The following is a 56,876-nucleotide window of genomic DNA, read 5'->3' on the forward strand; positions in this document are numbered from 1 at the left end:
GCGAGCGCCTTGTCGCCCAGGCAGGCGGAGACAGGGCGGATTGCATTGCCGCGGCGGTCGATTCTGGAAGCCATAGTTCACCTGTGAAAGTAAGCTACGCATTTATTCTGCACGCCTGACTACATCGTCCTTCGTCAACAGCAGCGCCAGCGGCCGTGTCGAGCTGAACGCAGAGAAAATGATCGTGAGTGCCACGGTGCCCGGCACGGCGAGAAAGGCGCCGGGTATGCCCCACAGCGCCGTCCATGTGGCGAGGCTCATCAGGATGACCGCGGGGCTCAGGTTCAGCGACCCCGCCATCAACCAGGGATCGAGCACGTTGCCCATCACGAAGTTGATCGCGGAGAGCGCAATGAGCAACGTGATCGACTCGTTCCACTGGCCGAATTGAAGCGCGGCGAGCAAGGCGGGAAGCGCAACGGATATGAGCGACCCCGCATACGGCACGAAGTTGAGCAGCACGATGAGCACGGCGAGCAGCGGCGCGAACTCCAGCCCGACCAGATGCATGCAGATCCAGCTGAGTATGCCGAGCACCACGCCGAGCAGCGCTTTCAACGCGAGATATGTGCCGATCTTCGAATTGATGGCGTCGATCACGGGCTCCATGTCCGCCTTGCCGCGCATGACCGCGGAGAGCTTGCGGCGGAACCGCCCCATCTCGACCATGAAGAACGCCGTGTACAGCAGAACGACGAGCGTCGTTGCCATGAGCGAAGAGAGCGAGCCGAGCAGCGAGGTGAGCAGCGACTGGACGTTGACGGTCGCGAGCAGCTCGCGGCGGAAGGCCGTCCACGAAGCCTCGGTCTCCAGATGAAACAGCGCGGTGATTTTTGCGAGCAAGGCGAGCAACGTGGCTTCGTATTTCGGCGCCACGGCCAGCATGCGGTCAGTGTCGGACAGCAGCAGTTCGGTCGCGACCCACGCGGCCACGAGGATGAGCGCGGCCGCGCTCCAGTAGCGCGCCCCCGCGCGAATGCGCGTGCCCACGTGAGGCACGCGCCGCAGGATTTCAGCAAGCCCGTAGATCACATACGACGTGATGATCGCGAATGCGATCGGCACCAGCACCGGGCGCCCGATATACAGCACCCACCCCGTGATGACGGCGATGACGACCACGCAGGTGAACGTGACGAGATCCTGTTTCATGGAGATGCTTGGGATGACGAACCACGTTGCGTTGATGTTGTAGACAGCGGTTGCGTACAGCGTGTCGCGCGGCGAAGCGGGGACCAGGCACGAGACGTTTGCAACCCATCCACGCCTCGCCGCGCACATCCGGCCCTCAATAAAGCGTCTTCGGGGCGCGATCGGCCGCCACTTCGCAAGACTAGCCGCTTTGAAGAAGACGTGCGCGCTAGCTGGCGAGGAATCCGAACAACCGCGCCGCGGCTTTTCGTTGCGCGCACATCGACTCTTCGCGCGGTCAAAAGATCTCTCCTGCATTTAAGTCACGTTTAAGCAGCTAAACGTACCTTACGCGCACCTTCACCCTCTCTTCGAAGACCATAGCAATGAGTACCATCAAATATCGGCGCCGGGGCCTGATCGCCGGTGTAGCGGTGGCGCTTGCCGGCGCCTGGGTCGTGAGCCATGAGCACGCCAGCGCGGACGAAAGCCCCATCACGAAAACGACGTTATCGGCACCCGTGCCGAAGGCAGACGACGTCCGGGGCTCGGCGCCCAACTTCTCGGCGATCGTCGCGCAGTACGGCCCGGCTGTGGTCCATGTCGAGGTCGTCAAGGAAAACCCGGACTCCGAAGACGGCCATTCGGGCGCCCTGGGTTCGGGCTTCATCGTGAGCCAGGATGGCTACATCCTGACGAACAATCACGTCGTCGAAGGCGCGGACGACGTGACGGTCAAGCTCACCGACGGCCGCAAGTTCCCCGCACGCGTGATCGGCACCGACAAGGCAGGCGACGTGGCCGTGCTGAAAATCGCCGGCACGGGTTTCCCCACGGTGAAGATCGGCAATCCGGCGAACAGCAAGGTCGGCGACTGGGTCGTCGCGATCGGCTCGCCCTATGGTCTCGACAATACCGTGACCTCGGGCATCATCAGCGCGAAGTCGCGCCAGCTTTCGGAAGATAGCCCGACGCACCTGATCCAGACCGACGTTCCCGTCAACCCGGGCAATTCGGGCGGCCCGCTCTTCAACCTGAACGGCGAAGTCATCGGCATCAATTCGATGATCTATTCGCGCACGGGCGGCTTCCAGGGCCTCTCGTTCGCGATTCCGATCGACGAAGCCATGCACATGAAGGATCAGATCGTGCAGGGCGGCGGCCACGGCAATGGCACCACGCTGGCCCGCAATGCGCACCCGCGTCTGGGCGTGGCCGTGCGCGCGCTCAGCGGCGACGAAGCGCAGCAGATCGGCGTGGAAGGCGGCGTGCTCGTCGTGAAGGCGGGCGGCGCGGCAAAGGCGGCTGGCATCAGCGCCGGCGACGTGATCATCGCGGTCAACGGCATCGAGGTGGACAACGTCGAGCAGCTGCAAAGCATGATCGCGCGGGCACGCAGCAACGTATCGATCGTCGTGGCCCGCGACGGCGAGCAAATGACCGCACAGGTCGAGCTCGCGCCGCACGCATAAACCCTGGCCGGGTCCGGGCCTGGCGCGCGCCAGACGCGCGCTCACGGCCCGTGGCTCGCCAGGTAGTCGATACGCTCGACGATATAGTCGTAGAAGGGGTTCCACGAAAGCCGCGTGAGAAGCCCCGCCCCCACGATCAGCGCCCCGGTTTCGCCGCGTACGGACTGGGCGCCCAGATGGATGCCCAGGTCGTCGTTGGGATCGGGGTTGCGGCCGTACAGCGAATCGGTCACCGGAAACGGCAAGGCCACGTGTGAAAGCGAATAGACATCGAGCGGATAGTCGAGCCCCGTGGGTTCGACTTTCGCCGTTGTCTCGTTCGGCGCCGTACTCTCTTCGACGACGTGCAGCGAGGTGGCGGAGGCGTTGGTGAGCACGGTCAGGCGGTAACGCAGTGGCGGCACGGGCGAGAGACGGCGCAGCGCGTCACGCATCGAAGCGCGCAGCAGGGGGCTCCATTGCGCCGTGCGATTAATGTCGAACAGCACGAGCTCGCTGCCGTTGGCAGGCAGTTGCGCATACAGCGAACTGACGATCGCGCTCGTGCTCACCGTGAAGTCGAGCACGGACTGGAACGTGAGCGTGGGCGGCAGCGCCGCCAGCTTGCCGTTGCGCGCCGCGTCCGCCACTTCCTGCTGGATCTTGCGCGTGACCCGCCACGACTGGCGTGCGCCGTTCACCGGAAACGAGTTGTACTTGAACGGATTGAATTCCGGCACGATGTCGAGCCACGCGGCTTTCGCAAACGCAGGCAGGATCGCGGGCAATGCCGCGAGCCCCGCAAAGCGCGCGAAACGCGTAATGCCGATCATCGGCGAAAGCAGGATCAGGCGGTCCGCTTTCGGCAGGCTCGGGTCGTCCAGCGCCTCGAGCGAGTATTGCAGCGCGAGCGCGCCGCCGTTCGAAAAACCCACGATATGCAGCGGCGCAGGCGCCGGCACGAGGTGCCGCGCTTCGCGCACGGCGAGGCGCGTCGCCGCCTCCCAGTCTTCCGCCGTCACTTCGGTCAGCCCCGAGGGCACGGTGCCGTGTCCCGGCAGGCGCACCGCCACTACCGCGAAGCCATCTTGCTGATAGCGCTGCGCGATGTGCCGCAGGCTATAGGGAGAATCGGTCAGCCCATGCAGCATCACGGCCACGCCGCGCGGCGCGCCCTCTGGCATAAGAGTGTATGAGCGGTTCCAGTTGGTACGAAAGTGCCCGGGATAAATCGGGCTGCCCGAGAAGTAACGATTGGCGGGAATGCGTTCGTCCGCCGGCAGCTTGTCGGTCACGTTTTTCTTCACCGAGTCGAACAGGCGGTTCTCGTTGGCGATGTATTCCTCCCACGTCGCATGATCGATTTCGTGCGCGTGCATGTCTTCCGGCACGTACGTGTGCCACAGGCTCAACGGCGCCTTGCGCTGCGCGTCGAAGAACCGCACGCCGGCAATGCACACGAATGCGATCAGCACGAAAAGGGAAATCCGCTTGATCCAGCGAAGGAGCCACGCTCTCGTCAAGAAATTCGCCATGTCCGGTCAATGCCTCGTGAACGGGTGGCCGGCCTTTCCTCGCGCTAGCGCGGGAAAACCGGCCAGATGAGCGGTACCAGCGTGACGGTGATCACGAGCGCCCCGAGGGCAGCCGGCGAGCCCACCATAAAAAATTCCCGGAACCGATAGCCGCCAGCCGTGCTGACGAGCGCATTCACGGGCGTCGAGATCGGCGACATATAGGCCGCCGACGCGGCAACCGCCGTCGTCATCGCGAACGGATACGGCGACGCATGCAGGTGCGCCGCCATCGCGAGCACCACGGGCGCCATCAGCACCGCCGTCGCCGTGCCGGAAATCACGGTGCCGATCACGAGCGTCAGCAGGAAAACGGCGCCCAGCAAGCCGTGCGCCCCCCAGTTGCCGGCCACGCGCAGCACGGCGTCGGCGGCGATATCGATGCCGCCCGTGCGCTGCAGCGCGATGGAAAACGGCAGCATGCCCACGATCAGCACGAGGCTGCGCCAGTGAATCGCGCGATACGCGCTGTCGAGGCTCACGCAACCGGACGCGCCCATCAGCAGACACCCGATCAGGCCCGCGAGCACGTTCGGCACGCGCGGCGTGAGCATCATCGCGATAACGAGCGCCATGATGGCGAGCGCGTGCAGCGCCTTGTGCGGCACCGGCACGTAGGCATCGCTTTCGACCGGCATGGCGAGACACACGATGTCGCGCTCCACCGACTGCATCGAGAAGATGTCGATCCACGGCCCGACCACCAGCAGCGTGTCGCCCACCTTGAGCTGCGTGGCCTGCAGGTCCTGCTCGAGCGCGGCGTCGGCGCGTCGCAGGCCGACGACCGTCACGCCGTGCCGACGCAGCGCCGAGGAACTGCGCGCGACGTTGCCCACGAGCGACGAGTCCGGCGGCACGATGACTTCGGCCATGCCCACGTCGTGCGACTGGTCGGTGAAGTACGCGCCCGACATGCGGCGCGTCGCGAGCGCATAGCGCGCGCAAAACGCCTGCACGTCGAAACTCGCGGATTCCACGTCGAGTAGCAGCACGTCGCCGGGCGCAATGCTGCTGTCCGCGGTCGCGGGCAGGACCGTCGCGCCCATGCGCGTGCGCCGCTCGATCGCGACGACGCGCGCCACGGGGTCGTCGTCGAGCCCGGTGTGGCCGAGCGTCTGCCCGACGAGCGGCGAGTCCCCGCCGACCTCGAGGCGAAAGGCGCGCCCTTCGAGCGAATAGCGCGCGACCCAGTCGTTCAGCGACGGGCGCGTGGTCGCCTCCGCGCCATCCGTGCCGGTCAGAAAGCGCCTTGCGAACAGCATCCAGCCGATGCTCGCGGCGAGAACCGGCACGCCCAGCGGCGTGATGGCGAAGAAACTGAAGGGCCGGTAGCCGCGATAGACGAGCGCGCTGTTGATGACGAGATTCGGCGTCGTCGCGACGAGCGTGAGCATGCCGCTCGTGAGCGCCGCCATGCTGACCGGCATGAGCATGCGCGCGCGCGACACGCCCGACTGGCGTGCGATGCGAATGACGATGGGAATGAAGATCGCGACGACGGCCGTCGAGCTCATGACGGAGCCCATGACGCCGACGATGATCATGATCAGCACGACGAGGCGACGCTCGTTGGACCCGCCGCGCTCGATCAGGTAGTCGCCCACGCGCTGGGCGACGCCCGTGCGCGCGAGCGCGTCGCCCAGCACGAAGAGCGCCGCGATGAGGACGATGTTCGGGTCCGAGAAACCGGCCAGCGCCTCGTTGACCGTCACGATGCCCGAGAGCGACAGCGCGACGATCATGATAAGCGCCACCGCGTCCGCGCGGGGCCGGCCGATCAGGAACATCGCGATCGCGCAGGCCAGACAGGCAACGGTCATCAAAAGGTCGGTAGACATGATTTCGCTTTGCCTGCTCAACGGGCCTGGGAAACCACTGCTACCGCAAATAGTGCCGGATTTTGAAAACTTACGTTTCAGCGCGGCCTTGGGCCGTCATGCCTGCGACGCCGCCATTTCAATGCAACGTTTGTGAACGTCCAGCCCTTCACGATTCCAGCAGCGAAACGCGGTTGCGCCCCTGGTGCTTGGCGCGGTACATGGCTTGATCGGCCTGGTCGAGCAGCGAGCGCGCCAGCGCTTCGGGACTCGCGGCACCGGCATTCGTCTCGCTGTTGAGCCGATACGCCGCCACGCCAATCGACACGCTGAGCGCAATGCGCTCACCCTCGTCGTCGAGCACTTCGAGCGCCTCGACCGCAATCCGGATGCGCTCCGCAACGGCCAGCGCGTCGGGCAGCTCGCACATCAGCAGCGCGACGAACTCCTCGCCGCCGTAGCGCGACACCGTATCCCCCACGCGCACCTGCTGCTTCAGGCAGGTGCCGATGGCGCCCAGCGCGAGGTCGCCGGTTGCGTGGCCGTGCGTGTCGTTGATCTGCTTGAAATGATCGATGTCGATGAAGAGGCACGACATGGGCGCCGCGTGCGAACTCGCGCGCCGGATCTCTTGATGCAGGCGCTCGTCGAAATAGCGGCGGTTAGACAGGCCCGTGAGCGGGTCGGTCACGCCGGTCTTGCGCAGATGCTCGCGGTGAGCGACGTTGTCGAGACTCGCCGCCGCAACGCGGCTGAAGCGCGCGAGCAGATCGGTGCCCATGCTGGCATCGAAACGCGCGGAGTCATCGCTTGCGAGGCACAGATAGCCGAGCAGCTGGGTGCGGTTCAGAAGCGGCAACACGATCGCACTGCCGATCGCGGTCCGCGCGTCGAAGAAGGTCTCGCTCACGGCGGGCTCGAGTTCGCTCAGTTCGCTCACGCGGCCAAGCCACGGCTGGTTTCCCGCGCACAGACGCGACAGCGCGAGGCCGCCCTGGAGCCCCGATCGCAGATTCGCTTCGAGGTCGGCGCGCCCGCAGTCGGATTCGAGCAGATCGCGTAGCAGCGGCGTACGGACGTCGAGCCAGAGGCCGGCGCAAGCCAGCCGGAACACCTCGGGCAGATAAACGAATATCCCTTCGAGAAAAGCGCACCAGTCGTGCGCGCCGATCAGGCGCAGTTCCACGTCCTGGAACGACTTCGATGCGCGCTCGTTGCGCTGAACGGTTTCGATTAGCGCAGCAAGATCCAGTGAAGGCTGAGTCCCGGGATGTGTCACGATGCATCGAGAATATTCCGAAGCCTGCTATTACGGCAGCCTGGGGTCAGACTTGAGCGTCGAACGACGAGACTCGCGCGGCGGCGGCCTGTTCCAACGGAGTCAGGGCAAAAGAAAAGACCGCTGTCCGTGAGGGCAGCGGTCTTGCTTATGGTCACAGGCTGCTGTTATTTCGCTGCCGGCGACCTTACGCTCGGCCTCGCCAGCGAGTTGTTGTCAGGGCCGCCGGGGGCCGGCGCCGCGCTGTTGTCCATGCTATTCGGCGACGCAGCGCTCATGCCGCTGTCCGAGCCCGTGGCGCCTGGCGTGCCGTAGCCGCTCGTTGCATTGGTATTGGCTGCGGCAGCCGGCGACGTAACGCCTGGGGTTGCCAGTGTGTTGTTGCTCTGTGCATACGCACCGGCGGACAGCGTGAGCGCGGCAACGGCCGCGATCAATGTGCTGGTTGTCTTGCTCATGACTTCCTCCTCCTTTGATTGGACTGGAATTCCGGCACAAACGACCCGCGATATTTCTCATTGGGCGGTCGTTATATGCGGCTCACGACGATCAAATCGCGTAACTGTTCGCAGTGGTGTACGTAAAGCAAACCACTACCAGTTCATGTCAAGTTTAGGAAAGCAATCGCGGATAATTAAGCGCATTGTGCGCAACGATTTATTTCGTTTTTTGGCAATTACCCGTAATGGCGTAATGGATTTATCGGCCTGTAATCCGGGCGCGGCGCGGTTCGATATGCGGTTCGGCGATTTGACGTGGCATTTGCGAGAAGCCTTTTTTTTGGCGCCCTGATTGAAATCCACCTCAACGATTTACAGCGCATTTTGCGAGACTACATTTCGCATCCATATTGCGGAATATCGGTCGCGTTCATTGCGGCACACATAATCGGTCTGCGCGATTTTCGTTGCATGCGCATCGAGGTCATCATTCATTTCCGCGCTGGCATGCAGCCCGCAGCACGCCGGCAAAAACGTACGAAGCGCGAGCGAGGCCACCGAGGCCACCGAGGCCAAAATTTTCACGTCGTGCGAGCGATCTCCTTGCCAATTCTTCGATATTTCGACTATTATCGAAACATGGAAACGAACCAGACCATCGCCGCACTGGCGGCTCTCGCGCACGAGTCCAGGCTCGCGATCTTTCGCGCCCTCGTTCAGGCAGGCCCCGAAGGCTTGCCCGCAGGCCAGATCGCTACCCTGCTCGACGTGCCCCCGTCGTCGCTCTCCTTCCATCTGAAGGAGCTGTCTCACGCGCAACTCGTCACGAGCCGCCAGGAAGGCCGGTTCGTTTTCTACTGCGCGAACTTCGCGACGATGAACGGCCTGCTGGCCTACCTCACCGAGAACTGTTGCGGCGGCAATCCCTGTTCGCCGACATCAATGTGCTCACCCTCCACGGAGAAGCAGTCATGAAGCGCTTTCACATTCACGTCGCCGTTGCGGATCTCACATCGAGCATCCGTTTCTACTCGGCGCTGTTTGCCGCTGAACCGACCGTCGTGAAGAGCGACTACGCGAAGTGGATGCTCGAGGACCCGCGCGTCAATTTCGCGATCTCGCAGCGCGGCGCCGCACCGGGCCTGGATCACCTCGGTGTGCAGGTCGAGAACGAAGCCGAACTGGCCGAAATGCACGCGCGGCTGGAAAGCGCGGCATTGCCGGTGGATACGCAGCTGGATACCACGTGCTGCTACGCGAAGTCGAACAAGTACTGGAGCGTCGATCCCCAGGGCATCGCGTGGGAGTCGTATCACACGCTCAATGAAATTCCCGTGTTCGGGGAGTCGCGCAATACGCCGACCGGTGCACCGGCCCGCGAAGTGGCTGCGTGCTGCGCGCCGTCGTCGGACAAGCCGGCTGGCAATCCGGCCAGGTCTTCGGCGTGCTGCTGAGTAGCCGCGAACGATCCAGCGGGAAAGCCATGACGACCAACGTATTGATCCTGTGCACGCACAACTCCGCTCGCAGCGTGCTGGGCGAAGCCATGTTGAATCACCTCGCTTCGAAGGCCGGCAAGGACGTGCGCGCGTTCAGCGCGGGCAGCGCGCCGGGCGGACGCCTGAATCCTTTCGCCGTCGAGTCGCTCGAGCGCGCGGGCATCGACGTGAGCGGCTACCGCAGCAAAAACTGGGATGAGTTTGCCGCCAGCCATGCGCCGGTCATGCGCATCGTCATCACCGTCTGCGACAGTGCCGCCGCCGAGACGTGTCCGTATTGGCCGGGCAGTCCCGTCAAGGTCCACTGGGGCTACCCGGATCCTTCTCTCGCGCCCGGTGGCGATGAAGGCAAGCGCGTGGCGTTCGAACTCACTCGCCAGGCGATCGGTTATCGCATGCTGCAACTCCTTGCGCTGCCGCTCGAATCGATGAGCGACGAGGAACTTCAGCAGGCGCTCACTGCAATCTCCGGATCATGACCGCAGTCACGAGTCTCAAGCGCAAGGTCCTGGCCGAGTTGATCGGTACGGCCTTGCTGCTCGCCGTCGTCATTGGCTCCGGCATCATGGCGCAACGGCTTGCGGGCGGCAACGCGGCGATCGCGCTGCTCGCCAACACGCTGGCAACCGTGGCCGGACTGTATGTGCTGATCGAGGTGTTTGGGCCCTTGAGCGGGGCGCATTTCAATCCCGCCGTCAGCGCTGTCATGGTGCTGCGCGGTGAACTGCATGCTCAGGAATTGCTGCCGTACATCGCTGCGCAACTCGTCGGCGCGCTGCTGGGTGCATGGCTCGCGCACGCCATGTTCGACCTGCCCATCGTCGAGCTATCGAGCAAGGTGCGCGCAGGCACCGGACAATGGATTGCCGAAGCCGTGGCGACTGCAGGTTTGATCCTCGTGATCCTGCGCGCGCCGGGAGAACGCGCCGCGATCATGGTGGCTGCGTACATTGGCGCCGCATACTGGTTCACGGCATCGACATCGTTTGCGAATCCGGCCGCAGCGTTCGGACGCATGTTCAGCGACACTTTTGCAGGCATTGCGCCTTCCAGCGTACCCGCCTTCGTCATTGCCCAACTGATTGGCGCGGCGACTGGCCTCGCGCTGCATACAGCCTTCGAACCGCGCAAGCTACGCGTTGGTCACCCGAACCTGGTTGAGTCGTCCGGCGAACACGGCGACGCTCGCTAATGCGCGCATGCGGCTCAGCTGCAGCTTCGCGAGACAAAGCCCGCAGGAGGATCCCGGAGACCTGTCTCCGGGCTTTAGCGCATGCGCCCGGCCGGGCGCAAGGCCATAGTGAGGGGATGATCAGGACTCGTTCGGACGGATCGTCAGCGCGTTCTTGACCGACGTGACGCCTTGCACGCCCGTGGCGACTTCGGTGGCGTGTTCGATCTGCGACTGCTCCGGCACCGAGCCCTGCAGGACGATGGCGCCGTCACGCGCGCGCACGGTGATGTTGGCAACATCGATCTTCTTGTCCTTGGCGAGAGCGGTGCGGACCTTACGGCTGAGCGCGCGATTAGCGGCCTTGGCCTGCTTCGATTGCGCCTTCGACGGGGTTGCCTGTTGCTCGGCTGCGGCAGTCGCGCCGCTAGCTGCGTCGCCCTGCGCATAGGCGTGCAAAGACGCGGCCACGAGAGCCGTCGCCGCGGCCAGCTTGAATACCTGAATAGCCTTCATGGAATTTCTCCTGTTGTCACAGTCTTGTTGTGGGCCCACGAACGGGCCGGTGCACTACACCAACGACTAAGCATTCGCGCGCCAGAAACGGCGCTAGACGCGATGCCGCATTTTTCGACGACATCGCATCCATTCGCGCGAGCGCGCGGCAAATTATAAGAATGAAAGGAACGGCACAGGTCGGAGAAAATGCGGCCGAATCATTAGCTTGATATCGGTCCCGTCATGGAGTAGGCACACCGTTCGTGACCACGGGCTTGTGGTCACATCGCCCGCTCCCCTAATTGCATCCGTCAACGATCGAACGGCTTCGATGCGCTATTTCCGCGTTGGGAGCGAAATGGCGCGCGCAAACGGTCGCGCGTGGGCGGCAAAATTCTGCCGGGCGTCGCATTATTACGACGCCGGTTTTGCCGTTGGATCAGCGCGATGACCGGCTGCCTCTTGCATTGCGCGACGCATCTGCGTTCACTATTGCCTCGCGTTCGAGCCATGAACGGAACAACGCGACCCGTTCATCGCCGGACTTCTCGTCCGCCACGTAAGTGCAATAGCTGCGCGATGGCAGACGTGGGCCAGCGAACGGTGCGACGAGCCGGCCAGCGGCGAGGTCGTCGGCGACCAGCGCGGTGGGCCCCATCGCGATGCCGATTGCGTCGATGGCAGCCTGCAAGGTCAGAAAGAAGTGGTCGAAGGTCAAAGCGGCGGCCGGCCTCAGGTCGGGCATCTGCACGCTCGCCAGCCAGTCGGGCCAGAGCCGAGGAAGACTCGACGTGTGCAGCAACGTGTGCTCTCGCAAGTCGCCAGGCGAGCGCAGCGGTACGCGCTTCAAAAGCGTAGGACTACAGACCGGAAGCCGCTCCTCGGACAAGAACGGTTGCATCGAATAGCCGTAGAAGGTGTCCGGGCCACCCCGGATGACGAGGTCATAGTCGTCCTTCAGACTCTCCAGCGGCTCGTTCGACGTCTCCACCTTGACGTCGATGTCGGGATGGCCGGCGCGGAATTTCGCCAGCCTCGGCACCAGCCAGCGCAGCGTGAATGTCGCGGGCGCATTCACGGACAGGGTTCGGGAGACCGTTTGCGGCGTGCCGTATCGCGCGGTTGCCGCCGAGAGCTGTTCGAACAACGGGCCGATTTCCGCCAGATAGTGCTTCGCCGCCGGCGTCAGCTCCACGCGGCGGTTGTGCCGCTCGAACAGCGACGCGCCAAGCCACTCCTCCAGCAAGCGCACGTGCTGGCTCACTGCACCGGGCGTCACGTGCAGTTCCGCGGCGGCGTCCTTGAAGCTGCCGAGCCGGCCTGCGGCCTCGAAGGCTCGCAGGGCGTTGAGTGGGGGCAACACCGGTTTCATTCGCGAGAGTTTATCTAACGTAAGCACCCAATTTATCTGGTTTGTTAGCCCGTCACAAGATAGATATCCTTCTTGCTAGACCATTCATGCATCCCTGCCCGCACCCTCATGCTCAGTTATACCGGCGGTATCGTGCTTTTCGCCGCGCTGCTCCACGCGAGCTGGAACGCGATGCTCCACGGCAACCGCGACCGGTTTTTCTCCATGGCGTGGATGAGCATCGCCATCGGGCTGGTCGCCACGCTCGTCATCCTGTCCGTACCCTCGCCGGCCCGCGCTTCGTGGCCCTACATCGCCGCGTCGGGGCTCGTGCATGTCTTCTACAACGTGAGTCTCGTGCGCTCGTATCGCCGCAACGACCTGGCGCTCGCGTACCCGATCGCACGAGGCTCGTCGCCGCTGCTCGTCACGCTCGGGGCGGCACTGTTCGCGCATGAAGCGATCGGCCCGTTGCACGGTCTCGGGATCGTGATGATTTCGGGAGGCATCATCGCGATCGCGCTGCAGGGGCGTCACGTGTCGCGCGCGGGCGCACTCGCCGCGCTGACGACCGGTGCAACGATCGCGCTCTATACCGTGATCGACGGCATCGGCGTGCGCATGTCCGACGGCCAGCCGCTCAGCTACACCGCATGGATGTTCCTGTCCTATTGGACGATGCCGGCGCTGTTCGTTGCGCGCCGCGGGCCCCCGGCGCTATGGACACCGGTACGCGCCGAGCCGCTGTCGATCGCCTCGTCGCTGGCCGGCGGCCTCGTGTCGATCGGGGCGTATGGCATCGTGATCTGGGCGCTGCAGGCGGCCGCGATGGGCGCAATATCGGCGTTGCGCGAGACGAGCGTGGTGTTCGCGGTGCTGATCGGGCGGATGTTTTTGCGGGAGGCGGTGAGCGGATCGCGCTGGCTCGCCTGCGTGGTCGTCGCGGCCGGTGCGGTTTGTCTCGGGCTCTGAGATGATTTCACGCACACTGTTTGCTACCCGTGCTGCATCACGCAACTGAGCACGCAACTTGAGTTCGAAGGAGCGCCCCATGCTTGACCATATCGAAACCGACCTGCTCGACATCGCCTATGACGAACAGGGCGACGCGAATGGATGGCCCGTCGTGCTGCTGCACGGCTTTCCCTATGACATTCGCGCATACGACGAGGTGACGCCACGCCTCGTATCCGAGGGCGCCCGCGTCATCGTCCCCTACCTGCGGGGATACGGCCCAACGCGCTTCCTTTCGCCCACGACACTGCGCTCGGGCCAGCAGGCAGCGCTTGGCGCTGACCTGCTGGCGCTGCTCGATGCCCTGCAGATCGAGCGGGCCATCCTCGGCGGATACGACTGGGGCGGCCGCGCGGCATGCATCGTGGCGGCGCTCTACCCGTCGAGAGCGCGGGGTCTGGTTTCCGTCAACGGCTACAACATCCAGGATATCGCCGCTGCCGCACAGCCAGCCGACCCCGAAAAGGAACACCGCATGTGGTACCAGTACTACCTGCATGGCGAGCGCGGCCGCGCTGGGTTGATTGAAAAACGGCGCGAATTCTGCCGTCTCCTGTGGTCACTCTGGTCGCCGACCTGGCACTTCGACGACGGCCTCTACGCGCGCACGGCAGCGTCGTTCGACAATCCCGATTTCGTCGACGTGGTGGTCCATTCTTACCGTCACCGTTTCGGACTGGTCGAAGGCGATCCCCGCTTCGACGACATCGAGCGACGCCTCGCCGCCACGCCGCCGATCACCGTGCCGACGATCACGCTCGACGGCGACGCAGACGGCGTCCAGCCGCCCGGCGCACGAGAGACAAGCTCGAAGCGCTTCAGCGGGCGCCATGAGAACCGCATCGTGCCGAATGCAGGTCATAACCTTCCGCAGGAGGCGCCAGAAGTGTTCGCCAAAGCGGTGCTCGACGTCAACGCGTGGGCAGGTTGACGCCGCGTCCTTGCACAACACGCTTTATTCGAGAGGAGAAGCTAAAGACATGGTAGGCGATACGAACCAACGGGCAGGCCAGTGCCATTGCGGCGCAGTGCGTTTCGTGGCGACACTCAGCGACGGCTTCAACTCGATCCGCCGCTGCAACTGCTCTTACTGCCGCATGCGAGGCGCGGTCATCGTCGCGGCCGAAACGGGTGGGATCGAATTCCTGCAGGGCGCGGAGATGCTAACGGACTACCGCTTCAACACCGGAGCGGCGCGGCACTTCTTCTGTTCTCGCTGCGGAATCGCCACCCATCTTCAACGGCGCTCGAATCCGAACCTGTATGGCGTGAACGTGGCTTGCCTCGACGGCGTCAGCCCGTTCGATTTCGCCGAGGTCCCTGTCATGGATGGCGTGAATCATCCGAACGACACCGGCGGGCAGGCGCGTCTGGCGGGCATGCTGCGTTTCATCGCAGCCAGCTGAGGTCTCAGCGCCATTCGCATATCGAAGTGAAGGCTCAAAAAAACCGCCGCACTTTCGCGCGGCGGCTTTCGCCAGAAGCTGGCAAGCGTAGCAACAGCAAGGAAAATCAGCCGAGCCCGCCCATCATCAGGTACTTCGTTTCGAGGTACTCGTCGAGCCCGTACTTCGAGCCTTCGCGCCCGAGCCCCGACTCCTTCACGCCACCAAAAGGCGCGACTTCCGTCGAGATGATGCCCTCGTTGATGCCGACCATGCCGCTTTCCAGCGCGCCCGCCACGCGCCACACGCGGCCAATGTCGCGCGCGTAGAAGTAGGCGGACAGGCCGAAGTCGGTATCGTTCGCCGCCTGGATCGCTTCTTCCTCGGTCTCGAAGCGGAACACCGCGGCAACGGGGCCGAACGTCTCTTCGTGCGCGAGCATCATGCCGCCGTGCGCGCCCGTGATGACCGTGGGCTCGTAAAACGTGCCGCCCCGCGCATGCGGGTGGCCGCCGCACGCAATGGCGCCGCCCTTCTCGAGCGCATCGCTCACGTGCGCCTCGACCTTGCGCAACGCCGCGCCGTTGATGAGCGGCCCCTGCGTGGCGCCCGGCTCCATGCCGCCCGACACGCGCAACGCGCGCACCGCCGCAACCAGCTTCTCGACAAACGCGTCGTGTACGCCGGCCTGCACGTAGAAGCGGTTCACGCACACGCAGGTCTGCCCCGTGTTGCGGAATTTCGAGGCGATCGCGCCTTCCACGGCGGCATCGAGATCGGCGTCGTCGAACACGATGAAGGGCGCGTTGCCGCCCAGTTCGAGCGACACCTTCTTCACCGTATCGGCGGCAGCGCGCATGAGCAGCTTGCCCACGCGCGTCGAACCCGTGAACGAGATCTTGCGCACCGCCTTCGAGGCCATCAGCGTGTCGCCGATCGCCGGAGCATCGCCCGAAACGACGTTGAACACGCCGCGCGGAATGCCCGCCTCGACCGCCAGCTCGGCGAGCGCGAGCGCCGAAAGCGGCGTCTCTTCCGAAGGCTTGAGCACCATCGTGCAACCTGCCGCGAGCGCCGGGCCGGCCTTGCGCGTCACCATGGCGAGCGGGAAATTCCACGGCGTGATCGCACCGACCACGCCCACGGGTTCCTTCGTCACGACAATGCGCGCACCCTTCTTCGGCGCGGGAATCACGTCGCCATAGGCGCGTCGCGCTTCCTCCGCGAACCACGTGAGAAAGCTCGCCGCGTACGCCACTTCACCCAGCGATTCTGCGTACGGCTTACCCTGCTCGGCCGTCATGATGCGCGCGAGGTCTTCGCGATGCAGGTGCATCAGCTCGCCCCAGCGGCGCACCTTCGCGCTGCGCTCCGCCGCCGTGGCGTCGCGCCACGCAGGGAACGCATGCGAGGCCGCCGCCACGGCCTGCAGCGCTTCGCGCGCTCCGGCGCGGGCCACTTGCGCGAGCGGCGCGCCGGTGGCCGGGTCGATGATCGGGTAGGTCGCTTCGCTCGCCACCCATTCGCCGTCGATGAAGCTCGAGGTGCGCCACAGGCGCGCTTCTTTCAGTCCGTCAATCGTCAAGCTCGTCATGCTGCGATCTCCAGGCGTCGCGCCGCGCGCGGCACGCGCGGAATGCGTGCGCTCACGTAGTCGTTGATCACGTCGCACGGCGTGTAGTTGCGCTCGAGTTCATACAGCTCGTCGGCGGTGAGTTGCGTGTCGAGCGCGGCGAGCGCGCTTTCGAACTGCGCGACGGTGTCCGCGCCCACGAGCATCGACGAGACGCCCGCACGCCCCAGCACCCAGGCCTGCGCGATCTGCGCGCACGACACGCCGCGCGCCGCCGCGACTTCGGCCACCGAACGCGCGATATCGCGCGAGGCTTCGTCGTCGTACATCTGCACGGTGAAGAAGTCGGTCTGGTTCCGCACCGACTTCACGTCGCCGGAAAGAAGGCCTCGTGCGAGCGGACTGAACACCGACACGCCCACGCCCTGATCCTGGCAGAACGGAATCATCTCGCGCTCTTCCTCGCGATACGCGCAGTTCAGCTGCAGCTGCATATTGATCGGTCGTGCGAAGTGATAGCGCTCGCACGCCTGCAGGATCTTGGCGAACTGCCAGGTGAACATCGTCGACACGCCGATATAGCGCGCCTTGCCTGCGCGAACGATGTCGTTCAACGCATCCATGGTTTCTTCGACCGGCGTATTCACGTCGAAGTAGTGCAGCATGTAGACATCGACGTAATCGGTTTGCAGCCGGCGCAGCGAGCCGTCGATGCCTTCCATGATGTGCTTGCGCGAGTGGCCCTGGTTATTCGCGCCATTGCCGATCGGATAACCGACCTTGGTCGTGAGCACGAGTTCGTCGCGCTTCGCAAGCCGCCGCACGATGCGCCCCACCACTTCTTCGCCCACGCCGGTCGAATAGAAGTCCGCGAGATCGATGAAGTTCACGCCCGCTTCGAGCGCGCGGCGCACGATGGGCTCGCTCTGCTCTTCGTTGTAGATCCAGGGCTTCCATTCCGGCGTGCCCATGTTCATCGTGCCGAGGCACAGGCGCGACACCTTCAGGCCGGAGCGGCCGAGTTGCACGTATTGCATCGTAGTCACCTGTAACGATTGGCGCGACTCAAGCCGCTTTGGCCTTCGGCGTGTAGAACGGATTGCTGATCTGATCCTTGATCTTCGCAATGTCGTCGAGTTTCGGCAGCCCGTTCATCGCAGCGCGAATGGCCGTCTTGCAGGCCACGTAATTGTTCTCGTACACGGCGTCGAGGTCGTCGCACGACCAGTTCACCCAGTTCGCCGTGACGATGCACCATTCGTTCTCGGCCGGCGGCGGCAGCGTGCCGTCGAGCATCGCTTCCGTCACCGCCTTCGCGATGGCCGCCTGCGAGGCACCCCACGTGGCGTTGCCGTGCAGGTCGCCGCGAATGTCGGCCTTGTTCACGTAGAGCGTGGCGGGCTTGACCGGCACGTTGGGCTGCGCCACCACCATGAACGGCACGTGCCCTTGCGAAGGCGACGACAGGCTGTTCGTAAACGCCTGCCCCACCGGGCCATTGCGCGGGCCGATCATGATGTTGATGTGGGCAGCGTTTACGCCTGGTCCAGCGAAACCTTCGCCGATATAGACTTGCAGGTCTTTCATGTTTGACTCCGTCTCCTGTGTACATGAGTTCGAATTTGGCCAGACGCATTCCAGCACACGCCGCAAGCGCCCAAAAGCTATGAAATCTCATGGGGGCATGACGCGCAGTCATCGCTCTCGCATGCATCATTCGCGTGATGAAAGTGGCATGAGATCAGGTAATGCATCGATGACTATTCGTTGCTTCGCAACCCGAAATGCCACGGCTAGACTCTGGTCGGACTGATTCGAAAAGCGGCGGCCCACGCTGGCCCGCGCATACAATTCCAATCACTGGAGACGACATGAGACGTATCACGCTGGCAGGCGTGCGTATTGCCGCCGCCCTCGCGCTGACCTGCGCGGCCACGAGCAGCTTTGCAGCCCCCGGCTGGTGCCAGGCGGGCAAAACCGTGAAGCTCGCGCAAATCACCTGGGAAAGCGGCGCGCTGATGACCGAAATGGTGCGCACGGTGCTGGAGAAGGGTTACGGCTGCAAGACCGAAGTCGTGCCTGGCGCCACGGCCGCCACCGAAACGGCGCTCACGAAAAACGACCTGCAGGTGTGGGCCGAGCACTGGACGGGCCGCAGCCCCATCGTCGCGCGCGGCTTGAAGGACGGCGGCGTGAAGCTCGTGGGCGAACTGATTCCCGGCGGCGACAAGGAAGGCTGGTACGTCCCCGACTATGTGATCAACGGCGACGCCAGGCGCGGCATCAAGCCCATGGCGCCGCAACTGCGCTCCGTCGCCCAACTGCCGCAGTACAAATCCCTCTTCACGGACGACGAAGAACCCGGCAAGGGCCGCTTCTACAACTGCCCCGCGGGCTGGGATTGCGAGCGCTTCAACAACCGCCTGCTCACCGCCTACAAGCTCGGCGACGACTACACGAACTTCCGCCCCGGCACCGGCGGTGCGCTCGACGCGGCGATCGCGTCGGCCTACGAGCGCGGCAAACCCATTCTGTTCTACTACTGGCAGCCCGCCGGCCTGATGGCGAAGTACCACTTCGTGCAACTCGAGGGCGCGCCGTACTCCGACGCCTGCTGGGACACCATCGCCGATCCGAAGGGCGCGCCGTGCGCCTCCGCGTTCAAGGTCTCGCATCTGAAGGTCGCGGTCTCCACGCCGTTCTACGACGCCGAGCCGGACGCCGTCGCGTTCTTCGGCAAGGTGAGCCTGCCGCTCGCGCTCGACGAACAACTGGTCCAGCAGATGCACGACAAGAAGCTCGACGCCTCCACGGTCGCGCGCACGTTCTTCGAGCAGCATCCGGAAATCTGGAAGCAATGGGTCACGCCGGAAGTCGCGGCGCGCGTACAGGCCGGCCTGCGCACGTAAGCAACGACACTGGCCGCACGACGGCACGCATCACATGACACACGCAGAATGAGGCTCACCATGGGATCTCCCTTTCTTCACCTCTCGATCGCCGACTGGGTCAACGATCAGGTCTCCGCGTTCGTGCAGCGCTACGGCGACGCGTTCCACAACTTCAGCGTGCTCATGCTGCGCGACCTGCTCGTGCCGCTCGAAAGCCTGCTGCGCGCCACGCCTCCCGTCGTCGTGCTCGCCGCCGTGGGCCTGCTCGGCTGGCATGCCTCGCGGCGCATCGGCGTGGCGCTGCTGTTCGTCGTGCTGCTCTGGCTGATCGGCTGCTTCGGGCTGTGGGACAAGCTCATGCAGACCTTCGCGCTGATGGTCGTCGCCACGCTCTTTTCGGTCGTGCTCGGCGTGCCGCTCGGCATTCTCGCGGCTTCGAGCAGCGGACTGCGCCGCGTGCTGCTGCCGGTGCTCGACGTCATGCAGACGCTGCCCGGCTTCGTGTACCTGATTCCGGTGCTCATGCTGTTCGGCCTCGGCAAGGTGCCCGCGATTCTCGCCACGGTCGTCTATGCGCTGCCGCCGCTCATTCGTCTGACCGACCTCGGCATCCGCCACGTGGATGCGGAAATCGTCGAAGCCGCGCGCGCGTTCGGCACCACGCGCATGCAATTGCTGTTTGGCGTGCAGTTGCCGCTCGCGCGGCCGAGCATCATGGCCGGTATCAACCAGACCACGATGATGGCGCTTTCCATGGTCGTGATCGCCTCGATGATCGGCTCACGCGGTCTTGGCGAAGACGTGCTCGCGGGCATCCAGACGCTCGACGTGGGCAAGGGCACGCAAGCGGGCGTCGCCATCGTGATTCTCGCGATCGTGATCGACCGCATCAGCCAGGGCTACGGCCAGGGCCGGCGCACACGCGGACTCGCGCGAAAGTCGAAGCAGCCCTCGCGCATTCCGTTTCGCCGCGTTCGCGAACAGGAAAGCACAAGCGCCGACGCGGCCAGCGGCAGCGAGCTGACGAGCCAGCCGGCCAAGTAACGAACGCGAAGGCAAAAGCGCCGGCACAATGGCGGAGACCCGGCCGGCGCATCCAGCATACGCAATGAGCATGCAATGAGGTAACGATCATGAGCGGCATCGAAGTCAAGAACGTCTACAAGATCTTCGGCACGCGCGAAAGCAGCCAGCGCGCGCTCGAACTGCTGCGCGGCGGCGCCGGCAAGGCCGAGGTCCTCGAGAAGACCCGCTGCAACGTAGGCCTGAACGACGTGAGCCTGTCGATCGGCTCGGGCCAGATCTTCGTGATCATGGGTCTGTCGGGCTCGGGCAAATCCACGCTGGTACGCCACTTCAACCGGCTCATCGAGCCGACCGTGGGCGAGATCCTCATCGACGGCAAGGACGTGCTCAAGCTCTCCGACAACGGGCTGCGCGATCTGCGCCGCTACGGCGTGAGCATGGTGTTCCAGAGCTTCGGACTCCTGCCTCACCAGACGGTACTCAACAATGCCGCCTATGCGCTGGCCACGCGCGGCGAAAAGAAAGCGGCGGCGCACGCGAGTGCGCGCGAATGGCTCGGCAAGGTGGGCCTCGCGGGTTATGCGGACCACTATCCCGACGAGCTTTCGGGCGGCATGCGCCAGCGCGTGGGCCTCGCTCGCGCGCTGGCCGCGAACACCGACGTGCTGCTGATGGACGAAGCGTTCTCCGCGCTCGATCCGCTCATCCGCACCGAAATGCAGGACCAGCTGCTCGAACTCCAGGCCACGCTCAAGAAGACCATCGTGTTCATCACGCACGACCTCGACGAGGCGCTGCGCATCGGCAATCAGATCGCGATTCTGCGCGACGGCCGGCTCATCCAGTGCGGCACGCCCGACGACATCCTGCACCGCCCCGCCGACGACTACGTGCGGCGCTTCGTCGAGCGCCGCGCCGGGACGACGCACTAAGCCGCCGTACATGCGGGCGCTCATCGGCCTGCTGGGCGGCTATACGATCCTCGTTTGCGGGAACAGCCTCCTCACGACGCTGATCTCGCTGCGCATGCTGCAAGGTGAGCGCACCGCACTCGACGTCGGCCTCGTGCAATCGTGCTATTACGTCGGCTTTATCGTCGGCGCGCTGGGGCTCGGCCCGATCGTCGGGCGCATCGGGCCACAGCGCGCCTTCATCGGCTTTGGCGCGCTCGCCGCGCTCGCGGCGCTCGGCTATCTCTCGTTCGATTCCCCTGACATCTGGGCCGTGCTGCGGCTCATCACCGGCTTCAGCATGGTCGGCGTGTTCACCTCGATCGAAAGCGGCGTGAACGGCGCGGTGCCGAACGAGCGGCGCGGGCGTGCGTTCGCGTTTTATCTTGTGCTCACCTATCTCGGCGTCAGCGCCGGGCAGTTCCTGCTGGGCGTGGGCGCGCCCGGCGGCATCTTCGAGCATGCGCTCGTGAACGGCTTGTTCGTGACCGCGCTCATCCCGGTGGCGTTGATCGGCGAGTGGCAATCGGCTGGAGCCGGACCGCCCGCGCCTGCGGCCACGGCGCCGCCTTCCGCGCTCGCCACGCCGAAGCGCCCCACGCTGCTGCTCGACGGCCTGCGCGAACTGCACCGCGTCGCGCCGCGCAGCGTGCCGGCCTGCATCGGCGCGGGGCTGCTTTCCAGCGCGTTTTACGCGCTCACGCCGGTGTATCTCGCGCGCATCGGTTATCCGGCCAGCGGGATTTCGCGCGCCATGGGTGTCGTGCTGATCGGCGCACTGCTTTCGCAATGGCCCGTGGGGCGGCTCTCGGACCGCCTCGGGCGGAGCGCCACGCTCGGCCTGATCTCGCTCGTCTCCGCGTGCGCGGCAGCGGCGCTCGCCATCCTGCGCGCACCGGTTCTCGTCGATACGATCCTCTTTCTCTACGTCGCGCTTACCTTCACGCTCTACGGCGTGATCGTCTCCGACGTGAACGACCGTGTCGATCAGGCGCGACGCGTGCAGACGAGCGCGACGCTGCTGCTCGTGTTCTCGCTCGGCGGCGCGGCCGGTCCCACCGTCGCTTCGCTGTTCATGCGTCTTCTGGGGGCGGGCGGGCTCTATGTGTTCGCGCTCGTCGTCACGCTCTCGCTCGCTGCGCTCTCACGTGCGCGGGGCGTCTGAATGGCGGCGCGGGCCGGTATACTGCGTCGTTTGCAGGAGGCGTCGTTTCGACATGGCGCCCGGAGCGAGGAGACGACCTTGAAGCGAAAGATGCCGGCGCTGAACGCCCTGAAGGCGTTCGAGGCGGCAGGCACGAGCGGCAGCTTCACCCGCGCCGCCGAGCAGCTGAACGTGACGCAGAGCGCCGTGAGCCGCCAGGTGCGCCAGCTCGAAGAACAGCTTGGCGAGGCGCTGCTCGAGCGCCATCACCACCGGCTCGAACTGACCGAAGCCGGGCGCGCGCTGCTGCGCACGCTCCAGCAGTCGTTCGACCGCATCGAACTGACGGTGCGCACGATCCAGCAGAAGAGCGACCTCAACCGCCTGCGCGTGAACGCGCCGCCCACCTTCGCGAGCCGCTGGCTCGTGCCGCGCCTTACGCGTCTGCAGGCGCGCCATCCCGAACTCGAACTGAGCCTCACCACGCATCTGCAGGACAGTCTCGCCGATTCGACGGCGCTGGACTGCGCGATCCGCTTTGGCGATGGCGAATGGGAAGGCCTCGACAGCTCGCTGCTGATGCACGAATCGCACATCGCGGTGTGCGCGCCCGCGCTGCTCGCGCAAGGGCCCATCGATCTCACGCGGCACACTTTGCTGCACGTGCTCGCGGGCGACAACCAGCGCTATCTCACGTGGCGGCACTGGCTCGACGCGGCGCGCATCGAAGACGTTGACACCTCGGGCGGCTACGAATTCGACTTGCTCGATCATGCGATCCGCGCGGCCATCGAAGGGCTCGGCGTGACGATGGCCGACCGCCACATGATCGAGCACGAGTTGGCCCAAGGTCTGCTCGCGCCCGTGCGCGACATCCACGTGGACGGCCGCCAGTCATACTGGTTCGTGGTGCGGCCCGAACAGAAGGCTTCGAAGCCGCTCCGGCTTTTCCGGCAATGGCTTCAGGACGAAGTTGCGGCCATGCGCTGACGGCCCTGCTCGATGGCCTTTGCGGCGATGGCCTGATCGGCGTCTTCCAGAATCAGGTCTGCGCCCTTTTCCGCGACCATCATCGTCGGCGCGTTGGTGTTGCCCGAAGTGATATTGGGGAAGATCGACGCATCCACCACGCGCAGGCCCTCGATGCCATGCACGCGCAGGCGCGCGTCCACCACCGACGTGCGCGGGTCCGGCCCCATCGCGCAGGAGCCGCACAGGTGATAGATCGAGCCGCTTTGCTCGCGGAAGAACTTGAGCATGCTCGCGTCGTCGGTCACTTCGCCGGCGGGCGTCACCTCGGCTTCGGTGATGCCCTGCAGTGCGCGCGCTGTCATCAGCTTGCGCACGAGGCGGCTGCCCGCAATCGCTTCGTCGCGGTCCTTCTGCGTCGAGAGGTAGTTGCCGCGAATTTTCGGCGCGTCTTCCACGTTCGCCGAAGCGATCTCCACCGAGCCGCGGCTCGTGGGCCGGCAAGGATTGAAGCAGACGAGAAAACCCGAGTACGGCTCCGGCGTGAGCTGCGCCCGATTGGATTTGGGAATCCGGTACGAAAGCGGATTGAAGTACACCTGCATGTTCGGGTGCGCCTCGTCCTGGCTCGTGCGGAAGAAGCCGCCCGACTGGTTTACGCTCATCGAGAACGGGCCCTTGCGCTGAAGCACGTATTGCAGTCCGAACTTCAGCTTGCCCATCCAGCTGCTGAATGAATCGTTGAGCGTCTTCACGCGCGAGCGATAGTAAAAGCTCACGCACAGATGGTCCTGCAGGTTCTGGCCCACCGCAGGCAGTTCATGCACCACGTCGATGCCGTGCTTCGCGAGCAGTTCGCGCGGGCCCACGCCCGATAGCTGCAACAGCTTGGGCGAATCGACCGCGCCGGCCGCGACGATGACCTCGCGATTTGCACGAAACGTGCGCTTCACGCCCTGCTGCACGATCTCCACGCCGATGGCGCGCTTTTGCGCCTCGTCGAACAGCACACGCGTGGCGCGCGCATGATGCTCGATCTTCAGGTTCGAGCGCTGCCCCGCGCGATGCAGGTAGGCCACGCTGCTCGAATCGCGTTTGCCGTCGCGCGTGTTCACATCGTAGATGCCCACGCCTTCGAGCCGCGCGCCGTTGAAGTCCTCGTTGCGCTCGTAGCCGAGCTGCGTGCAGCCTTCGACAAAGGTGCGGCAAACCGGATGCGCGCCCTCCTTCATCGGCGTGATGCGCACGGGGCCGTTCGCGCCGTGCCACGGCGTGTCGCCCAGCGGATGCGATTCGAGCTTGCGGAAGTACGGCAGCACTTCCTGGTACGACCAGCCCGCATTGCCCGCCGCGGCCCAGTCGTCGTAGTCGCGCGCGGCGCCGCGCACGTAGATCATGGCGTTGATCGCGCCCGAGCCGCCCTGCACCTTGCCGCGCGGCGCGTAGATCTGCCGGCCGGCAAGCTCCGGCTCCGGCTCGCTGTAGTACATCCAGTTGTACTGCTTGTTGTAGTACAGCTTGGCGAACCCGATCGGGATCTTGAACCAGAACGAATCGTCGGGTCCGCCCGCTTCGAGCAACAGCACCGAATGACGCCCCGAAGCGGAGAGCCGTTCCGCGAGAATGCAGCCCGCCGAACCGGCGCCGGCGATGATGTAGTCGTAGTTCATCTGAGTGCTTCCGGTAGGTCAGCCGCGTGCGGGCGAGGTATCGCGCACGTCGGCGGGCTGGCTCGCCATCTGCAGATGCAGACGCTTGCCCGTATAAGGCGAGTGCGCGCGCACGACGTCCATGTCGAGTTCGACGCCAAGGCCCGGTGCCTTCGACGGGATGATGTAGCCGTCTTCCCACTGAATCGGCTGCTTGAGCACTCGTGCGTGGAAACCGTCCCACGTGCCGATGCTTTCCTGAATCAGGAAGTTCGGCGTGCAGGCCGCGAGCTGAATGCTTGCCGCCGCGCCAATGGGCCCGTTGTAGAGATGCGGCGCGATCTGCGCGTAGTGCACTTCGGCGAGCGTCGCGATCTTCTTCGCTTCGAGCAGGCCGCCCACGCGCGCGACGTTCAGTTGCAGGATCGACGCACCGCCCGCCTGCAGCAGTTTGTGAAATTCGTATTTGGTGGTGAGGCGCTCGCCCGTGGCAATGGGAATCGACGTGTGCTTCGCGACATTGGCGATGGCTTCCTCCTGGCCCGGCGGCACCGGCTCTTCGAACCACAGCGGGTCGTATTTCTCGAGCCGCTTCGCCAGCCGGATCGCCGAGGAAGGCACCATCTGTCCATGCGTGCCGAACAGCAGATCGGCCCTGCTTCCCACCGCTTCTCGCACCTTGCGGCAGAACGTTTCGCATCGGTCGAGCACGTCGAGCGAAAGCTGATGCCCCGAGTAAGCCGTGTACGGACCGGCCGGATCGAACTTCACCGCGGTGAAGCCACGCTTCACGTTCTCGGCCGCGCATTCGGCGGCGAGATCGGGATCGTCGTAGTCGTATTCGCCCTGCGTGTTCTTCGGGTACAGGTAGGTGTACGAACGAAGGCGCTCGTTCACCATGCCTCCGAGCAGTTCATACACGGGCTTGTCCGCCGCCTTCCCGATGATGTCCCAGCATGCCATTTCGAGGCCGCTCACGATGCCCATCATCGTGAGGTCCGCGCGCTGCGTGAAGCCGCTCGAATAGGTCTCGCGGAACAGGCGCTCGACGCGGTGCGGATCGTGGTCCAGCAGATAGCGTGTGAAGACGTCTTCGATCGCGCTCACCATCACGTCGGGATGGAACGTGGCCGCGTAGATTTCGCCTACGCCTTCGATGCCGCAATCGGTTTTCAGCGTAACGAAGATCCAGTACATGCCGCCGAGGTGCGGAGGCGGCACCGCGACGACGTTCGTTTCAATTGCAACGACTTTCATGGTTCAGGCTGTTTCAGGCAGGTTTGGAGTGGGTCATACGCTTGAGCACGAGCGCGGCGATACCGCCGAGCGTGCCAATGGCGGCGACATAGGAGAAATAGATCTGGTAGCCGAGCATGCCCGCGTAGTGCTCGGTGATATAGCCGTTCACGAGCGGCAGGAAGATGTCCGACGAATACCCGATCAGCGAAACGAGACCGATGGCGAGGCCCGTGATGCGCATGGGAATCGCGCAGTAGTCGAGCAGCGTCCAGTAGAGGCCGCGAATCGCGTAGGTCATGAGGCCGATGAACAGCACCACCGCGCCGAGAAGCGCCATGTTGCGCAGCGCGGGCAGCACGATCAGGCCGATCAGGCCCGCGACGGCCAGGAACAGCGCCCAGATCAGCACGCGCAGGTTCGACAGACGGTCGCCGAGAAAGCCGCCGCCGATGCCCCCGATGGGACGCATCCAGAGCTTCGCGGTGGTGACCATGCCGGCCGCCACGACGGTCATATGCATCTCGCCCTGCTGCAGATACGCGGAGAAGCTGTAAGTCGCCCAGAAGATCTGATAGCCGCAGAACACCACGGCTGCCATCAGCCAGAGCTGGGGAATCGCGGCGAGCGTCGCGAGATCGCGCCACAGCGAACCGTTCGCATTCGCCTCGACCGGCTTGCTTTCGGCCTGCGCGGGCGCGGGGTCCTTGAAGAAGCTCATCAACGCGCCGAGTGCGATACACGTGAACGAATACATATAGATCACGTGGCGCAGGCCCGCCGCTTCACCGCGTCCCGATCCGGTTGCGGCGGCGAAGAGCGCGAGCGCGGCGGTGGCGAGCAGCGCTTCGACGAGCCCGCGTCCGCCGTCGAGCAGCCCGAAAAAACGGCCTTGTTCGTTCGCCCCCGCGATCATGCGCACGCGTTTGAGCACGGACGCCCAGAACGTGAGGCCGGTCGTGACGCCCCAGAGGCAGAAGATCACGAGCAGCGCATGGAACGAGGGTGCGGTGGAGTACCAGAGGCCCAGCGCCCCGGTGCCGATAAGCGAAAAGCAGATCAACAGGCGCGGTGCGACGCGGTCGGCGAGCCAGCCGCTCGGCAGATAAGACACGAAGAACACGATGCCGAGCACCGAGTAGAGATAGCCGAGTTGGGCGTTGTCGATATGCAGGACATCGAGCATCGTGGTCTGGTAGACCTGACGCAGATACAGCAGTGGATAGATACCGCCCGCGGCGAGCACGAGCAGCAGCAACTGCACGTAGCGCTGCATGGAGCCCGCTGCGGCGGGCGTGAGCGCTGCGGTTTCGGCGCGCGGCATCGCCGGCGCATCGGGCTTTCCGATGGACTTCTGCAAGTTTGTCTCCTGTCGACCAGAGTTAGTGCAAAGCACTTACTCTGGTCCCATGCAAGGCTGTCGACCGGCACGCGGGCGGTTGCCCGCGCGAGGCGTCTTTTCTTTATCTGCGACGCCCAGTTCAAGGGCGCCGTTGCTGCGATTAATCAGTAACTCGAACGATCAGAACGGCATCACGACAAGGCGTGTCTGCGTGAATTCGAGCATGCCGTGCTTGCCGTCGTCGCCGCCGAGGCCCGAGCGCTTCCAGCCGGCGTGATAGCCCTGATACGGGTCCGCGGGCGTGCGGTTCACGTACAGCTCGCCGGCTTCGATTTCGTTCGCGACGCGCAGGGTCGAGCGGTAGCGCTCCGTAAAGAGCACCGACGAAAGGCCGAACTGGTGATCGTTGGCCATGCGCAGCGCGTCATCGAGCGTCTCGTACGAAAGCACCGGCAGCACCGGGCCGAAGATCTCCTCCTGCACGATCTCCATGTCCTGGCGGCAATGCGTGAGCAAGGTAGGCGGATAGAAATGGCCCTTGCCTTCGGGCACGTAGCCGCCCGTTTCGAGCTTCGCGCCTGCGGCCACCGCACGTTCGACCATCGCGTGGATCGCCGTGCGTGCGCTCGCGCTCACTAGCGGACCCATGCGAGCGGCGTCTTCGGCGCGGTCGCCGAAGCGCACGGCGCCCATCTTCTCGCGCAGCAGCGCGACGAAGCGGTCATGCACCGAAGCGTGCACGTACACACGTTCGATCGCCGTGCAAAGCTGGCCGCAATGCGTGGTTTTCGAGCGCACGATGGCCGTTGCGGCCGCTTCGAGATCGGCGTCGTCTTCGATGATCGCGGGCGTCTTGCCGCCCAGTTCCAGTGACGGCTTCGCGATATTTTCCTTGCAGTAGTCGAGCACCTTGCGGCCCGCGCTCACGCTGCCCGTGAGCGTGATCATGCCGACGTCCGCGTGCGTGCAGAGCACGGCGGCCGTGTCGTGGTCCATGGCCAGCACGTTGAAAATGCCCGCCGGAAGTTCGGCTTCCTGCGCGGCGCGCGCCACTTCGAACGCCGAGCACGGCGTGTTGTTGCTCGGGCGCACGACCACCGCGTTACCGGTGATGAGCGCCGGCGCGACCTTGCGCAGCAGCGTGTACACGGGGAAGTTGAACGGAATCAGGCATGCGGCCACGCCGATCGGCTCGCGCATGAGAACGAGGTTTTCGTTCGCGCTGTCGCTCGGAATCACCTCGCCTTCGATGCGACGCGCCCACTGCGCGTGGTAGCGCAGGATTTCGGCGGCGTACTGTGCTTCGGCGGTTGCGTCCGCGACGCTCTTGCCCGACTCGGCGGCAAGCGCCGCGCCGATCTTCGGCGCGCGCGCCACGATCGCTTCTGCAAACCGGTTCAGGATTGCGCCACGTTCGGCGGCGGGCAACTTGCGCCAGGCGCGCTGCGCGGCCCTGGCGGCCACGACCGCGCGAACCGCGTCCGCGGCGCTCGCCGCGCTCACGTGGCCGATCGCGTCGCCGGTTGCGGGATTATGGACAGCGATCTGCGGCCCTTCGGCGCCGACGAACTGCCCATTGATGAAATTGAGGTCTGATCGCATGGATTGCTGCCGGTTTGGCGTTGCCGCCGCTTCACGAGAAAGGGCAGTATCCGTGCGGCATCGGGACGCCACAAACGATTAATTGTCGAGCGGAGCATGCGAAAAACGCATGCTCGCCGAAGCGGGCGCCGGGGCGGCAGGAGCCAAAGCGCGTGGCCATCGCACGCCTTGCTTGTTATAATTCGCTCAAGCGTCCGAAACAAATCTAACGTTCGCCGGAACGCAGCACAGTCCGGCGCAGCACCCACTCCATGGCCAAAACCGACCGGCTGCGCGCCCTTGCCGACGCGCTCGCAAAACACAACGTCATGCATCTGCGCGATGCAGCCAGCGTGCTTGGTGTCTCCGAGATGACCGTGCGGCGCGACATCGCCGCGAATCCCGAGCGTTTCACGTATCTGGGCGGCTATATCGTGAGCGCGCAGGACGTGCCCAATACCGCCGGCTACTCGCTCGAACACGAAAAGGACCACTTCGCGCAGGCCAAGTCGCAAGCGTCCGCGCACGCGGCACGGCTCATCGCGCAGAACGACACCGTCTTCATCGACTGCGGCACGACGCTTGCCGCACTCGCGCGCCTCATTCCTTCCCAGCTGCAGATCACGGCGGTGTGCTATTCGCTCAACGTGGCCGAGATTCTGCGGCGCATGCCCAATGTGCGCATGATCCTGCTGGGAGGCGTGTATGTGCCGTCGTCGGATTCGTTTTCCGGCGAGGAGAGCCTGGAAACGCTGCGCCGCATGGGCATCAACAAGGCGTTTATTTCAGCGGGCGGCGTGGACGCCGCGCGCGGCGTGACGTGCTGGAACTTTCACGAGGTGGCGCTCAAGCAAGCCGCCATGGCCAGCGCCGTGGAAAGCCATCTCGTTGTGGATGCCAGCAAGTATGGCATCGTGAAGGCGTGGCGCTTTTCGCAGCTGGACGACTTCAATTCCGTCATCACCGAGAAAGGCCAGACGCTGCGCGAGCACAGCGCATAAGCGCCGACCGGCCGTGCGGCGCCGGTCTCGCGCCAATAGTCTGCCGACTCAGCCGCGCCGGCGCAGCGCGAACAGCGTGCCGGCCACCAGAATGAACGCGCCGACAATCACCTTCTGCCACGTGCTCGGCACGCCCACGAGAATCAGCACGTTGTTGATGAGCGTGACGAGCGCCACACCGAGCAGCGTGCCCACGACCGTGCCACTGCCGCCGGTAATGCGCGCGCCGCCCAGAATCACCGCCGCGATCACGTCGAGTTCCGAGCCCACCAGGTCAAACGGATTGGCAAGCCGGTTGTTCGCCACGTGCAAAATGCCCGCCACGCCGGCGAGAAACCCCGTATAGCCGAACACGAACAGCCGGATCGCGCGCAGGTTGAAGCCCAGCCGCTCCGCAATCGCCGTGCTGCCGCCCATGGCGTAGACGCCGCGCCCCATCATCGTGCGATTGAGCAGCCACCACGTGAGAATCGCGCCCGCCACGAGCGCGATCGCGGAAACCGGCAGCACCGCGTTGAGCCCATCGGCGGTCTTGTAGGCGATGAGCGGAATGCGGCCGAAGTGATCCATGCTGTGCGGGATGTTCATGAAGAACGTCGTGCCCACGAAGGTAAGCAGCAGCCCGCGATAGAGGTATTGCGTGCCGATCGTCACGATCAGCGAGGGCGCCTGCAGCCGGTGCACGAGCATGCCGTTGATGACGCCGAGCACGATACCGCCCACGGCGCCCGTGAGCAGAATGAGCGCGAACGGCGCATCGGGCCACCACGCGAATACGGCCTTCGTGATCGCGTACATCGTAAGCGCGCCGATCGCCGTGAACGAGACGTCGATGCCGCCCGACGCCAGCACGACGAGCGTGCCCAGCGCGAACAGCGACGTGATCGTCGCCGAGTGCAGCAGGTCGAACAGCGTGGCCCACTGGAAAAAGCGCGGGTTGATGGAAGCGACGATCACGCAGGTAATGACGATCAGCGTGGCCGTGAACCATTCGGGGTTGCGGGCGAGCTTCGCGCGCCAGTTCAGCGGTACGCTCTGGCGCGCGACTTCGACGGTGTTGGACGACGTGCTCATTGTCTGATTCATGCTCATGCGGTGTCCGGCAAAACGTTACGCGGAATTCAGGCTGCCTCTGCAAGCAGCGCACGGTACAGCTCGGCTTCGGTCAGACGATCGGCGTGGTGCTCTTCAGCGAGGCGGCCCTTACGCATCATCAGTACGCGGTCGCAGTTCTGCAGCAGCTCGGGCAGGTCGTCGCTCACGAGCAGAATGCCGATGCCTCGCTGCGAGAGCCGCTGCATGATGCGATAGATGATGTCCTTCGAGCCGACGTCCACGCCCACGGTCGGCCCGTGGAGAATCAGCACGTGCGGGTCGATGGCGAGCCAGCGGCCAATCAGCACGCGCTGCTGGTTGCCGCCCGAGAGCGACTGCACGGCCTTGTCCACATCGGGCGTGGCGATCTGCAGTTCCTTCACGGTGCTTTCGGCCAGCGCGCGTGCGCGCGTGCGATCGATCTGGCCGAAGCGGTCGCGCAGGCTCGCGATCATCGCCGTGATCACGTTGTCGCGAATCGGCTTGTCGAGGAAAAGGCCTTCATTCAGACGGTCTTCCGGCACATAGCCAATGCGCGCACGCCTCGCGTCGCCGGGCGTCGAAAGCTTGATCGCGCGGCCTTCGAGCACGATCTCGCCCGCATCGGCGGGCGCGACGCCCGCAAGCGCGCGCGCGAGTTCGTTGCGGCCCGAATCGAGCAGACCCGTCACGCCGAGAATCTCGCCGCGATGCAGCGTGAACGACACGTCGCTGAAGAGGCCCGTGCGGCCGAGGCCGCGAACGTCGAGCAGCACGTCGGCTTCGGCCGCGACGTTGCGGTAGCGTTCGGTGGAAAGCTCGCGGCCCGTCATCAGTTCGCTCAACTGCGCCTTGGTGTAGTTCCTGATCGGGCCTTGCGTCACTTTCTGGCCATCGCGCAGCACGATCACTTCGCCGCCGATCGCATAGCACTCGTCGAGCTTGTGGCTCACGAACAGCACGGTCACGCCCTGCGCGCGCAACTGGCCGAGCACGGCAATGAGGTTGGTCACTTCCTTTTGCGTGAGCGAGGTCGTGGGCTCGTCCATGATGACGAACTTCGCCTCGCTCGCAATGGCGCGCGCAATCGCCACGAGCTGGCGCGTGGCGAGCGGCAGTTGTTCGATGAGCGTCGCCTGGAAGTCGGCGTCGCCCGGCAGGCCCACGGCCTTCAAGGCGCGCTCGGCCGTGCGCGCGAGTTCGCGGCGGTCGAACGTGCGCGCGAGGCGCCCCGCGTGCTCAGCGAGTTCGGTCGTGAGCCCGATGTTTTCCGCCACGTTCATGTTGGGCAGCAGCGAAAGATCCTGATACACGGTCTCGATGCCCGCCGCCAGCGATTCGAGCGGCGTGAGCCGCGTGTGGCGCGCGCCGTCGATCACCAGCTCGCCTTCGTCCGGCGGCTGCGCGCCAGAGATGATCTTGATGAGCGTGCTCTTGCCGCACCCGTTCTCGCCGAGCAGGTGATAGATCTGCCCGCGCTCGAACGCGAGCGTCACGCCGCGCAAGGCGTGCACGCCCGTGAAGCGCTTGTGCACGCCGAGCACCTGCAATAACGGTTCTGAAGCCATGTCGTCTCTTCGTGACGTTGCGACGAAGCGCGCGCCGGGCTGCGAGCCCGCTGCGCGCGCCACCTTCTACCGATCAGAAGTTGTATTGCTTGTAGTTCGACTTGTCGACGCTCACCCAGCCCTGGCCGCGCACGATGATGCCCTTGCCCGGACCCTTCGACACCGTGACCTTCTCGTAGCCCGGCAGACCGAGGTTCGCGCCGTTCTCCACGGTCTTGCCGTCGATCAGCATCATCGCGATCTTGTTCATGGCGATGCCCGCCAGCTTCGGATCCCAGAACGCAATGCCGTTGATCGCGCCGCTTTCGAGGTACTTGCCGGCCTCGGTCGGCAAGCCGGTGCCGTACACGCAGATCTTGCCCTGCAGGCCCGCTTCCTCGACGGCGCGGCCAATGCCGATCACGTCGAGCGACGACGAGCCCTGGAAGCCCTTGATGTCCGGATGCTTGCGCAGCACTTCCTTGGCCACTTCATACGCGTGCTCGCCGTCGTTGTTGGTTTCGAGGTTGGTCTCGACGAGCTGCATCTTCGGGAACTTCTTCTTCGCGTTGTCGATGCCGCCATTGGCCCACTGCACCTGCGAGCGGCTGCCGAGCGAGCCAACCATCGTCGCCCACTTGCCATCGTCGTGCATGCACGAGGCGAGGCGGTCGTTGAGCGCGGCACCATAGGCGGAGTTGTCGAACGCCTCGACGTCGACCATCGTGTTCTTTTCGTTGTCGGCTTCGTGCGTGACGACCTTGATGCCGCGGTCCATCGCCTTCTTGAGCGCCGGTTCGAGCGTGGGCGGGTCATACGGCACGACCGCGATCGCGCTCACTTTCTTCGCGATCAGGTCGTCGATGATCTTCAGTTGCTGCGCGGCGTCCGCGCGGCCGGGCCCGGTCTGGTAGACCGAAACTTTCGGGTTGTCCTTGCCGAATTCCTTGACGCCGTCGTCCATGCGATTGAACCAGCTGATGCCGGTCACCTTCACCACCGTGACGATGGTCGGGTTCTCCGCCGCATACGCCACGGCCGCCATGCCAGCGGCAAGTGCACACGCCGTGATCGCCACACTGAGTCGCTTGATCTTCATGTTCGATGTCTCCGTTTTTTATTAGCCGATTAACCGTCGCCCCGAAAGAGATGGCGGCGGACCTCCGAGGCACGAGGCCCGCCTGCTACACAGTTCGGCTGGTCAGCCCGAAGTCCGCCCTTTGCCAGCAGACGGGGAGCCGCCGAAACCGAAAATCGCGCGCACCCGCTCGCCGCCCGCGAACGCGAGCGAGAGCAACAGCAGGAAGCCCCAGGCGCAATCGCCGAAAAACTGCGAAACGCCCATCAGATTGAAGAGGCTCGAAAGGAATTGCAGCACCGTTGCGGCGAAGAACACGCAGATGATGCGTCCGTAGCCGCCCGCCGGATTCACGCCGCCCATCACCGCAATGAGAATGGCGATCAGCAGATAGGAATTGCCGTAGTCCCATTTCGCACTGAGCGTGTGCGAAACGCTCACGAGCCCGGCGAGCGAGGCGAGCACGCCGCACATCGCGTAGGTCATGATCAGCATGCGCGCGCGCGGAATGCCCGCATAGAACGCCGCGCGCTGGTTCGTGCCCATGAGGTAAAGGCGCAGCCCGAACGGCGTGCGCCTGAGCAGCCAGCCCAGCAGCACGACCACGGCCACGAATAGCAGGAACGAAATCGGTATCTGAAAGAACGTGCCGTTGCTGATATCGGCGAGCGGTTCGACATAATCCACGTGCACGGAGGCGCCGTTGCTCAGCGCCACCGCGAAGCCCGTGAAAAGCAGTTGCGTGCCGAGCGTGCAGAGAATGGGCGTGAGCCCGAGGCGCGCAATCACCACGCCGTTGAGCAGACCGCCAAGGAGCCCCATCCCAAGCACGATCACGATGAAGAGCGCCGTATAAAGCGCGGGCGAATCGTCGCCGCTCACGAAACGCGGCACCAGCAGCGCGGCGATCATGCCCGAAAGATTCGCGAGCCCCACGCCGGACAGGTCGATGCCGCCGTTGCCTGACAGCATGGAGAGCATGATGCCGAGCGCGAGCAGCGCGACTTCGGGCAGTTGCGCGCCCATCGACTGCAGGTTGTCGATGCCGACGAACTGCCCGCGCGACACCCAGACCGCGACCAGCACGACCAGCAGGTTCACGGCGAGCAGGAAGTTCAACTGCCGGTCACCGAACCATTTGGCAAAGAGTGCAGACTTCATGGACCTCATCCTTTGCGGTGTGTTTTCAACTGGCAACGTTCAATGCGCGCTGGCGTTCGCCGTGCCTGCGAGCATGGCGTCGACTTCTTCCTTGCGCGGCATGGAGGGCGCGGTGCCGGGGCGCGTCACGGAAATGCCCGCCAGCGCGCAGCCAAAGCGCGTGGCCGTGAGCGCGTCGTCGCCGCGCGCGAGCGCCGCCGCGAAGCCGCCCGTAAAGCCGTCGCCCGCACCCGCCGTCTCCACTACCGGCCCGCAATTGAAGGCGGGTAGCAAGACCGAAGCATCGCGCGTGTGGAGCAGCGCGCCGGCTTCGCCCAGCGTCACGATGACCGCGCCCGCGCCCTTGGCGAGCAGCACGTCGGCGGCGCGGCGCGCGTCGTCGGCGTTGCGGATCTCGATGCCCGTGAGCGCCTGCGCCTCGGTCTCGTTGGGCGTGATGTAGTCGCACAGCGGGAAGATGTCGTCGGGCAGCGCCATGGCGGGGGCCGGATTGAACACCGTCTTCACGCCATGCCGCCGCGCGAGTTCGAGGCCGCGCCGCGCTGCCGCGAGCGGCTGTTCCAGCTGCGTGACGAATACCTGGGAGGCCGCAATATCGGCTTCGATCGCTTCGGCGTCGCCGGGCTCCATCGTGGCCGCTGCGCCCGCCGCGACGATGATCGCGTTCATGCCGGTCGTGTCGTCCACGAAGATGTGCGCCGCGCCCGTGGCCAGTCCGTCCACGGCCTGGGTGCGCGCCGTGATGCCTTCGGCGGCCCACGTCGCCCGCGCGATGTCGCCGAACGCGTCGTTGCCCACACGCGTGCAGAACACCACCTGCGCGCCCGCGCGCGCGGCGGCCACGGCCTGATTCGAGCCCTTGCCGCCCGGCCCCATCGCGAATGCCGATCCGGCGAGCGTCTCGCCGATCATCGGCATGCGGCTCGCGCGAAATGCGAGATCGGTCACATAGATGCCGAGGATGACGACGCGTCCGCTCATTGGCCCTGCTCCCTGCCGCGCGGCGCGTCGGGCGCGAGCAGCACGCCTTTGGTGAACACGAAGCAGCCGTAGCCGCGCGTTTCGCCCGTGGCGATCACGCAGTAGGCCTTGCGGGCGCGCGCATAGAACGCATGGCGCTCGATAGGCGCGAACGGCACGGCGCGGCCTTCCGCGGCGTCGACCTCGGCCTGCGCTTCGTGCTGCACGGCGGGAATCGTGTTGGGTTCGCCGACCACTTCCATGCGCATGGCCGGGGCTTCGACGAAGGTGTCGAGCGGCAGCACGGAGAGGATCGCGCGCACGGCGCGGGGCGCATCGGCGCCGTCGATGCGCAGGAGCTTGCCGAGCACCGTGGCGCGCGCAACGGAGTCGGCGGGAAAGTTGGCGTCGCAAACGACGAGTTCGTCGCCGTGACCCATCGCGCGCAGCGCTTGCAGGACATCGGCGTTCAGAAGCGGGTCGAGATTCTTCAGCATGCTTTTGTCTCCATTGATCTGGCGTTTTCTTGTTCGAAGCGCTCAGTCGCCGTACGGTATCCAGATGTTCTTCACCTGCACGGCATGGCGCAGGAACGGCAATCCTGCGCTCGTCCGGTCAAACCAGTCAACCTCCCGGCCATGATCGACGAAGGTCCGCTTCAGGTTGCCCACCGACTCGCGCTCCACGAGGGACGAATCGGCCGCCGTGCCGAAGCACCAGAGCGCGTCCACGTCGTCGTGCTTCGCGAGGGCCGGCAGCAGCGCGGCGCGCTCGCCGGTCAGGATGTTGAGCGCGCCCGCAGGCACATCCGAGGTTTCCACGACCTGATAGAAGTCCGTTGCCGCCAGCGGGCACGCCTCGCTCGCCAGCGCCACGACGCGATTGCCCATTGCGAGCGCCGGTGCGATCAGCGAAACGAAGCCGAGCAGCGGCGCTTCGTCGGGGCAGGCGATGCCGACCACGCCCAGCGCCTCGTGCATGGCGAGCGCGACACCGCGCAACGGCGGGGTATGCACCGCGCCATCGAACTTGTCGGCCCACGCCGCGTAGCTGAAGAGCCGGTCGATCGCCATCTCCACTTCACGCCCGGCCGCGCGCGCGTCGTGCCCGGCGCGGCGCGTGAGTTGCCGTGCGAATTCTTCGGCGCGCGCGCTCAGGTTTTCCGCGAGGTAGTACAGCACCTGGGCGCGAGCGTGCGTGCTCATCTGGGTCCACTTGCCCGCGCCGCGCGCGGCGGCAACGGCGTCGCGCACGTCCTTGCGGCTGCCCGCACCGACTTCGCCCACCCATTCACCGTTTGGTGCGTAGATGGCGTGTGAATAGCCGCTATCGGGCCGTACCTGTTTGCCGCCGATAAAAAGCTTCGCAGTGCGATCGAGACCGCCGCCCGCGTGCGCAAAGTCTGGCGCCGGCGGGCGCACCTCACGTTGCGCGCGCATCGGCAGCTTGCTCCACGCGGCCGGCTTCAGATATTCGAACACGCCTTCGCGGCCGCCCTCGCGCCCGAAGCCCGATTCGCGGTAGCCGCCGAAGCCCACGCTCGCGTCGAAGAGGTTCGTCGCGTTGATCCACACCACGCCGCATTGCAGGCGCGGCGCGATGTCGAGCGCGCGCCCGATGGTCTCGCTCCACACGCTCGCGGCGAGGCCGTAGCGCGAATTGTTGGCGAGCGCCACGGCCTCTTCCGGCGTGCGAAAGCTCATGGCCGCGAGCACCGGCCCGAAGATTTCCTCCTGCGCGAGCGTCGAGGCAGGCCCGATGCCCGTCACGAGCGTCGGCGGATAGAAGCAGCCGCCCGATGGCAACTCGACTTCGCGCGGCTGCCACACGTTGCAGCCTTCGCGCCGCCCGGCTTCCACGAGCGACTCGATGCGTTCGAGCTGCACCGGATCGACGATCGCGCCAATGTCGATGCCCTTGTCGAGCGAGGGCCCGACGCGCAGCGTCGCCATGCGGCGCTTGAGCTTCTCGATAAAGCGCGCCTCGACGCCCTCCTGCACCAGCAGCCGGGAACCCGCGCAGCATACCTGGCCCTGGTTGAACCAGATCGCGTCCACCACGCCTTCCACGGCGCCGTCGAGGTCGGCGTCGTCGAACACGATGAACGGCGACTTGCCGCCCAGTTCGAGCGTGAGCGACTTGCCCGTGCCGGCCGTGGCCGTGCGGATGAGGCGACCTACTTCGGTCGAGCCCGTGAACGCGATCTTGTCGACGCCGGGATGCTCGACGAGCGCCGCGCCCGTGCTGCCGTCGCCCGTCACCACGTTGAGCACGCCCTTGGGCAGGCCGGCGCGATGCGCCAGTTCGGCGAACAGCAGCGCGGTGAGCGGCGTGTATTCGGCGGGCTTGAGTACAACGCAGTTGCCGAGTGCGATGGCGGGCGCCACTTTCCACGCGAGCATCAGCAGCGGGAAATTCCACGGCACGATCTGGCCGATCACGCCGAGCGGCGACCAGCCTTCCAGCTCGCTCTCCTGAAGCTGCGCCCAACCCGCGTGATGGAGGAAATGGCGCGCCACGAGCGGCACGTCGATGTCGCGCGCCTCGCGAATCGGCTTGCCGTTGTCGAGCGCCTCGAGCACGGCGAAGAGGCGGCTGTGGCGCTGCACCATGCGCGAGAGCGCGTAGAGATGCCGCGCGCGCGCCGCGCCGCCCATGGCGTACCACTCGGGCTGTGCCGCGCGTGCTGCCGCAACGGCCGCCGCTACGTCCGCCGCACCGCCTTGCGCCACGGCGGCGAGCGCCTCGCCCGTGGCGGGCGCGCGTACTTCGAAGCGCGCGCCATCGGCACTTTCGCGCCACGCGCCGTCAATGAAATGCCCAAACGCGGCCTCGTGCTGCGCGAGCCACGCGCGCACGGGCTTATCGTCCTCGGGGGCGGGACCGTAATCCATCGTTCGGAAATACTCGGCTACGCTCATCGGTATGGTCTGCTCAGGCTACGGGGTGGCGGTGGAAGGCGGAATAGCGGCCGCTCACATGGTGTTCGAGTTGGCGCTCGATGTCGGCGAGCAGACTCGACGCGCCGAAGCGGAACAGCTCGGGTTCGAGCCAGGGCCGCCCCAGCTCTTCCTTCATGAGGATCTGGTACGCGAGCGCGGTTTTGGCATTCGAGACGCCGCCCGCGGGCTTGAAGCCCACCAGCGCGCCGGTGCGCTCGCGGTATTCCCGAATCATGCGCACCATCACGAGCGAAACGTCGAGCGTGGCGTTGACCCCTTCCTTGCCCGTGGATGTCTTGATGAAGTCCGCGCCCGCCATCATGCAGACCATCGACGCGCGGGCGATGTTCGACAGCACGCGGATGTCGCCCGTGGCGAGAATCGCCTTCAGATGCGCGTCGCCGCAGGCCGCGCGAAACTCGCGCACTTCGTCGTAGAGCGCGCGCCAATTGCCGGTGAGCACGTGCTCGCGCGTGACGACGATGTCGATTTCCTCGGCGCCGTCCTTAACGGAGGCCTCGATTTCCTTGAGCTTGAGCGCGTGCGGATTGAGGCCCGCCGGAAAACCGGTGGAAACTGCCGCGACGGGAATGCCACTGCCTGCCAGCGCATCCACGGCTGCCGCAACGAAGCGGTGGTACACGCACACCGCGCCTGTCGTGATGGCATCGGGCGCGAAGCCGAGCGCCGCGAGCAGGTCGGCGCGCACGGGGTGGCGCGCCTTCGTGCACAGGCGCCGCACGCGGCCTTCGGTGTCGTCGCCGTTGAGCGTGGTGAGATCGATGCAGGTGATGGCCTTCAGGAGCCACGCGGCCTGCGCGTCCTTCTTGACCGCGCGGCGCGTGCCGAGCGTGGCCGTGCGCCGCTCGACGGCGGACTGGTTGACGCGCAAGGCGTCGAGCCACGCCGCGTCGAACGCCACGCCGGCGTTGCGCGCTAAATGCGCAGCATGCTGGGCGGGCGCGCCGCGCAGCACGACGAGCGAGTTCGTTGAGGCTTCTGACATAGGCTGAGTGGCGAATTTGTGCAATGCACATCAAACCGTGGTGGTTTATTCGCACCCATCCTATACCGATGAAACGATCGTGACAATACTCGTTACAATCCTATCTATCGGGCTCGGGACGTGGGAACGCTGACCCAGACAGCGGTTTAGAACTGCAACCGATACCGTACGAAATCGTCGGCTTGCGCGAATTCGTCGTAGAGCTCGCGCGCGGGGTTGTCCTCGCGCGTATGCCAGTAAAGACGCGACCATGCGCGCGAACGCGCCAGTGCGATGAGGTCTTCGATGAGCCGCCTGCCGATGCCCTGGCCGCGGCAAGCGGGATCGACGAACAGGTCTTCGAGGTAGCAAATGGGCGCATCGACCCATGTGCCTTCATGCAGCACGCACATTCAGGAGGTTGCCGCTTCTCTCAAGCTCGCAAGCGACGCGCGCTGCTGGCCTTGCGCGTCGAAGTTCTCCTTCGAGAGCCACTGCTCGAACGCTGCTTTTATGAGCGGCCAGTCCTGGTCGATGATCGCGAACCACGCGGTGTCGCGGTTACGACCCTTGTACACGATCGCCTGGCGGAAAATGCCCTCGAACTGGAAGCCCAGACGCAACGCCGTCTTGCGCGAAGGCGCGTTGAGGCTGTCGCATTTCCATTCGTAGCGCCGGTAGCCGAGATCGTCGAACACGTACCGCATCAGCAGGTACTGCGCCTCGGTGGAAAGCGGCGTTTGCTTCAGGCGCGGCGAAAACGTCACGCTGCCCACTTCGATTACGCCATGCACCGGCTCGATGCGCATGAGCGCGAACGTACCCACGGCCTTCCCGCTCGCGCGGTCGATCACGGCGTAATGGAACGGGTCGCTCGATGCAGCCGCTTTCGCGAGATATTCGCGAAACGCGGCGAAGTCGGTGAAGGGCTCGGAGAACAGGTAGGTCCAGTCGCGACCGTCGGTCGCCGTGCCGTAGGCTTCGAAGAGATCGGCGGCGTGGCGGTCGAGGTCGATCGGCTCGATGCGGCAGAACCGGCCCTCGATCGTCACACGCGCCGGCCGTTCGCGCGGCTGCCAGCCGCTGACAGGGTCCCCGATGGGCTGCTGGAATTCGTTCAGTCTTGCGGACATGCGTGACAAGCTCCTCTTGCGCGGGACGTAGCCAATATTCGCGTTAAGGTACCGCATGTCGTGGTTCTGTGGAAAGGTCCACGAACGGCAGGGTGCGTGGAACCACGCAGCGCACACCAATTGTTCAGTTTTCCTCTGCTTTTCGATTCCCGCCTGCGCGCGCCATTGCGGATCACCGACGCCCACCCGCAAGCCGCACCGCATCGGGATGCCGCCGCAACCGCAGCATCGCCACACAGCCGAGCGCCGGTCCCACGGCCAGCATGCCGAAGCCGCCCCGCCATCCCAGCCACGCCACCGCGTACGGCACGAGATGAATGCTCACCAGCGTGAGCAGAAAACCCGCGCAAGTCTGCGCGGTCAGCAGCGTGCCGACCGAGTCCGGATCGGCCAGTTCGGCCACGCTCGCCGAAAACTGCGCGGAATCGGCGATCACCGAGACGCCCCACACGAGCGCGACCGCGCCCATCACGATGAGCGGCGCGTGAGCCAGCCAGCCCATCAGCGCGGCACACGTTGCGCTCGTCGCCATCGCGCCGACCGTGACGGCCGTGCGCCCCACGCGGTCCGCCAGCACGCCGCCGAGCCACGCACCCGCCGCGCCGATCGCGATCACGCTGAAGGTCATCCACTCCGCGCGCGTGCGGGCGTTGGCCATGCCGCGCGCGACGAACGTTTGCTGCAGGAACAGCGCGAGCCACGCCCACATCGCGTAAAGCTCCCACATGTGGCCGAGGTAACCGAGATTGGCGAGCCGCAAGGCGGGTCGCCGCCACGCCTGCGCGACCTTCGCAACGTCGATGCGCGTCGCGCGCCGGATATTCGGCCCGATGCCCGCAAAGCCGATCAGCACCGCGGCGCACGCCGCGCAAGCCGCGGCGACGCCATAGATCGTGCGCCAGCCGAGCCCGCCCGTGGCCGCCAGCAGATGCGGGCTTGCCGAGCCGAGCGTGAGCGCGCCCACGAGCAGGCCGACGAGCAGACCGAGATCGCCTTGCGCCCAGGTGGCCGCGAGCCGCATGCCGACGGGATACACGCCCGCCATGCACATGCCCGTGATGAACCGCAGCGCAACAACCGCACCGCCGACCGGCGGCAGGAACGCGAGCGACGCCGTGGCCACGGCCGCCACGAGCGCGGAACCCGCAAGCAGCCGGCGCAGATCGTAGCGGTCGGGCAGCGAAAGTAACGCGGACGTGATGGTGCCGGCCACGAATCCGCACTGCACGGCGCTCGTGAGCAAGGCTTCGTCGAAGGCGGCAATGGCGTGCGCCTGTTTGATGAGGACCACCACGGTGCTCGACGAAAACCATACGCCCATCGCCGCCACTTGCGCGAGGAGCAGCAATGCGAGCGAGGCGGCCTTGCCGCGTTGCGCCGCGCCAAGCCCCGGCGGCCCCGTTTCGTCCGACGAACGGGAACCGGCAGCGCCCTGGGAAGGCGTGCGCGTCACGCTCAGGCCGCCGCCGCTGCCGCTTGCGCCTGTGCGAGCACGCGATGAAACGCGCGGCCGAACCAGATCAGCCCGTCGCGCCCGCCCACCATGCGCGCCGCCTTGATCTCACAGAAGAACACCGTGTGCGTGCCGACTTCGGTTGTGCGCGCGATGCGGCAATCGAACGAACTCACCGCGCCGCGCAGCGCGGGCGCGCCCGTTTCGAGCCGATACCACTCGGCGAGCGCGAAACGTTCGTCCATGTCGATGTCTTTCGTGGCGAAGCGCGTGGCCACCTCGCGCTGATCGGCCGCCAGCACGTTCACGCAGAGCCGCCCGTTCTCGCGCAGGATCGCGTTGTTGCGGCTCGTGCGATTGATGCAGACGAGCAGCGTGGGAGGCTCGTCCGTCACGCCACACACCGCGGACGCCGTACAGCCGGCGCGCCCGGCGTCGCCATCGGTGGTGACGATGTTCACGGCGGCGCCAAGACCGGACATGGCGTCGCGAAAGAGGGATTTGTCTACCATATTCTCGCCCGCTTGCCGCGGTCTCCTCGTAGCGGGAATTCAGTGCCCGATTTTCATGCGTCGCTCATGCCTCGTTCACGCGCGCGCCGCGATGCTGCGCTGCCGCGTGAGAGGCCGGCAGGCGCGCGCGGCCGGAGAGCTTTTCGCGCAGGGTGCCCTCACGATACGCGCTTTTATACACGCCACGTGCTTGCAGCTCGGGCACCAGCAGTTCGACCACGTCGTCGAAGCATTCGGGCACCACCGTGCGCGAGAGATTGAAGCCATCCACGCCGGCCGTTTCGCTCCACTCGATCAACGTCTGCGCGATGCTCTGCGCAGAGCCGACCCACGGCGCCTGACGGCTGCCAAGCACCATCTGCTCGAGCAGCGTGCGGCGCGTCCATTGCGGCCCGGCGCTGCGCGTCATGGCCTCGACGTTCGACACGATCGCCTGGCTCTTGCCCGTCTCGATGGGCTCGTCGAGGTCGTAACGCGCGAAGTCGATGCCAAGCGACGCCGCCGCGTGCGCGAGCGCCGCTTCCGAACTCACGTAGCGCCGGTACTCGTCGAACTTCTCGCGCGCTTCGCTATCCGTGCGTCCGACGACCAGCGTCGCGCCCAGAAAGACCTTCACGTCGTCGGCCGCGCGCCCGAGTTGCACCGCTTGCGCCCGAATGTCTCCGACGATCTCCTTTACGCCTTCCCTCTTCTGACCGTTGATGAACACGCATTCGGCGTGCGTCGCGGCGAAACGCCTGCCGCGCGTGGACGACCCCGCCTGGTACAGCACCGGCGTGCGCTGTGGCGACGGCGCGCACAGATGCATCGCATCCACCTTGTATTGCGGCCCGCGATGATGAATCATCCGCACGCGCGCGGGATCGGCGTAGATGCCGCCGGCGCGATCGTTGAGGACGGCGTCGTCGTCCCAGCTGCCTTCCCAGAGCTTGTAGACGAGCGCCATGTATTCGTCGGCCAGATCGTAGCGGTCGTCGTGAGCGTTCTGGCCGTCGATGCCGATGGCGCGGGCCGCGCTGTCGAGGTAGCCCGTCACGATGTTCCAGCCGATGCGCCCGCCCGTGAGATGGTCGAGCGTGGACATGCGCCGCGCGAACAGAAACGGCTGTTCGTACGTGAGATTGGCCGTCACGCCAAAGCCCAGATGCTGCGTCACCGCGGCCATGGCGGGAATGACGAGCGTGGGATCGTTCACGGGCACCTGCACCGCGCCGCGCAGCGCGGCGTCGGCATTGCCGCCGTAGACGTCGTATACGCCGACGACGTCGGCGAAGAAAATGCCGTCGAAGAGGCCCCGTTCGAGCTTCTTCGCGTAGTCGGTCCAGTACTGGAGTTCCGTATAGCGGCTCGACTGGTCGCGCGGATGTGTCCACAAGCCTTGCTGAATGTGGCCCACGCAGTTCATGTCGAAAGCGTTCAGACGGATTTCACGTGGCATGCCGGCTCCTTTTGGGCGCGCTCGATGCCATCTACTATAGTAGACGAATGGATACTCGTGAAACCTGGGATTGATCCGGTGTTGGTGGAAAGTACTCGGGCGAACTTCGCCTGCCGGCTTCACTAAATGTGATGCCACCCATCACGGATTGTCATTTGTCCCGCTCGACCGGGTGGCGTATGTTTGCCGGGACGCAGCGCTGCAGTTGGCGCGTGCCGGGCTCCGATCAGCGCGGCGCGGGCAGCGTGGTCCCGTTATTTCCTGGCGATGCGATATTGGCAGATGAGCCGGCCTTCGCGTAAGCAGTGCTCGCTGACCGGGCGGCCAGTCGCCTCGGAAAAATACGCTGCGAGCGCGCGACATACGCATGGCGTTTCACGCACAGCACCCGCAACCGGGCAGCTGTAATTGCGGACCATGATTGCGTCACCATCGGGGACGGCTTCCGTGTGCGCGCCGAGCGCGTCGACGATTGCCATGGCGTCGGCGAGATTCGTCTTGAAGTCGCGCGATGCGGGCAGGCCGTTCTCGCGCGCAAGGCGGCGGCCCGTTTCCGTGAGGATTTCCTCGAGCTCACGGTCGTCGAACCGATGCTTGAGTGTGGCGAGAAGGCCGAGCAGGAACCCGGGGTACGCGCTCGACGATGCATCTTCACTGCCCGGCGCGGCCTCATAGAGGACTGCCGGTTTTCCCGGAGTCCCGGTTTGCAGCAATTTCCGCCGTTGAACGAGCCCCTCCGCTTCCAGTTGCTTCAACTGCATGTTAATCGCCGTGCGCGTCACGGCAAGCCGCTCGCAGAGTTGGACGACAGTCAACGGTTCTCGTTGCAGCGCGCGCAAGACGTCGTTCTTGGTAGTCACGGGAAAGAGGTGTGGATCAGCAGGCGTAGCGGGCGATTATAGCCCCGCCCTGGACGGGACCATATTAACCATAATGACATATATAATTGTCATTATTGTCGATATCAACTAGACTTGCGCTATCTCGTCCAGCCCTCATCCAACCGAAGAGTCCCCAAGCATGAACCGATCCGTGCCCCGTTTTTCGTTAGCGATCCTGTTAGCCCTGTCGACGGGGCAAGCCGCGACTGCCCAGACAACGGCATACCCGCCCGCTCAAAAGTCGACCCCGGTACAACTCGTGGACGCCCTGAATGGGGTATTCGGCAAGCATCCGGACGCGCGGGCGGTGCATGCGAAAGGCATCGTGCTCGAGGGCACTTTCACGCCCAGCGCGAGCGCGCCGGCCGTGAGCAAGGCGCCGCATTTCCAGACCACTGTCCCCGTCGTCGTGCGGTTTTCGAACTTCGCCGGCATTCCCGATATTTCCGACGACCATCCCCTTGCGTCCCCTCGCGGCATGGCCATCAAGTTCAAGCTGCCGGACGGCAGCGACACCGATATCGTCGCGCACTCGTTCAACGGGTTTCCTTCCGCGACGGCCGACGATTTCCGCGATCTGCTGATTGCCCTCGGAACGAGTGGCCCGAACACACCGAAGCCGACTCCGCTGGACGTTTATCTGGGCAGCCATCCGGTGGCAAAGGCATTCCTCACCGCCCACAAGCCATACCCGCGCAGCTATGCGTCACTGCCCTACTTCGGGGTCAACACGTTCAGGTTTATTGATTCAAAGGGCATCGTGACGTACGGGCGCTATCGAATCCTGCCGGTTGGCGGCGCGCACTACCTGGCGGATGCCGACGCAGCAAAGAAGGCGCCAGACTACCTGCAGTCGGAAATCCGCCAGCGCGTATCGCATGCGCCCGTGCGGTTCCGTCTCGTTCTGCAGATCGCTCAAGCGGGCGACAAGCTCGACGATCCGTCCGTAGCGTGGTCGAGCGCGCATCGCACCGTGGAACTGGGCACGATCTCGATCACGAAAGCCGTGGCGGACAATCAGGTGGCCCAACGTAGTCTGCTGTTCCTTCCCAACGCCTTGCCGGCCGGCATTGAAGTCGAAGACCCGATGATCAATGCGCGTTCCGCTGCCTACCCGGTCTCGTTCGCACGCCGCCAGCAATAATCGCCAAACTCAAATCGTGAATCCCGGCACTCAGGTCTGACGGGCTATCGGAGTGCCACCCTCACGCTGTCCCACTCAAGGAGAAGTTCACATGCCAATGCTCAAATTCGACATCATCGAGGGCCGCACCGACGAACAGGTGCGGGCGCTTCTCGACGCCGCCCATGAGGCCATGGTTCAGGCCTTCGATGTACCCGTTACCGATCGCTACCAGAGCGTCAACCAGCATCGTCCCGGCGAACTGGTGGTGGAAGACACCGGACTCGGGTACACACGATCGAGAGACGTCATCTTGCTCACGGCGGTGAGCCGCAAGCGCACCGAGCCGCAAAAGGTCGAGTTCTATCGCCTGCTCGTCGAAAAGCTGCAAACCCAATGCGGCATTTCGCCGGACGACGTCATCGTGTCGATCGTCGAGAACGACGATGCGGACTGGTCCTTCGGCCGCGGGCGCGCGCAGTTCATCACCCGGGAACTGACATAGCGTCGCGAGGTGGGGGGCCACGGTAAAACTGCAGCAACAGTCGCGCACCGGCGAGGAGCCATTCAAAATCTCTGCGCCTGACCGATACGCCACAAGCCGGCCCGTATAATCGACTCATGGACCGACCGCTCACCGACCCCACCTCCGCCATTTCCACGCGCGTGCGCATCGAGCGCGAATCGCGCGGCTGGTCGCTCGCGGACATGGCCGAGCGCTCGGGCGTTTCCAAGGCGATGATCAGCAAGATCGAGCGCGGCGAAGCGAGTCCTACCGCTACCGTGCTCGGCCGGCTTTCGGGTGCCTTTGGCCTGCAGCTGTCCATGCTGCTCGCGCTCGCGGAGCAAACCGGCGAGCGTTTGAGCCGCGCCGCCGACCAGCAAATCTGGCAGGACCCCGAAACCGGCTACACACGCCGGGCCGTCTCGCCGCGCAACGGCGGCATGCTCGACCTCGTGGAGATCGCGTTGCCGGGCGGGGTTCGCGTTGCGTATCCGGCGTCGGCGTTCACGTTCCAGCATCAGCAGATCTGGGTGCGCAGCGGCACGCTGGTATTCGAGGAAGGCGAGCAGGTTCACACGCTCGAAGCCGGCGACTGCCTGCAGCTCGGGCCGCCTGCCGACTGCGCGTTCTTCAATCCGGGCAAGGGCCCGTGCGTGTACGTTGTTGCGCTCGTGCGTCGCTGACTGCGAGCATTTGGACAACTAACCGAGGGTGGGCGCTCATCCCTCCACCCGCGCCTTCACGATCTTCCCTCGCTGCGGCACATATTCAATCCGCTCGCCCTCACCGGCCACCATGCCGATGTCGGCGAGCGGATTACCATCGAGCACGACCATATCGGCAATCGCACCCGCCGCGATCACGCCCAGTTCGCCCTTCAGTTCACTGCGTATTGTTGATGGGATCCGTCGGCGAAGCCACACCGCCCGCCCCCTTGGCGGCCGATCGCGCTTTGCGTGAGGTGCAGTTCGGCAGCCGCACGCGTGAAGCTGGCGTGACGCACGGCGGCTTCGAACGCGACGAGACAGGGCAGCGGAGGCAGTGGCGTGATGCGCATGGAATGACTCGGGCGGGTGGCAGGGAGATGTTGCCATACATCCCACGGCGGCAGCCTCGAACCAAAACTGCACGCGCACCAGGTTGCGCGTGCCTGTTGCGAAAAAAACTTACTATTGCGTTGAATCTCTGCGCAACCAAGGGGGCGAAGATGAGTTCTGCCGAGAATGCGGCAACAGGTGCGGGCGCAGTACAGTGGCACGCCATGCCCGCTGCCGAGATCGAGCGCCAGCTCAGCGTGAATCCGTCGCAAGGGCTCGATGTGGCGGACGCCGCGCAGCGCCTGGGCACCTATGGGCCAAACGTCCTGCCTCAGGGCAAGAAGAGTGGCCCCCTCGTGCGTCTGCTTGCCCAGTTCAACAACGTGCTCATCTACGTGCTGCTCGCGGCGGGCTTCATCAAGCTGATGCTGAGCCTGTGGCTCGACGCCTCGATCATCTTCGCGGTGGTCATCCTCAATTCGCTGCTGGGCTTCCTGCAGGAAGGGCGCGCCGAGAAAGCGCTCGACTCGATTCGCAACATGCTCTCCGCGGAGGCGCGCGTGCTGCGCGCCGGCGAGGTGCGCCTCGTCCCCGCCGAAGAGGTCGTGCCCGGCGACATCGTGCTGCTGGAATCGGGCGACAAGATCCCCGCGGACATTCGCCTCGTCGAGGCGCGCAACCTGCGCACGGAAGAGGCGGCGCTCACGGGCGAATCCGTGCCTGCGGAGAAGAACACCGGCGCGGTGCCGGCGCATGCCACCGTGGGCGATCGCGAGAATATGGCCTTTTCCGGCACGATGGTCCTCTCGGGCCGCGCAACCGGCATCGTCGTGGCGACGGGCAGCCAGACGGAGCTTGGCCGCATCAACGAGATGCTGGCCGAGGTCAGCGCGCTGGAAACGCCGCTGCTCCGCCAGATCAAGAAGTTTGGATACGTCATTACGATCGCCATCGGCATCATCAGCGTGCTGCTCTTCGCATGGGGCCATTGGCTCGGCCACATGACCTTCATCCAGTTGTTCCAGGCGGTGGTGGGCATCGCGGTCTCGGTGATCCCGGAAGGCCTGCCGGCGCTCATCACCATCACGCTCGCCATCGGCGTGCAGCGCATGGCGAAGCGCAACGCCATCATCCGCCGCCTGCCCGCCGTCGAAACGCTGGGGTCTGTCTCGCGCATCTGCTCGGACAAGACCGGCACGCTCACCCTCATGGAGATGATGGTGACCTCGGTCGTGACGGCCGACGCGCCCTATGAAGTGACCGGCGACGGCTACGCACCCGAAGGCGAAGTCCGCGCGGGCGGCAAGGCGCTCGGCGCGCAACGGCCGGAGGTGCTCACGCTCATGGGCCGGGTATCCATGCTGTGCAATGACGCCGGGCTCTTCGAAGAAGACGGCAAATGGAAGGTGGAAGGCGACCCGACCGAGGGCGCGCTCTACCCGTTCGCCGGCAAGCTCGGCATGGACCGCAGTGCGGAGGCCGCCGCAGCGCCGCGCATCGACGGCATTCCGTTCGAGTCCGAACACAAGTTCATGGCCACGCTGAACCGCTCGGCGCAAGGCGAGATGCTGCTCGTGAAAGGCGCGCCGGAGGTGATCATCGAAAATTGCGACCGCCAGCAAACCGCAAGCGGCCCCGCGCCGCTCGACCGCGAGCGCTTTGCGCGCGAAGGCGAACGGCTCGCCTCGCAGGGCGAACGCGTGCTGGCGCTCGCCTGGCTGCCCGATCCCGGCCTCGAAGTGGGCAACCTCGGCCCGCAGGATCTGCCGAAGACGCTCGTGCTGCTCGGTCTCGTAGGCCTCATGGACCCGCCTCGCAAGGAGGCGATCGATGCGGTGCGCGAATGCCACGGCGGCGGCATCCGCGTGACGATGATCACGGGCGACCACAAGGTCACGGCCGCTGCGATCGCGGGCATGCTCGGCATCGGCGACGGCAAGACGGCCGTGGCGGGCGCCGAGATCGAGGCGATGAACGACGCCGCGCTGCAGGAATGTGTGCGCGACGTGGATGTGTTCGCGCGCGCGAGCCCCGAGCACAAGCTGCGGCTCGTGAAGGCGATCCAGGCCAACCGGCAGGTGGTCGCCATGACGGGCGACGGCGTGAACGACGCGCCCGCGCTCAAGAAGGCGGATATCGGCGTGGCGATGGGCATCAAGGGCACGGAAGTCACGAAGGAAGCCGCGGGCATGATCCTCGCCGACGACAATTTCGCCTCGATCTCGGCGGCAGTCAAGGAGGGGCGCACGGTCTACAACAACATCGAAAAGGCCATGCTCTTCATGCTGCCCACCAATATCGCCCAGGGCGCCGTGATTGCCATCGCGATCCTGTTCGGCTTCGTGCTGCCGATCACCGCGCCGCAGGTGCTGTGGGTGAACATGGTCACGTCCGTCGCGCTCGGCCTCGTCATTTCCTTCGAGCCTCACGAGAACGACGTGATGCAGCGCCCGCCGCGCTCGATCGACCGTCCTATCGTCACACCATTCGGCGTGTGGCGCATTCTCTTTGTCGGCGCCACGCTCGTGCTCTATACGCTCGCGGCATTCTTCTGGATGAAGTCGCAGGGCGTGCCGGATTCGATGGCGCGCACGGCCGCCGTCAACGCCATTACGCTGGGACAAGTCTTCTATCTGCTCAATAGCCGTTCGCTGCTCAATTCAGCGCTATCAGTGCGGGCGCACATGGGCAACCCGTATCTCTGGTACGGCATCGGTGCTGTCGTCGTGCTGCAGATTCTTTTCACCTATACGCTGCCCTTTCACGCGGTGTTCAATACCGAGTCCCTGCCGCTCTCGACCTGGCTCTGGCTCGTGGCGGGTGCGATCCTGTTCTTCCTCGTGGTGGAGCTGGAGAAGCTCGTCATTCGTTCGATACCGGCGCTGAAGAAGTCCGTGAGCCCGCAACCGCGCGGCGCGCCAACAAGGCAGTACCATGACGCGTAGAATCGTTTCGTCCCGTCTCGAGAGCGAGGGCCCAATGCCATGCTGCCTGGTGCGAACCTGAACCTGGTCGAGGTGACCGGACTGCTGGTGGGCGGGCTCGCCCTGTTCCTGTTCGGGCTGGATCTGATGACGGGCGCGCTCAAAACGATCGCTGGCGCGCGCCTGCAATCGCTGCTGGGTTCGCTCACCGCCAACCGCTTTCGCGGCGTGCTTGCGGGCGCCGGCATCACGGCGCTGCTGAATTCGTCGACTATCACCACGGTACTGCTGGTGGGCTTCGTTTCCGCGCGGCTCATGACGCTGATGCAGTCCATCCCGATGATCATGGGCGCCAATATCGGCTCGACGCTCACCGCGCAGATCATCGCGTTCAATATCTCCGCGCTCACGCCGTTCATGCTCGGCGGCGGCTTCCTGCTCTATGGCTTCGCGAAGCGCGAAACGCTGCGCGAACTGGGCGGCGCGCTGCTCGGCCTCGGTCTGCTGTTTCTCGGCATCGAAATGATGGGCAACGCGACCCGGCCCCTGCGCGATTACCAGCCGTTCATCGACGCGATGCAGAACATGCGCAATCCGCTCATCGGCATCGTGATCGGCGCGGTGTTCACGGCCATCGTGCAAAGCTCGGCGGCCACGCTCGCGATCGTGATCGCGCTAGGCAGCCAGGGGCTCATTCCGCTCGAGTCGGGCATTGCGCTGATACTCGGCGCCAATGTGGGCACCTGTGGCACGGCGCTGCTCGCTTCAATCGGCAAGTCGGCGGAGGCGGCGCAAGTCGGTATCGTCCACCTGATCTTCAACGTGCTTGGCGTGCTGTTCTTCGCCTTCGTCATTCCGCAGTTCGCCGATTTCGTGCGCATGATCTCGCCTTCCGCGCCCGAGCTGACCGGCGCTGCGCGCCTCGCGGCGGAAACGCCGCGGCAGGCCGCCAATGCACACACAGTGTTCAGCGTGTTCAGCACCCTCGTGCTGATCTGGTTCACGGGGCCCATTGCGAAGCTCGCCGAACGCCTGGCCCCGGCACGCCGCGAAGGGTGGCAAGACCCCGGCGTGCCGCGTTACCTCGATGAAACGCTGGTCGAAATGCCAGCGCTCGCCATTGCCCGCGTGCAACTCGAACTGGCTTCGCTCGGCAAGCTCGTGCAGATTCTCGTCGAGCATAGCGCCACGCTGCTGGTCGAAAGCTCCACGCAGGCGCTTTCCACGGTGTCGAACGAAGACAAGGCGGCAGACTCGCTCAGCACTGCCATACTCACCTATATCGGCAAGCTCTCGGATGCCGTGCAAAGCGACGACGAGGGCCGGCAACTGGTGGATCTCGCGCGAATTGCCACCTGCCTCGACGCCATCCGGGAAGTGGCCACCACGAGCATGCTCGCGTTGAGTCAGAGGCGCGCCGCGCAAAGCGCGGACGTGACCGTGTTGGCGAACAACCCTGAGCTGGTGCAATTCGCCCGGTCCGTCATCGAGCGTTTCACGCTTGCCGTGCAGATGATCGCGCACCCGGAGGCCGACGTCGTGACGGGCATCGTCAACGCCAAGCCGGAAATCGAAGCGCAGTCCGACTCGGCGCGCCAGCGCATCATGTCCGCACTGCAGTTGCGCAACGAGGGAGCGGCGTTCCTTTTCCGCTTCGCCAACGACGTGATCGAGCAGTTGAACGAGGTGGCGCGGCTTTCCCGGGCCATCGCCAAGGCCACGCGGTGGCTGCACGACGTGAAAGTGCTGGAGCCTGAAAGCGCAGAGGCCGTGGCCGAGACCGAGGCAGAAGCTCAGGCGTGAAGACGCGGCGCGCGCATGCCGCGCGTGGCCTTCAACGCGGCGCGCCCGAGGTCAGTGCATGAGGAACGGTCGTGGGCACCGCTTCGAGAAAGCCGCGCCCCATCTCCGTCTCGAAGCGCGAAGCGCTCCCCTCCCAGACGATGCGCGCATGTTCCAGCACATAAACGCGGTCCGCGTGCGGCAGGGCGAAGCGAACGTTCTGCTCGCCCAGCAGCACCGTAATGGGCGTGGACTGCTGCAGCGCGTCCAGCGCCTTCGAAAGCTGTTCGAGGATCACGGGTGCGAGCCCGAGCGTCGGCTCGTCGAGTATCAGCAGCCTGGGCTGAGGCATGAGCGCACGCGCAATGGCCAGCATTTGCTGCTCGCCGCCCGAAAGCGTGCGCGCGGTTTGGCTCTGGCGCGACTTGAGGATCGGAAAGAGGTCGAACAGCCACGTGAGCTGCTTCTTGCGCAGGTCGTCGGAGAGATGATAGCCGCCGAGTTCGAGATTCTCGCGCACCGTCATGTCGCCGAACAGCTCGCGCGTTTCCGGGCATTGCACGAGGCCCGCGCGCGCGACGGCCGCCCCGCTCATGCCCTTCAGATCGCGCCCGTCGAAGCGGATCGTCCCCTTGTACGGCAAGAGGCCTGAAAGCGCGTTGAAGAGCGTGGTCTTGCCGGCGCCGTTGAGGCCGACCACCGAAACGAACTCGCCCTCGCGCACGCTGAGGCTCACGCCGTCGAGCGCGCATGCCTTGCCGTACAGCACGCGCAAGTCCGAAACCTCGAGGATGGCGCGCTTCGCCTCGCCCGCGACGCTCGAGCGCTGACGCAGCTCCAGCTTGCTGCCCAGATACACACGGCGCACCGTTTCGTTTTGCATCACCTCTTCCGCCGTGCCTTCGGCAACGTGCTCGCCGAGGTACATCGCGAGCACGCGGTCGGCGAGCGCTGAAAGGCTTTTGACGTTGTGATCGACCAGCAGCACCGCGCGCCCCTCCGCGCGAAAACCGCGAATCAGCTCGGAGAATGCCTCCGATTCCGCAACCGTGAGTCCTGCGAAGGGCTCGTCGACGAGCACGACCTGCGGGTCGCGTGCTATCGCCTTCGCCATCTCCATGCGGCGCAGGTCCGCGAACGGCAGCGTGGCAGGGTGCCGGTGCATGACGGCGGCCAGACCCACGCGCGCGGCAATCTCCTGCGCGCGCCGATGCACATGCGGCTCTGCCGCGAGCTTGACGAGCGAGTCGGGCAGCAGTGCGAGCTTGATGTGCTCCAGCACCGTTTGCCGATGCAGCGGGCGCGAATGCTGAAACACGATGCCCACACCGGCGCGCGCAATGCGGTGCGGCGCCCAGCCGGCCATCTCTACGCCGTTCACCTTGACCGAGCCCGCGTTGGGGCGCTCGATGCCCATGATGAGCTTCATCACCGTCGACTTACCGGACCCGTTGGGGCCGATCAGGCCCAGGATCTCGCCGGGCCGGATGTCGAAGCCGATGTCCTTCACCGCGACGAGACCGCCAAAGCGCTTGGTCAGCCCGCGTACCGAGAGCAGCGGCGTGTCGTTCATTGGCGGGCCCTCGTACGCAGCAAGTTGCCGAGCAGGCCGTCCGGAAAGAACAGCAGCGCCGCGAGCGCGACGGCCGCGACGACGAACGTGTTGAGTTGGCCAAGTGGGCGCAGGAATTCGCCGGCCACGATCAGGAAGATCGATCCGAGCACGGCACCGAGTATCGTGCGGCGCCCGCCGAGCACGGCCGCGATGATGATCTGCACGCCGACGCTCAGGTCCACCACCGTGCTCACCGAAGCCGTGCCTTGATAGAACACGAGCATCGCGCCGGCCACGCCCGAAAACACGGCGCTGATGCAAAAGGCCACGAGCTTGTGCCGCGTGACGTTGAAGCCCAGCGCCTGCGCACCGGTCGCGTCCTGGCCGCTCGCCTGCAAGATGAGGCCGATTGCCGAGCGGGAGAGACCGAACAGCAGGATCGCGCAGACGACCAGAAACGCCAGCGCGATCCAGTAGTTGTGGTTGGCGTCGACGGACATCACGTCGGGCACCATCATGCCGATCTCGCCGCCCGTCACGCCCGCGAAAATCACGATGGCGTTCTGCAGCAGCAGCACGGCCACGAGCGTGACGAGGCCGAAGTACGGGCCGCGCAGCCGCAGCGCGGGCACCGCGAGCAGCAGGCCGCCGACCAGCGCGAAGAGGCCGCCCGCGATCACGCAAACAGGAATCGGCAGCCCCCAATGGGCGTCGATGATCGCCGCCGAATAGGCGCCGAGACCAATCAGGAACGTCGGGCCGAAATTGACCTCGCCGGCAAAACCGAACAGCAGGTCCCACGACATCGCGAACACGCCGAAGTAATACGCGACCGTGAGCACGCCGAGGATATACCCCGACATCCACCACGGCAGCGTGGCCGCCGCAACGGCGAGCAACACGGCCACCCACACCCCACGCGAACGAAGAAGACCGGACATGTCGATGTGCTCCCCTCGCTCCGTTAGCGACGACCCAGGAAGCCCTGGGGCCGCACATAGACGACGAGCACCAGCAGCAGCAGCGCTGGCAGCGGCCGCAGCGTCGGCGCAACGAGATACGCGGTGACGGTCTCCAGATAGCCGACCACATACGCGGCCATCAACGATCCGGAAACGCTGCCGAGCCCGCCCAGCACGACGATGGAGAACGCGCTCGCCGTAAGCTGCCCGGCGTTGTTCGTACTCACGCCGAGGAACGACGCCAGCAGCACGCCCGCAATGCCCGCCAGCACGCCGTAGATGGTCCACGCGAGCAGATAGATGCGCGAGAGTTCGAAGCCGAGCAGCGTGAGGCCGCGCGGATTCATCGAGGCGGCGAGCAGCGCCTTGCCCGCGCGCGTACGATTCACGAAGAGCCACAGGAGGCCGATCACGGCCCAGCAGACCACGGCGATCATGATCTCGTTGAACGGCACGCGCACGCTGCCGATCATCGCCACGCCGCCGATGAGCGGGCGCATCGTCACCGGGTTGTCGGTGAAGAGCCAGGCCATGCCCTGCTGGATCATGATGCCCCACAGCAAGGTGCCGGTGAGCACGAAGATTTCCTTCTCTTCGGCCGGAATCGCAGCGGAACGCTGGATAGGCCGAACCACCATCAGGTAGGTAACATAGGCCGCGATGAGACCGGCGACCACGCCAAGCAGCGTGCCGAGATAGGTGCCGAGGCCCGCCTCGCCCGCGAGCATCCAGCCCATCAGCGCGGCGACGAGCATCACGCCACCATGTGCGAGATTCAATATGCCGGAGACGCCGAAAATCAGCGTGAAGCCGATGGCGCCCAGCGCGTAGAGCGAACTGATGGCAAAGCCGTCGATGAGGATCTGCAAGAGCAGCATGCCCGGCCTTTCAGGTGGATTGGCGTGTCGCAACATGCGCCATGCGGCCCATCGTCAGACGAAGGGCCGCACGGCGCGACGCACTACGCGAAGCTAGTTTGCGCTAGCCTGCTGGAGCTTGATGAAGGTCGGGAACTTGACCTTGCCGTTTGCAACGGACTTGGGCCAGATCGCGATCTGCTTGCCGTCCTGCCACTGCAGGTTGATGCCGGTGATGTAGCCCGGGCCGTACTTGAGCGCGTGCGTGAACGTGTCGTTCTTGCCGTAGAATTCCCAGCGCCCGATCGTGCCGACGTAATCCGTCTTCTCGAGCGCGGCGACCATCTGGTCCGGATCGGTCGAGCCCTTGTTGCGCTTGATCGCATCCGCGAGGATGTATACGAGGTCATAGGTCGAGAAGCCGCAATACGCTGGCGATACGCCGAACTTCTTCTGGTACGCATCCGCGAAGGGCACCGTCTTCGGCGTGATCGCCACACCCGGCGCCGCGGCGGAAGCCGTGATCACGCCCTCCGTCGCGCCGTTCGTGTCCTTCCAGAAGCTCGTGGTCGTGGCCTGGGAGCTCTGGCCCGACATCGGGATCGGCACCTGCTGATCGTGCCATTGCACCGTCGGCTGCACGCCCACGTGGCTGATGCCCGTGGTGATCGTATCGGGGTGTTTGGCCTCGATCTGGTTGAAAATTGGTGTGAAGTCCGAAGTATCCGGATTGAAGCGGATATGATCCAGCACCTGAAGACCGGCCTTGGGCAGGCATTCCATGAAGCGCTCGTCGAGCGGCTTGGTCCATGCCGCGTCCTCGCTCATCACGACCGTCGACTTCATCTTGAACTGGCCGACGAGAATATCGTGCGAAAAATCGCAGATCGACTGCGCGATGAATGCCGACGTCATCCAGCCGTGGAACGTGTATTTGTAGTGGTCGTAGTCGTCGTGAACGTGCTTCGAAATATCGTTGCTCGCGGCGCCCGGCG

The 56,876-nt window shown here is 65.2% G+C and carries 52 protein-coding genes and 3 pseudogenes (2 of these 55 only partly in view); 20 read left to right on the forward strand and 35 right to left on the reverse strand.

Annotated elements, in window-relative coordinates; genetic code table 11:
• Positions 1-74 carry the 5' end (the start) of a metal-dependent hydrolase family protein gene (locus BFD71_RS24920; protein ID WP_256094910.1) on the reverse strand. 1,396 nt of this gene lie to the left of the window's left edge, so the window shows 74 of its 1,470 coding nt (coding positions 1-74); it begins with the start codon at positions 72-74; its stop codon lies beyond the left edge, outside the window.
• Positions 75-102: 28 nt separating this feature from the next.
• On the reverse strand, positions 103-1,152 hold the full coding sequence (locus tag BFD71_RS24925; protein ID WP_069267055.1) for an AI-2E family transporter: 1,050 nt from the start codon (positions 1,150-1,152) through the stop codon (positions 103-105).
• Positions 1,153-1,517: 365 nt separating this feature from the next.
• Between BFD71_RS24925 and BFD71_RS24930 the strand changes: the two genes are divergently transcribed.
• Complete coding sequence (locus tag BFD71_RS24930) at positions 1,518-2,603, forward strand: S1C family serine protease (RefSeq protein ID WP_069266987.1); 1,086 nt, start codon at positions 1,518-1,520, stop codon at positions 2,601-2,603.
• A gap of 41 nt (positions 2,604-2,644) precedes the next feature.
• On the opposite strand, the gene BFD71_RS24935 is transcribed toward BFD71_RS24930, so the two are convergent.
• The 4 genes from BFD71_RS24935 to BFD71_RS24950 form a co-directional block, all read right to left on the reverse strand.
• Positions 2,645-4,117: an alpha/beta hydrolase gene (locus tag BFD71_RS24935; RefSeq protein ID WP_069266988.1), complete on the reverse strand. Its 1,473-nt coding sequence runs from the start codon at positions 4,115-4,117 to the stop codon at positions 2,645-2,647.
• A gap of 44 nt (positions 4,118-4,161) precedes the next feature.
• Positions 4,162-5,994 (reverse strand): SLC13 family permease, encoded by a 1,833-nt coding sequence (locus tag BFD71_RS24940; protein ID WP_069266989.1) that lies wholly within the window; start codon positions 5,992-5,994, stop codon positions 4,162-4,164.
• 148 nt (positions 5,995-6,142) lie between these two features.
• Complete coding sequence (locus BFD71_RS24945) at positions 6,143-7,252, reverse strand: GGDEF domain-containing protein (RefSeq protein ID WP_069266990.1); 1,110 nt, start codon at positions 7,250-7,252, stop codon at positions 6,143-6,145.
• 167 nt (positions 7,253-7,419) lie between these two features.
• Entirely contained in the window at positions 7,420-7,710 is a 291-nt protein-coding gene (locus BFD71_RS24950) for a hypothetical protein (RefSeq protein ID WP_069266991.1), read from the reverse strand.
• On the opposite strand from BFD71_RS24950, the gene BFD71_RS40755 reads away from it, so the two are divergent.
• Positions 7,709-8,044: a hypothetical protein gene (locus BFD71_RS40755; RefSeq protein ID WP_141710797.1), complete on the forward strand. Its 336-nt coding sequence runs from the start codon at positions 7,709-7,711 to the stop codon at positions 8,042-8,044. The two genes, BFD71_RS24950 and BFD71_RS40755, sit on opposite strands and share 2 nt — an antisense overlap.
• 20 nt (positions 8,045-8,064) lie before the next feature.
• On the opposite strand, the gene BFD71_RS24955 is transcribed toward BFD71_RS40755, so the two are convergent.
• On the reverse strand, positions 8,065-8,277 hold the full coding sequence (locus BFD71_RS24955; protein WP_141710798.1) for a hypothetical protein: 213 nt from the start codon (positions 8,275-8,277) through the stop codon (positions 8,065-8,067).
• Positions 8,278-8,331: 54 nt separating this feature from the next.
• On the opposite strand from BFD71_RS24955, the gene BFD71_RS24960 reads away from it, so the two are divergent.
• Genes BFD71_RS24960 through BFD71_RS24975 form a run of 4 tightly spaced genes read left to right on the forward strand, consistent with a single transcriptional unit; the run spans position 8,332 to position 10,383 of the window.
• Positions 8,332-8,667 (forward strand): ArsR/SmtB family transcription factor, encoded by a 336-nt coding sequence (locus BFD71_RS24960; RefSeq protein ID WP_069266993.1) that lies wholly within the window; start codon positions 8,332-8,334, stop codon positions 8,665-8,667.
• Entirely contained in the window at positions 8,664-9,146 is a 483-nt protein-coding gene (locus tag BFD71_RS24965; protein WP_069266994.1) for an ArsI/CadI family heavy metal resistance metalloenzyme, read from the forward strand. Before BFD71_RS24960 ends, BFD71_RS24965 begins: the two co-directional genes overlap by 4 nt.
• Before the next feature lie 29 nt (positions 9,147-9,175).
• Positions 9,176-9,670, forward strand: coding sequence for an arsenate reductase ArsC (locus BFD71_RS24970; RefSeq protein WP_069266995.1), 495 nt, complete (start codon positions 9,176-9,178; stop codon positions 9,668-9,670).
• Positions 9,667-10,383, forward strand: coding sequence for an aquaporin (locus tag BFD71_RS24975; RefSeq protein WP_069266996.1), 717 nt, complete (start codon positions 9,667-9,669; stop codon positions 10,381-10,383). The genes BFD71_RS24970 and BFD71_RS24975 overlap by 4 nt, the downstream gene beginning before the upstream one ends.
• A gap of 120 nt (positions 10,384-10,503) precedes the next feature.
• On the opposite strand, the gene BFD71_RS24980 is transcribed toward BFD71_RS24975, so the two are convergent.
• Together BFD71_RS24980 and gcvA are read right to left on the reverse strand one after the other, a co-directional pair.
• The gene (locus BFD71_RS24980) at positions 10,504-10,878 is read right to left on the reverse strand and encodes a BON domain-containing protein (RefSeq protein ID WP_069266997.1); all 375 of its coding nucleotides are present in this window, start codon (positions 10,876-10,878) and stop codon (positions 10,504-10,506) included.
• 421 nt (positions 10,879-11,299) lie between these two features.
• On the reverse strand, positions 11,300-12,232 hold the full coding sequence (gene gcvA / locus BFD71_RS24985; RefSeq protein ID WP_069266998.1) for a transcriptional regulator GcvA: 933 nt from the start codon (positions 12,230-12,232) through the stop codon (positions 11,300-11,302).
• A 108-nt stretch (positions 12,233-12,340) separates the two neighbouring features.
• Here gcvA and BFD71_RS24990 point away from each other — a divergent pair, with 108 nt between their 5' ends.
• From BFD71_RS24990 to BFD71_RS25000, 3 genes are all read left to right on the forward strand, one after another.
• Positions 12,341-13,183, forward strand: a complete 843-nt coding sequence (locus BFD71_RS24990) for a DMT family transporter (protein WP_069266999.1) — start codon at positions 12,341-12,343, stop codon at positions 13,181-13,183.
• A 79-nt stretch (positions 13,184-13,262) separates the two neighbouring features.
• The gene (locus BFD71_RS24995) at positions 13,263-14,156 is read left to right on the forward strand and encodes an alpha/beta fold hydrolase (protein ID WP_069267000.1); all 894 of its coding nucleotides are present in this window, start codon (positions 13,263-13,265) and stop codon (positions 14,154-14,156) included.
• A 106-nt stretch (positions 14,157-14,262) separates the two neighbouring features.
• Entirely contained in the window at positions 14,263-14,631 is a 369-nt protein-coding gene (locus BFD71_RS25000; RefSeq protein WP_256094911.1) for a GFA family protein, read from the forward strand.
• 106 nt (positions 14,632-14,737) lie between these two features.
• Here the strand turns inward: BFD71_RS25000 and BFD71_RS25005 are convergent, their stop codons facing one another.
• The 3 genes from BFD71_RS25005 to fae are packed head-to-tail and all read right to left on the reverse strand — an operon-like array spanning position 14,738 to position 17,770.
• Positions 14,738-16,204, reverse strand: a complete 1,467-nt coding sequence (locus tag BFD71_RS25005) for an NAD-dependent succinate-semialdehyde dehydrogenase (protein WP_069267002.1) — start codon at positions 16,202-16,204, stop codon at positions 14,738-14,740.
• The gene (locus BFD71_RS25010) at positions 16,201-17,220 is read right to left on the reverse strand and encodes an aldo/keto reductase (protein ID WP_069267003.1); all 1,020 of its coding nucleotides are present in this window, start codon (positions 17,218-17,220) and stop codon (positions 16,201-16,203) included. Before BFD71_RS25010 ends, BFD71_RS25005 begins: the two co-directional genes overlap by 4 nt.
• 28 nt (positions 17,221-17,248) lie before the next feature.
• A complete protein-coding gene (gene fae, locus BFD71_RS25015) occupies positions 17,249-17,770 on the reverse strand; it encodes a formaldehyde-activating enzyme (protein WP_069267004.1) in 522 nt (173 codons plus the stop codon).
• A gap of 284 nt (positions 17,771-18,054) precedes the next feature.
• Here fae and BFD71_RS25020 point away from each other — a divergent pair, with 284 nt between their 5' ends.
• The 5 genes from BFD71_RS25020 to BFD71_RS25040 all read left to right on the forward strand — a co-directional run bounded on the left by BFD71_RS25020 (position 18,055) and on the right by BFD71_RS25040 (position 23,184).
• Positions 18,055-19,092: an ABC transporter substrate-binding protein gene (locus BFD71_RS25020; protein ID WP_069267005.1), complete on the forward strand. Its 1,038-nt coding sequence runs from the start codon at positions 18,055-18,057 to the stop codon at positions 19,090-19,092.
• Positions 19,093-19,152: 60 nt separating this feature from the next.
• Positions 19,153-20,118, forward strand: coding sequence for an ABC transporter permease (locus tag BFD71_RS25025; RefSeq protein ID WP_069267006.1), 966 nt, complete (start codon positions 19,153-19,155; stop codon positions 20,116-20,118).
• A gap of 89 nt (positions 20,119-20,207) precedes the next feature.
• The gene (locus BFD71_RS25030; protein WP_051481489.1) at positions 20,208-21,032 is read left to right on the forward strand and encodes a quaternary amine ABC transporter ATP-binding protein; all 825 of its coding nucleotides are present in this window, start codon (positions 20,208-20,210) and stop codon (positions 21,030-21,032) included.
• 10 nt (positions 21,033-21,042) lie between these two features.
• On the forward strand, positions 21,043-22,215 hold the full coding sequence (locus BFD71_RS25035) for an MFS transporter (protein WP_069267007.1): 1,173 nt from the start codon (positions 21,043-21,045) through the stop codon (positions 22,213-22,215).
• A gap of 90 nt (positions 22,216-22,305) precedes the next feature.
• A complete protein-coding gene (locus tag BFD71_RS25040) occupies positions 22,306-23,184 on the forward strand; it encodes a LysR substrate-binding domain-containing protein (protein ID WP_069267008.1) in 879 nt (292 codons plus the stop codon).
• Here the strand turns inward: BFD71_RS25040 and BFD71_RS25045 are convergent.
• The 4 genes from BFD71_RS25045 to aldA form a co-directional block, all read right to left on the reverse strand.
• On the reverse strand, positions 23,157-24,833 hold the full coding sequence (locus tag BFD71_RS25045; protein ID WP_069267009.1) for a GMC family oxidoreductase: 1,677 nt from the start codon (positions 24,831-24,833) through the stop codon (positions 23,157-23,159). The genes BFD71_RS25040 and BFD71_RS25045 overlap by 28 nt on opposite strands.
• A gap of 18 nt (positions 24,834-24,851) precedes the next feature.
• Complete coding sequence (locus BFD71_RS25050) at positions 24,852-26,069, reverse strand: mandelate racemase/muconate lactonizing enzyme family protein (RefSeq protein ID WP_069267010.1); 1,218 nt, start codon at positions 26,067-26,069, stop codon at positions 24,852-24,854.
• A gap of 13 nt (positions 26,070-26,082) precedes the next feature.
• Complete coding sequence (locus BFD71_RS25055) at positions 26,083-27,372, reverse strand: MFS transporter (RefSeq protein WP_069267056.1); 1,290 nt, start codon at positions 27,370-27,372, stop codon at positions 26,083-26,085.
• A 198-nt stretch (positions 27,373-27,570) separates the two neighbouring features.
• A complete protein-coding gene (gene aldA / locus BFD71_RS25060) occupies positions 27,571-28,992 on the reverse strand; it encodes an aldehyde dehydrogenase (protein ID WP_069267011.1) in 1,422 nt (473 codons plus the stop codon).
• 251 nt (positions 28,993-29,243) lie between these two features.
• On the opposite strand from aldA, the gene BFD71_RS25065 reads away from it, so the two are divergent.
• Positions 29,244-29,972 (forward strand): DeoR/GlpR family DNA-binding transcription regulator, encoded by a 729-nt coding sequence (locus tag BFD71_RS25065; protein ID WP_069267012.1) that lies wholly within the window; start codon positions 29,244-29,246, stop codon positions 29,970-29,972.
• Between the two features lie 48 nt (positions 29,973-30,020).
• Here the strand turns inward: BFD71_RS25065 and BFD71_RS25070 are convergent, their stop codons facing one another.
• The 13 genes and pseudogenes from BFD71_RS25070 to BFD71_RS25135 all read right to left on the reverse strand — a co-directional run bounded on the left by BFD71_RS25070 (position 30,021) and on the right by BFD71_RS25135 (position 45,115).
• A complete protein-coding gene (locus BFD71_RS25070; protein WP_370684308.1) occupies positions 30,021-31,058 on the reverse strand; it encodes an ABC transporter permease in 1,038 nt (345 codons plus the stop codon).
• 35 nt (positions 31,059-31,093) lie between these two features.
• Entirely contained in the window at positions 31,094-32,614 is a 1,521-nt protein-coding gene (locus BFD71_RS25075; RefSeq protein WP_069267014.1) for a sugar ABC transporter ATP-binding protein, read from the reverse strand.
• 73 nt (positions 32,615-32,687) lie between these two features.
• Positions 32,688-33,692: an autoinducer 2 ABC transporter substrate-binding protein gene (locus BFD71_RS25080; RefSeq protein WP_069267015.1), complete on the reverse strand. Its 1,005-nt coding sequence runs from the start codon at positions 33,690-33,692 to the stop codon at positions 32,688-32,690.
• 102 nt (positions 33,693-33,794) lie between these two features.
• Complete coding sequence (locus tag BFD71_RS25085; protein WP_069267016.1) at positions 33,795-34,832, reverse strand: ABC transporter permease; 1,038 nt, start codon at positions 34,830-34,832, stop codon at positions 33,795-33,797.
• Between the two features lie 39 nt (positions 34,833-34,871).
• On the reverse strand, positions 34,872-35,813 hold the full coding sequence (gene rbsK / locus BFD71_RS25090; protein WP_069267017.1) for a ribokinase: 942 nt from the start codon (positions 35,811-35,813) through the stop codon (positions 34,872-34,874).
• Entirely contained in the window at positions 35,810-36,289 is a 480-nt protein-coding gene (locus tag BFD71_RS25095; RefSeq protein ID WP_069267018.1) for an RbsD/FucU family protein, read from the reverse strand. The genes rbsK and BFD71_RS25095 overlap by 4 nt, the downstream gene beginning before the upstream one ends.
• Positions 36,290-36,331: 42 nt before the next feature.
• On the reverse strand, positions 36,332-38,713 hold the full coding sequence (locus BFD71_RS25100) for an aldehyde dehydrogenase family protein (protein ID WP_069267019.1): 2,382 nt from the start codon (positions 38,711-38,713) through the stop codon (positions 36,332-36,334).
• 13 nt (positions 38,714-38,726) lie between these two features.
• Positions 38,727-39,740 (reverse strand): deoxyribose-phosphate aldolase, encoded by a 1,014-nt coding sequence (gene deoC, locus BFD71_RS25105; RefSeq protein ID WP_069267020.1) that lies wholly within the window; start codon positions 39,738-39,740, stop codon positions 38,727-38,729.
• 146 nt (positions 39,741-39,886) lie between these two features.
• Positions 39,887-40,852, reverse strand: a pseudogene (locus tag BFD71_RS25115) (GNAT family N-acetyltransferase).
• Between the two features lie 172 nt (positions 40,853-41,024).
• Entirely contained in the window at positions 41,025-42,305 is a 1,281-nt protein-coding gene (locus tag BFD71_RS25120; RefSeq protein WP_256094914.1) for an MFS transporter, read from the reverse strand.
• Between the two features lie 2 nt (positions 42,306-42,307).
• Positions 42,308-42,817, reverse strand: coding sequence for a flavin reductase (locus BFD71_RS25125; RefSeq protein ID WP_069267022.1), 510 nt, complete (start codon positions 42,815-42,817; stop codon positions 42,308-42,310).
• 64 nt (positions 42,818-42,881) lie between these two features.
• A complete protein-coding gene (locus BFD71_RS25130; protein WP_069267023.1) occupies positions 42,882-44,255 on the reverse strand; it encodes an LLM class flavin-dependent oxidoreductase in 1,374 nt (457 codons plus the stop codon).
• Between the two features lie 254 nt (positions 44,256-44,509).
• Entirely contained in the window at positions 44,510-45,115 is a 606-nt protein-coding gene (locus tag BFD71_RS25135; protein WP_069267024.1) for a helix-turn-helix transcriptional regulator, read from the reverse strand.
• A 280-nt stretch (positions 45,116-45,395) separates the two neighbouring features.
• Between BFD71_RS25135 and BFD71_RS25140 the strand changes: the two genes are divergently transcribed.
• From BFD71_RS25140 to BFD71_RS25150, 3 genes are all read left to right on the forward strand, one after another.
• The gene (locus BFD71_RS25140) at positions 45,396-46,280 is read left to right on the forward strand and encodes a catalase family peroxidase (protein ID WP_256094917.1); all 885 of its coding nucleotides are present in this window, start codon (positions 45,396-45,398) and stop codon (positions 46,278-46,280) included.
• 91 nt (positions 46,281-46,371) lie between these two features.
• Positions 46,372-46,764 carry a tautomerase family protein gene (locus BFD71_RS25145; protein ID WP_069267026.1) on the forward strand — a complete coding sequence of 131 codons (393 nt, stop codon included), beginning with the start codon at positions 46,372-46,374 and terminating at the stop codon, positions 46,762-46,764.
• A 116-nt stretch (positions 46,765-46,880) separates the two neighbouring features.
• The gene (locus tag BFD71_RS25150; RefSeq protein ID WP_069267027.1) at positions 46,881-47,447 is read left to right on the forward strand and encodes a helix-turn-helix domain-containing protein; all 567 of its coding nucleotides are present in this window, start codon (positions 46,881-46,883) and stop codon (positions 47,445-47,447) included.
• A gap of 36 nt (positions 47,448-47,483) precedes the next feature.
• Here the strand turns inward: BFD71_RS25150 and BFD71_RS39410 are convergent.
• A pseudogene (locus BFD71_RS39410) lies at positions 47,484-47,639 on the reverse strand (amidohydrolase family protein); the annotation flags it as partial.
• Positions 47,640-47,698: 59 nt separating this feature from the next.
• Positions 47,699-47,821, reverse strand: a pseudogene (locus tag BFD71_RS25155) (LysR family transcriptional regulator); the annotation flags it as partial.
• Between the two features lie 150 nt (positions 47,822-47,971).
• Between BFD71_RS25155 and BFD71_RS25160 the strand changes: the two are divergent.
• Entirely contained in the window at positions 47,972-50,746 is a 2,775-nt protein-coding gene (locus BFD71_RS25160) for an HAD-IC family P-type ATPase (protein ID WP_069267029.1), read from the forward strand.
• A 39-nt stretch (positions 50,747-50,785) separates the two neighbouring features.
• Positions 50,786-52,528, forward strand: a complete 1,743-nt coding sequence (locus tag BFD71_RS25165) for a Na/Pi cotransporter family protein (protein ID WP_069267030.1) — start codon at positions 50,786-50,788, stop codon at positions 52,526-52,528.
• 31 nt (positions 52,529-52,559) lie between these two features.
• Here the strand turns inward: BFD71_RS25165 and BFD71_RS25170 are convergent, their stop codons facing one another.
• The 4 genes from BFD71_RS25170 to BFD71_RS25185 all read right to left on the reverse strand — a co-directional run.
• Positions 52,560-54,080, reverse strand: a complete 1,521-nt coding sequence (locus BFD71_RS25170) for an ATP-binding cassette domain-containing protein (RefSeq protein WP_069267031.1) — start codon at positions 54,078-54,080, stop codon at positions 52,560-52,562.
• A complete protein-coding gene (locus BFD71_RS25175; RefSeq protein ID WP_069267032.1) occupies positions 54,077-55,003 on the reverse strand; it encodes a branched-chain amino acid ABC transporter permease in 927 nt (308 codons plus the stop codon). The genes BFD71_RS25170 and BFD71_RS25175 overlap by 4 nt, the downstream gene beginning before the upstream one ends.
• Positions 55,004-55,026: 23 nt before the next feature.
• A complete protein-coding gene (locus tag BFD71_RS25180) occupies positions 55,027-55,902 on the reverse strand; it encodes a branched-chain amino acid ABC transporter permease (RefSeq protein WP_069267033.1) in 876 nt (291 codons plus the stop codon).
• 93 nt (positions 55,903-55,995) lie between these two features.
• A protein-coding gene (locus BFD71_RS25185) for an ABC transporter substrate-binding protein (RefSeq protein ID WP_069267058.1) crosses the window boundary here: on the reverse strand, positions 55,996-56,876 show its 3' portion. 385 nt of this gene lie beyond the right edge of the window; only the last 881 of its 1,266 coding nucleotides appear in the window; the start codon falls outside the window, past its right edge; its stop codon occupies positions 55,996-55,998.

It is taken from the genome of Paraburkholderia nodosa (genome assembly GCF_001718195.1).
Classification (GTDB): Bacteria; Pseudomonadota; Gammaproteobacteria; order Burkholderiales; family Burkholderiaceae; genus Paraburkholderia; species Paraburkholderia nodosa_A.

Coding starts and splice junctions, on each gene's coding strand:
- BFD71_RS25065 (WP_069267012.1), top strand. CDS start 29,244: ATGGCCAAAACCGACCGGCTGCGCGCCCTTGCCGACGCGCTCGCAAAA.
- BFD71_RS25145 (WP_069267026.1), top strand. CDS start 46,372: ATGCCAATGCTCAAATTCGACATCATCGAGGGCCGCACCGACGAACAG.
- BFD71_RS24940 (WP_069266989.1), bottom strand. CDS start 5,994: ATGTCTACCGACCTTTTGATGACCGTTGCCTGTCTGGCCTGCGCGATC.
- BFD71_RS25005 (WP_069267002.1), bottom strand. CDS start 16,204: ATGACGAGCTTGACGATTGACGGACTGAAAGAAGCGCGCCTGTGGCGC.
- BFD71_RS25075 (WP_069267014.1), bottom strand. CDS start 32,614: ATGGCTTCAGAACCGTTATTGCAGGTGCTCGGCGTGCACAAGCGCTTC.
- fae (WP_069267004.1), bottom strand. CDS start 17,770: ATGAAAGACCTGCAAGTCTATATCGGCGAAGGTTTCGCTGGACCAGGC.
- BFD71_RS25035 (WP_069267007.1), top strand. CDS start 21,043: ATGCGGGCGCTCATCGGCCTGCTGGGCGGCTATACGATCCTCGTTTGC.
- BFD71_RS40755 (WP_141710797.1), top strand. CDS start 7,709: ATGACTTCCTCCTCCTTTGATTGGACTGGAATTCCGGCACAAACGACC.
- BFD71_RS25030 (WP_051481489.1), top strand. CDS start 20,208: ATGAGCGGCATCGAAGTCAAGAACGTCTACAAGATCTTCGGCACGCGC.
- BFD71_RS24950 (WP_069266991.1), bottom strand. CDS start 7,710: ATGAGCAAGACAACCAGCACATTGATCGCGGCCGTTGCCGCGCTCACG.
- BFD71_RS25150 (WP_069267027.1), top strand. CDS start 46,881: ATGGACCGACCGCTCACCGACCCCACCTCCGCCATTTCCACGCGCGTG.
- BFD71_RS25125 (WP_069267022.1), bottom strand. CDS start 42,817: ATGGTAGACAAATCCCTCTTTCGCGACGCCATGTCCGGTCTTGGCGCC.
- deoC (WP_069267020.1), bottom strand. CDS start 39,740: ATGTCAGAAGCCTCAACGAACTCGCTCGTCGTGCTGCGCGGCGCGCCC.
- gcvA (WP_069266998.1), bottom strand. CDS start 12,232: ATGAAACCGGTGTTGCCCCCACTCAACGCCCTGCGAGCCTTCGAGGCC.
- BFD71_RS24935 (WP_069266988.1), bottom strand. CDS start 4,117: ATGGCGAATTTCTTGACGAGAGCGTGGCTCCTTCGCTGGATCAAGCGG.
- BFD71_RS25085 (WP_069267016.1), bottom strand. CDS start 34,832: ATGAAGTCTGCACTCTTTGCCAAATGGTTCGGTGACCGGCAGTTGAAC.
- BFD71_RS25045 (WP_069267009.1), bottom strand. CDS start 24,833: ATGAACTACGACTACATCATCGCCGGCGCCGGTTCGGCGGGCTGCATT.
- BFD71_RS25175 (WP_069267032.1), bottom strand. CDS start 55,003: ATGTCCGGTCTTCTTCGTTCGCGTGGGGTGTGGGTGGCCGTGTTGCTC.
- rbsK (WP_069267017.1), bottom strand. CDS start 35,813: ATGAGCGGACGCGTCGTCATCCTCGGCATCTATGTGACCGATCTCGCA.
- BFD71_RS24970 (WP_069266995.1), top strand. CDS start 9,176: ATGACGACCAACGTATTGATCCTGTGCACGCACAACTCCGCTCGCAGC.
- BFD71_RS24960 (WP_069266993.1), top strand. CDS start 8,332: ATGGAAACGAACCAGACCATCGCCGCACTGGCGGCTCTCGCGCACGAG.
- BFD71_RS24980 (WP_069266997.1), bottom strand. CDS start 10,878: ATGAAGGCTATTCAGGTATTCAAGCTGGCCGCGGCGACGGCTCTCGTG.
- BFD71_RS25100 (WP_069267019.1), bottom strand. CDS start 38,713: ATGAGCGTAGCCGAGTATTTCCGAACGATGGATTACGGTCCCGCCCCC.
- aldA (WP_069267011.1), bottom strand. CDS start 28,992: ATGCGATCAGACCTCAATTTCATCAATGGGCAGTTCGTCGGCGCCGAA.
- BFD71_RS25040 (WP_069267008.1), top strand. CDS start 22,306: ATGCCGGCGCTGAACGCCCTGAAGGCGTTCGAGGCGGCAGGCACGAGC.
- BFD71_RS24925 (WP_069267055.1), bottom strand. CDS start 1,152: ATGAAACAGGATCTCGTCACGTTCACCTGCGTGGTCGTCATCGCCGTC.
- BFD71_RS25095 (WP_069267018.1), bottom strand. CDS start 36,289: ATGCTGAAGAATCTCGACCCGCTTCTGAACGCCGATGTCCTGCAAGCG.
- BFD71_RS24965 (WP_069266994.1), top strand. CDS start 8,664: ATGAAGCGCTTTCACATTCACGTCGCCGTTGCGGATCTCACATCGAGC.
- BFD71_RS25050 (WP_069267010.1), bottom strand. CDS start 26,069: ATGAAAGTCGTTGCAATTGAAACGAACGTCGTCGCGGTGCCGCCTCCG.
- BFD71_RS24930 (WP_069266987.1), top strand. CDS start 1,518: ATGAGTACCATCAAATATCGGCGCCGGGGCCTGATCGCCGGTGTAGCG.
- BFD71_RS25080 (WP_069267015.1), bottom strand. CDS start 33,692: ATGAAGATCAAGCGACTCAGTGTGGCGATCACGGCGTGTGCACTTGCC.
- BFD71_RS25160 (WP_069267029.1), top strand. CDS start 47,972: ATGAGTTCTGCCGAGAATGCGGCAACAGGTGCGGGCGCAGTACAGTGG.
- BFD71_RS24975 (WP_069266996.1), top strand. CDS start 9,667: ATGACCGCAGTCACGAGTCTCAAGCGCAAGGTCCTGGCCGAGTTGATC.
- BFD71_RS25025 (WP_069267006.1), top strand. CDS start 19,153: ATGGGATCTCCCTTTCTTCACCTCTCGATCGCCGACTGGGTCAACGAT.
- BFD71_RS25165 (WP_069267030.1), top strand. CDS start 50,786: ATGCTGCCTGGTGCGAACCTGAACCTGGTCGAGGTGACCGGACTGCTG.
- BFD71_RS25170 (WP_069267031.1), bottom strand. CDS start 54,080: ATGAACGACACGCCGCTGCTCTCGGTACGCGGGCTGACCAAGCGCTTT.
- BFD71_RS25130 (WP_069267023.1), bottom strand. CDS start 44,255: ATGCCACGTGAAATCCGTCTGAACGCTTTCGACATGAACTGCGTGGGC.
- BFD71_RS25020 (WP_069267005.1), top strand. CDS start 18,055: ATGAGACGTATCACGCTGGCAGGCGTGCGTATTGCCGCCGCCCTCGCG.
- BFD71_RS25055 (WP_069267056.1), bottom strand. CDS start 27,372: ATGCCGCGCGCCGAAACCGCAGCGCTCACGCCCGCCGCAGCGGGCTCC.
- BFD71_RS24990 (WP_069266999.1), top strand. CDS start 12,341: ATGCTCAGTTATACCGGCGGTATCGTGCTTTTCGCCGCGCTGCTCCAC.
- BFD71_RS25070 (WP_370684308.1), bottom strand. CDS start 31,058: ATGAATCAGACAATGAGCACGTCGTCCAACACCGTCGAAGTCGCGCGC.
- BFD71_RS25180 (WP_069267033.1), bottom strand. CDS start 55,902: ATGCTGCTCTTGCAGATCCTCATCGACGGCTTTGCCATCAGTTCGCTC.
- BFD71_RS24995 (WP_069267000.1), top strand. CDS start 13,263: ATGCTTGACCATATCGAAACCGACCTGCTCGACATCGCCTATGACGAA.
- BFD71_RS25010 (WP_069267003.1), bottom strand. CDS start 17,220: ATGCAATACGTGCAACTCGGCCGCTCCGGCCTGAAGGTGTCGCGCCTG.